Annotated in this window: 43 protein-coding genes and 2 pseudogenes (1 of these 45 running past the window's edge); 18 read left to right on the top strand and 27 right to left on the bottom strand. The window is 63.6% G+C overall.

Going from position 1 to position 41,805, the window contains the following annotated elements; translation table 11 throughout:
• The 4 genes from P2G62_RS06630 to P2G62_RS06615 all read left to right on the top strand — a co-directional run.
• Positions 1 to 193: hypothetical protein (locus P2G62_RS06630; RefSeq protein ID WP_275734085.1), on the top strand; the 193-nt coding region annotated here is incomplete at its 5' end.
• Between the two features lie 76 nt (positions 194 to 269).
• Positions 270 to 1,010 (top strand): hypothetical protein, encoded by a 741-nt coding sequence (locus tag P2G62_RS06625; RefSeq protein WP_009573815.1) that lies wholly within the window; start codon positions 270 to 272, stop codon positions 1,008 to 1,010.
• 53 nt (positions 1,011 to 1,063) lie between these two features.
• Positions 1,064 to 1,528, top strand: a complete 465-nt coding sequence (locus P2G62_RS06620; protein ID WP_009573816.1) for a TlpA disulfide reductase family protein — start codon at positions 1,064 to 1,066, stop codon at positions 1,526 to 1,528.
• A complete protein-coding gene (locus P2G62_RS06615) occupies positions 1,525 to 2,214 on the top strand; it encodes an MOSC domain-containing protein (protein ID WP_275734084.1) in 690 nt (229 codons plus the stop codon). The genes P2G62_RS06620 and P2G62_RS06615 overlap by 4 nt, the downstream gene beginning before the upstream one ends.
• Positions 2,215 to 2,220: 6 nt before the next feature.
• On the opposite strand, the gene P2G62_RS06610 is transcribed toward P2G62_RS06615, so the two are convergent.
• The 7 genes from P2G62_RS06610 to P2G62_RS06580 are packed head-to-tail and all read right to left on the bottom strand — an operon-like array spanning position 2,221 to position 6,839.
• Positions 2,221 to 3,414, bottom strand: a complete 1,194-nt coding sequence (locus P2G62_RS06610) for an NnrS family protein (protein WP_275734083.1) — start codon at positions 3,412 to 3,414, stop codon at positions 2,221 to 2,223.
• Positions 3,411 to 4,118, bottom strand: coding sequence for a 5-formyltetrahydrofolate cyclo-ligase (locus P2G62_RS06605; protein ID WP_009573819.1), 708 nt, complete (start codon positions 4,116 to 4,118; stop codon positions 3,411 to 3,413). The genes P2G62_RS06610 and P2G62_RS06605 overlap by 4 nt, the downstream gene beginning before the upstream one ends.
• Positions 4,115 to 5,155 carry a nitronate monooxygenase gene (locus tag P2G62_RS06600; RefSeq protein ID WP_275734082.1) on the bottom strand — a complete coding sequence of 347 codons (1,041 nt, stop codon included), beginning with the start codon at positions 5,153 to 5,155 and terminating at the stop codon, positions 4,115 to 4,117. The genes P2G62_RS06605 and P2G62_RS06600 overlap by 4 nt, the downstream gene beginning before the upstream one ends.
• A complete protein-coding gene (locus P2G62_RS06595) occupies positions 5,139 to 5,558 on the bottom strand; it encodes a DUF488 family protein (RefSeq protein WP_275734081.1) in 420 nt (139 codons plus the stop codon). The genes P2G62_RS06600 and P2G62_RS06595 overlap by 17 nt, the downstream gene beginning before the upstream one ends.
• Positions 5,558 to 5,902, bottom strand: a complete 345-nt coding sequence (locus P2G62_RS06590) for a carboxymuconolactone decarboxylase family protein (protein ID WP_107754756.1) — start codon at positions 5,900 to 5,902, stop codon at positions 5,558 to 5,560. Before P2G62_RS06590 ends, P2G62_RS06595 begins: the two co-directional genes overlap by 1 nt.
• Entirely contained in the window at positions 5,895 to 6,380 is a 486-nt protein-coding gene (locus tag P2G62_RS06585; protein WP_009573823.1) for a hemerythrin domain-containing protein, read from the bottom strand. The genes P2G62_RS06590 and P2G62_RS06585 overlap by 8 nt, the downstream gene beginning before the upstream one ends.
• A 15-nt stretch (positions 6,381 to 6,395) precedes the next feature.
• Positions 6,396 to 6,839: a group III truncated hemoglobin gene (locus tag P2G62_RS06580; protein WP_009573824.1), complete on the bottom strand. Its 444-nt coding sequence runs from the start codon at positions 6,837 to 6,839 to the stop codon at positions 6,396 to 6,398.
• An 87-nt stretch (positions 6,840 to 6,926) separates the two neighbouring features.
• Here P2G62_RS06580 and P2G62_RS06575 point away from each other — a divergent pair, with 87 nt between their 5' ends.
• Together P2G62_RS06575 and P2G62_RS06570 are read left to right on the top strand one after the other, a co-directional pair.
• Positions 6,927 to 7,343, top strand: a complete 417-nt coding sequence (locus tag P2G62_RS06575; RefSeq protein ID WP_275734080.1) for an Rrf2 family transcriptional regulator — start codon at positions 6,927 to 6,929, stop codon at positions 7,341 to 7,343.
• A gap of 162 nt (positions 7,344 to 7,505) precedes the next feature.
• The gene (locus tag P2G62_RS06570; RefSeq protein ID WP_275734079.1) at positions 7,506 to 7,658 is read left to right on the top strand and encodes a DUF6522 family protein; all 153 of its coding nucleotides are present in this window, start codon (positions 7,506 to 7,508) and stop codon (positions 7,656 to 7,658) included.
• Here P2G62_RS06570 and P2G62_RS06565 read toward each other — a convergent pair.
• A protein-coding gene (locus P2G62_RS06565) for an IS5 family transposase (RefSeq protein ID WP_275734078.1) occupies positions 7,589 to 8,346 on the bottom strand; the annotation gives its coding sequence in 2 pieces (ribosomal slippage) (positions 7,589 to 8,025 and positions 8,025 to 8,346; 759 coding nt in all). The two genes, P2G62_RS06570 and P2G62_RS06565, sit on opposite strands and share 70 nt — an antisense overlap.
• Positions 8,347 to 8,853: 507 nt before the next feature.
• Complete coding sequence (locus P2G62_RS06560) at positions 8,854 to 9,267, bottom strand: Rrf2 family transcriptional regulator (protein ID WP_068768065.1); 414 nt, start codon at positions 9,265 to 9,267, stop codon at positions 8,854 to 8,856.
• Positions 9,268 to 9,278: 11 nt separating this feature from the next.
• On the opposite strand from P2G62_RS06560, the gene P2G62_RS06555 reads away from it, so the two are divergent.
• From P2G62_RS06555 to P2G62_RS06540, 4 genes are all read left to right on the top strand, one after another.
• The gene (locus tag P2G62_RS06555) at positions 9,279 to 9,851 is read left to right on the top strand and encodes a hemerythrin domain-containing protein (RefSeq protein WP_275734077.1); all 573 of its coding nucleotides are present in this window, start codon (positions 9,279 to 9,281) and stop codon (positions 9,849 to 9,851) included.
• 132 nt (positions 9,852 to 9,983) lie between these two features.
• A complete protein-coding gene (locus tag P2G62_RS06550; protein WP_121534629.1) occupies positions 9,984 to 10,490 on the top strand; it encodes an SCP2 sterol-binding domain-containing protein in 507 nt (168 codons plus the stop codon).
• Positions 10,491 to 10,509: 19 nt separating this feature from the next.
• On the top strand, positions 10,510 to 11,508 hold the full coding sequence (locus tag P2G62_RS06545; RefSeq protein ID WP_068768063.1) for a peptidase U32 family protein: 999 nt from the start codon (positions 10,510 to 10,512) through the stop codon (positions 11,506 to 11,508).
• Positions 11,509 to 11,513: 5 nt separating this feature from the next.
• The gene (locus P2G62_RS06540) at positions 11,514 to 12,425 is read left to right on the top strand and encodes a U32 family peptidase (protein WP_245965301.1); all 912 of its coding nucleotides are present in this window, start codon (positions 11,514 to 11,516) and stop codon (positions 12,423 to 12,425) included.
• A 98-nt stretch (positions 12,426 to 12,523) separates the two neighbouring features.
• On the opposite strand, the gene P2G62_RS06535 is transcribed toward P2G62_RS06540, so the two are convergent.
• From P2G62_RS06535 to P2G62_RS06490, 10 genes are all read right to left on the bottom strand, one after another.
• Positions 12,524 to 13,045 carry a DUF2478 domain-containing protein gene (locus P2G62_RS06535; RefSeq protein WP_275734076.1) on the bottom strand — a complete coding sequence of 174 codons (522 nt, stop codon included), beginning with the start codon at positions 13,043 to 13,045 and terminating at the stop codon, positions 12,524 to 12,526.
• 7 nt (positions 13,046 to 13,052) lie between these two features.
• Positions 13,053 to 14,333 carry a gephyrin-like molybdotransferase Glp gene (glp, locus tag P2G62_RS06530; RefSeq protein WP_275734075.1) on the bottom strand — a complete coding sequence of 427 codons (1,281 nt, stop codon included), beginning with the start codon at positions 14,331 to 14,333 and terminating at the stop codon, positions 13,053 to 13,055.
• Positions 14,330 to 14,947: a carbonic anhydrase gene (locus P2G62_RS06525; RefSeq protein ID WP_275734074.1), complete on the bottom strand. Its 618-nt coding sequence runs from the start codon at positions 14,945 to 14,947 to the stop codon at positions 14,330 to 14,332. Before P2G62_RS06525 ends, glp begins: the two co-directional genes overlap by 4 nt.
• 4 nt (positions 14,948 to 14,951) lie before the next feature.
• Complete coding sequence (locus tag P2G62_RS06520) at positions 14,952 to 15,509, bottom strand: hemerythrin domain-containing protein (RefSeq protein ID WP_275734073.1); 558 nt, start codon at positions 15,507 to 15,509, stop codon at positions 14,952 to 14,954.
• Positions 15,506 to 16,321 (bottom strand): peptidylprolyl isomerase, encoded by an 816-nt coding sequence (locus P2G62_RS06515; RefSeq protein ID WP_275734072.1) that lies wholly within the window; start codon positions 16,319 to 16,321, stop codon positions 15,506 to 15,508. The genes P2G62_RS06520 and P2G62_RS06515 overlap by 4 nt, the downstream gene beginning before the upstream one ends.
• Before the next feature lie 5 nt (positions 16,322 to 16,326).
• Complete coding sequence (gene narI, locus P2G62_RS06510) at positions 16,327 to 17,037, bottom strand: respiratory nitrate reductase subunit gamma (protein WP_275734071.1); 711 nt, start codon at positions 17,035 to 17,037, stop codon at positions 16,327 to 16,329.
• 11 nt (positions 17,038 to 17,048) lie between these two features.
• Positions 17,049 to 17,768 (bottom strand): nitrate reductase molybdenum cofactor assembly chaperone, encoded by a 720-nt coding sequence (gene narJ, locus P2G62_RS06505; RefSeq protein ID WP_275734070.1) that lies wholly within the window; start codon positions 17,766 to 17,768, stop codon positions 17,049 to 17,051.
• Positions 17,768 to 19,291: a nitrate reductase subunit beta gene (gene narH / locus P2G62_RS06500; RefSeq protein ID WP_275734069.1), complete on the bottom strand. Its 1,524-nt coding sequence runs from the start codon at positions 19,289 to 19,291 to the stop codon at positions 17,768 to 17,770. The genes narJ and narH overlap by 1 nt, the downstream gene beginning before the upstream one ends.
• The gene (locus tag P2G62_RS06495; protein WP_275734068.1) at positions 19,288 to 23,025 is read right to left on the bottom strand and encodes a nitrate reductase subunit alpha; all 3,738 of its coding nucleotides are present in this window, start codon (positions 23,023 to 23,025) and stop codon (positions 19,288 to 19,290) included. The genes narH and P2G62_RS06495 overlap by 4 nt, the downstream gene beginning before the upstream one ends.
• Positions 23,026 to 23,088: 63 nt before the next feature.
• Positions 23,089 to 25,812 carry an MFS transporter gene (locus tag P2G62_RS06490; RefSeq protein ID WP_275734067.1) on the bottom strand — a complete coding sequence of 908 codons (2,724 nt, stop codon included), beginning with the start codon at positions 25,810 to 25,812 and terminating at the stop codon, positions 23,089 to 23,091.
• A 220-nt stretch (positions 25,813 to 26,032) separates the two neighbouring features.
• Here P2G62_RS06490 and P2G62_RS06485 point away from each other — a divergent pair, with 220 nt between their 5' ends.
• Both P2G62_RS06485 and P2G62_RS06480 read left to right on the top strand, forming a co-directional pair.
• Positions 26,033 to 26,767, top strand: a complete 735-nt coding sequence (locus P2G62_RS06485) for a helix-turn-helix domain-containing protein (RefSeq protein ID WP_275734066.1) — start codon at positions 26,033 to 26,035, stop codon at positions 26,765 to 26,767.
• Between the two features lie 10 nt (positions 26,768 to 26,777).
• Positions 26,778 to 26,921: a hypothetical protein gene (locus P2G62_RS06480; protein WP_275734065.1), complete on the top strand. Its 144-nt coding sequence runs from the start codon at positions 26,778 to 26,780 to the stop codon at positions 26,919 to 26,921.
• A gap of 47 nt (positions 26,922 to 26,968) precedes the next feature.
• Here the strand turns inward: P2G62_RS06480 and P2G62_RS06475 are convergent, their stop codons facing one another.
• The 7 genes and pseudogenes from P2G62_RS06475 to P2G62_RS06445 all read right to left on the bottom strand — a co-directional run bounded on the left by P2G62_RS06475 (position 26,969) and on the right by P2G62_RS06445 (position 33,337).
• The gene (locus P2G62_RS06475) at positions 26,969 to 28,168 is read right to left on the bottom strand and encodes an NnrS family protein (protein WP_275734064.1); all 1,200 of its coding nucleotides are present in this window, start codon (positions 28,166 to 28,168) and stop codon (positions 26,969 to 26,971) included.
• A 491-nt stretch (positions 28,169 to 28,659) separates the two neighbouring features.
• Positions 28,660 to 29,240 (bottom strand): annotated as a pseudogene (locus tag P2G62_RS06470) (IS5 family transposase); the annotation flags it as partial.
• A gap of 103 nt (positions 29,241 to 29,343) precedes the next feature.
• The gene (locus P2G62_RS06465; RefSeq protein WP_275734063.1) at positions 29,344 to 30,036 is read right to left on the bottom strand and encodes an ABC transporter ATP-binding protein; all 693 of its coding nucleotides are present in this window, start codon (positions 30,034 to 30,036) and stop codon (positions 29,344 to 29,346) included.
• A 1-nt stretch (position 30,037) separates the two neighbouring features.
• Entirely contained in the window at positions 30,038 to 31,171 is a 1,134-nt protein-coding gene (locus tag P2G62_RS06460; RefSeq protein ID WP_275734062.1) for an ABC transporter permease, read from the bottom strand.
• On the bottom strand, positions 31,168 to 32,313 hold the full coding sequence (locus tag P2G62_RS06455) for an efflux RND transporter periplasmic adaptor subunit (protein ID WP_275734061.1): 1,146 nt from the start codon (positions 32,311 to 32,313) through the stop codon (positions 31,168 to 31,170). The genes P2G62_RS06460 and P2G62_RS06455 overlap by 4 nt, the downstream gene beginning before the upstream one ends.
• Before the next feature lie 3 nt (positions 32,314 to 32,316).
• Positions 32,317 to 32,916: a TetR family transcriptional regulator gene (locus tag P2G62_RS06450; protein WP_275734060.1), complete on the bottom strand. Its 600-nt coding sequence runs from the start codon at positions 32,914 to 32,916 to the stop codon at positions 32,317 to 32,319.
• Between the two features lie 109 nt (positions 32,917 to 33,025).
• Positions 33,026 to 33,337 carry a transposase gene (locus P2G62_RS06445; protein WP_275734097.1) on the bottom strand — a complete coding sequence of 104 codons (312 nt, stop codon included), beginning with the start codon at positions 33,335 to 33,337 and terminating at the stop codon, positions 33,026 to 33,028.
• 949 nt (positions 33,338 to 34,286) lie between these two features.
• Between P2G62_RS06445 and P2G62_RS06440 the strand changes: the two genes are divergently transcribed.
• The 5 genes from P2G62_RS06440 to P2G62_RS06420 are packed head-to-tail and all read left to right on the top strand — an operon-like array spanning position 34,287 to position 40,838.
• Positions 34,287 to 35,234 carry a TAXI family TRAP transporter solute-binding subunit gene (locus P2G62_RS06440; protein ID WP_275734059.1) on the top strand — a complete coding sequence of 316 codons (948 nt, stop codon included), beginning with the start codon at positions 34,287 to 34,289 and terminating at the stop codon, positions 35,232 to 35,234.
• Positions 35,235 to 35,291: 57 nt separating this feature from the next.
• Entirely contained in the window at positions 35,292 to 37,379 is a 2,088-nt protein-coding gene (locus P2G62_RS06435) for a TRAP transporter permease (protein WP_275734058.1), read from the top strand.
• Entirely contained in the window at positions 37,376 to 37,741 is a 366-nt protein-coding gene (locus P2G62_RS06430; protein ID WP_275734057.1) for a DUF1850 domain-containing protein, read from the top strand. The genes P2G62_RS06435 and P2G62_RS06430 overlap by 4 nt, the downstream gene beginning before the upstream one ends.
• The gene (locus tag P2G62_RS06425) at positions 37,738 to 39,537 is read left to right on the top strand and encodes an ATP-binding protein (RefSeq protein ID WP_275734056.1); all 1,800 of its coding nucleotides are present in this window, start codon (positions 37,738 to 37,740) and stop codon (positions 39,535 to 39,537) included. The genes P2G62_RS06430 and P2G62_RS06425 overlap by 4 nt, the downstream gene beginning before the upstream one ends.
• On the top strand, positions 39,534 to 40,838 hold the full coding sequence (locus P2G62_RS06420; RefSeq protein WP_275734055.1) for a sigma-54 dependent transcriptional regulator: 1,305 nt from the start codon (positions 39,534 to 39,536) through the stop codon (positions 40,836 to 40,838). The genes P2G62_RS06425 and P2G62_RS06420 overlap by 4 nt, the downstream gene beginning before the upstream one ends.
• A gap of 12 nt (positions 40,839 to 40,850) precedes the next feature.
• Here the strand turns inward: P2G62_RS06420 and P2G62_RS06415 are convergent.
• A pseudogene (locus P2G62_RS06415) lies at positions 40,851 to 41,096 on the bottom strand (response regulator); the annotation flags it as partial.
• 112 nt (positions 41,097 to 41,208) lie between these two features.
• Here P2G62_RS06415 and P2G62_RS06410 point away from each other — a divergent pair.
• Positions 41,209 to 41,805, top strand: partial view of an IS110 family transposase gene (locus P2G62_RS06410; RefSeq protein WP_096807319.1) — the 5' portion only. The gene runs 426 nt beyond the window's last position; the window shows 597 of its 1,023 coding nt (coding positions 1–597); its start codon is at positions 41,209 to 41,211; its stop codon lies beyond the right edge, outside the window.

The raw sequence follows: 41,805 nt of genomic DNA, 5'->3' as shown, positions 1-41,805 counted from the left end.
CCTGCTCCTTGATCATCCCGATAATCTGCGCCTCGGTGAAACGGCTTTTTCGCATTCGTCTGCTCCTTCAGAGTTGGCGCAGACTCTACACTACGTTGAGGGATCCCGCGGGGGGCAGGTCATGGCCGATCACGAGACCGCCACGGAGGAGGAGGCCGCCCGCAATCGGACGCGCCTGTCCGCCGTGGGGTGAATGGGGCGCCCGGATAACCGCTGCAACGGCCCGGACGCCCCGAATGCAACCCCTCTGTCACGAAAGGAAGCTTCCCATGATTACACGAAACCGAAGACTTTACTATGCCACCGCAGCCTGTGCCGCGCTTGCCGCCGGCGTAGCGAGCGGGCATGAATTGCCGGGGGCAACGGGCAACGCAGAACGCGCCGCCTTCGACATCGTCGCCGCGAATATCACCACTGAAGGCCGCAACGCGGTCTTCACCATGTCGGTCGCGGGCACGCCGGGCGAAGATATGCCGGACTCCGTTGGTGCTCTCGGCGGCGCGTCGGTCTTCTCCTATGTCTGGCCGACGACGCTTGACCCTGCCGTGGTGGGCTTCGAGGCCGGCTCCGGCATCCTCGCCTTCGCCGTCACGATCCACCCCGATTTCGACGACACGCCCCTGTTCGACGAAACCGGCTCTGGCACGACGGACGGCGATGGCGGCGCTTGGCACAGCCATTGGGTCGTGCTTGGCCCCGATGAGGCCTGCGGGCCCGGCGCGCTCAAGGTCATCGACATCCCCGAAGGGGCCTCGCCGGCGCTGCCGCTGACCTGGCCGGGTCTGCCGATCCTGATCGATTCTCCCGGTTGGTCGCCGGTCTTTGCCGGGCCGAAATTGAGCGTGACTGTGCCGTTCGCCGATATTGGTGCCGTGGAGGCGGCGCGCTTTGACGGCGTGACAGCGGCCTTGCGGGTCAACGTCAATGTCCATGCGCCGCTACTTTGCGTGACGGACGTGTTCGACGTCGCCTCGGGCGATCTGAGCCTGCCAGGCAGGGTCGGAGAATGACAAATCGGGGCGCGGGCCGGTGCCCGCGCACTCCATCGCAAAGGCAGCATCGCATGGACGACATTCCCTTCCACACCGCCCACTGGCTCAACACAGACCGCCCGCTGACATTGGAAGATTTCTGCGGTCGCGCGCTGGCCGTCGAGGTCTTTCAAATGCTCTGCCCCGGCTGCGTGCTGAACGGCCTTCCACAAGCGCAGCGCCTGGCGCAGACCTTTGACGAAAAGGACCTCGCCGTGATCGGCCTGCACAGCGTGTTCGAGCACCACCAAGGCAACAGCCGCGAAAGCTTGGCCGCCTTCCTACACGAATGGCGCATCCACTTCCCTGTCGCCATCGACATGCAGGGAGAGGGTCCGTTACCCCGAACGATGGAGGCCTGGGGCCTGCAAGGCACGCCGAGCCTCGTCCTCTTCGACCGCACGGGCAAGATGCGGGCGCGCCATTTCGGGCAGGTCGCGGACATGGCGCTTGGTGCCCAAGTGATGGGGCTGATCGGAGAGGGAGAAGCGGGATGAGGGCATTCCGGATTGCCGAACTGCGCATTGGCAAGGTCCGGCCGCTCGGCCCGAATGCCGTTCCCTCCGGCATCGACAAGGTGGCTGTCGCCGGTCCGCTCATGGCCTGGGCCGAAGGGCTTGAGGGCGACGAACAGGGGGATACCCGTCATCACGGCGGCGCAGACAAGGCCCTTCATGCCTATCCCGTAGCGCACTATTCGGTCTGGGCAAACGATCTGCCCGAACGCGCGGCGCAGTTCGGTCCCGGCGCCTTTGGCGAGAACCTTGTGATCGAGGGTGCGACGGAGGACGATAGCTGCCTTTTTGACCGCTACCGGCTGGGCGGCGCGATCGTCGAGGTCAGCCAGACCCGCCAACCCTGCTGGCGGCTCAACCTACGCTTCGATTTGTGTGACATGGCGGCGCGGGTGCAGCAAACGGGCCGCACCGGTTGGTATTTCCGCGTCGTCTCGGAAGGACTCATCACGGCCGGCGACCGGGCGGAGCTGATCGCACGACCCTGCCCGAACTGGCCACTTACCCGTGTTTGGAGGCTGCTTTACCGCGACACTTCGGACCATGATGCTCTGACCGCCTTTGCCGCGCTTCCGGGCTTGCCGGAAAACTGGCGGCGTATGGTGGATAGGCGGCTGGCGCGGGGAACGGTCGAGGACTGGCGACCGCGCCTCGAAACGCCGGGCTGATCACTTTCAGACCCGCCGTCGCATCATCGCCGGGCCATAGAGCATTGCGAAACCACCGAAAGCAGCGATCCACGCAAGACCCGATAGAATGTGCAAAAGTGGTGCCTGATCGGGCCAGAGGCCTGCGGCGAGACGCGCGAGGATCGCCGCCAGCTGCCCGAGATAGAGCGTTAGGGTGCCCCGGCCCGCTTTCAGTTCGTGTCCGGTATGGCCAAGCGTGGCACGGGTCATTACGGCCAGGGTCATCAAGCCTACCGCGCCGGCCATCCAGAGATGCTGTGCCGACGCCCCACCGAAGACACCGGGCACGAGGATGGAGACGCCAAGCGCGATGGCGCCGAGCGGAAGGAAGAGATAGCCCAAGTGTAGGATCCACAGAAGCGGCTCTGCCAGTGTCCGGTCCCCGGCCCACCTTGCGAGCCGCACCAGATGCAGCGCCCCGGCAGCCAGGAGGAGCGGCGCCAAGGCCTGCGCTTCCGGCGCCGCAATCCAGGCAAAAAGCGCGGCGAGAAGCGCCAGGAGCGCGATCTTGTCGAAGCGCTGCATCGGTGGCACGGGCAACCGCCCCGGACCCTGACGTGCCAGCCAGTTGCGGGTGAAGGACGGCACGATCCGTCCGCCGATGACCGCAATCATCATCAGCGCCGCACCGAGGCCAGCCCGTAGACCATAGCCCTGCGCCGCATAGTCGCCACGCGCCGCTTCCCAGTGGAAGATTGCATTGGAGATCGTGAAGATGCCGAGCATCGTGAGTACGATCAGGTTCCGCCAGTTCTTCCCGACAATGATTTCGCGTGCAAGGAGCCCGGTCAGCGCCACCGGCATGGCGAGATCGACGAGCGCCACGTCAAGGGACGGCAGACCATCCGACAAGAGGACTCCTGCACGCCCGCCGACCCAGAGCACGAAAAGCCCGCCAAGCGGCCAGCCGACAATCGGCAGTTGCCCGGTCCAGTTGGGAACAGCTGTCAGCAGGAAACCGGCAATGACCGCCGATAGATAGCCGAACAGAAACTCATGCGCATGCCAGCTTGCAGCGTCGAACTGGCTTGGCAGTTCGAGGGAACCGGAGAGCGCCGGAATCCAAAGCGCCATGGCAAGCGCGACCCAGATGGTGGCCCCGAGGAAGAACGGACGGAACCCGAAGCTGAGGATCGCCGGGCCGCGCCATGCGCGCATCAGCTCTGCAGTAGTACTCATCCCAATTCCCCTTCAGTCTGCACCCCTTTCTCGGTCAGGATGAGATCGAGAGGAATATCATGAGGTTGCGGGTAGATGGTCTTGAGTTGCGCCGCGTTGATCCCGATACCGACAACAAAGGGCTTCGGGCTCAGCGCCGCCAATGTCCGGTCGAAATAGCCCCCGCCATAGCCGAGGCGATAGCCATCCGCCGTCCAGCCAACGAGGGGGGCAAGCGCGATGTCGGGCGTGACGACGGGGGCGTCCGGCGGCGGAACGGGAATGTTCCAATCGCCGCGCACCATGCGGGTTTCGGGCGTCCAGCGGCGAAAGGTGAGCGGGGCGGCTTTGGTTTCGACCAACGGCAGGGCAACGGTCACGCCACCCTCGTGCAGGTCGGCCATTAGCGGGCGCAGGTCGGGTTCGCCCTTGATCGGCCAGTAGGCGGAAAGGACCTTGCCCTGCGCCCCGCCGAAGCGGTCTTGCAACACCTGCCGCAGATACCCGGCCAGTGCCTCGCCGATCTCCTTGCGTTCAGCAACCGACAGTGCCAGACGGGCGGCGCGCAGGCGGGTGCGTTCGGCCTTGCGCCAACGCGCGACATCACGTGCCTGCTCGGGATCGACAGCCAGCGGATCGAAATACTCCGGTGCGACCTCGGCGGCATAGCAGGGCGGTGAGGAAAAGCCGCTTTGGCAGCGGAAGCTCTTGAAGTCGTCGCTCATGACATCGCCGTGAAACCGTTACGCACTGGGCCCTTCAGGATATGCCGGGCCTGCGCGACCATGGCGTTCAGACGTGCGGCCGCAGGGACGACATCGGGGATGTTTCCCGCGCCCTGACCGGCATAGAGCGCCATCGCTTCCAGATCGCCGGTTGTGGTGCGCAAGGGTGAATCCGTGCTGAAGCGCAGGCGGGGCTGATCGTCGTCATGGGCGATGGTCTCGCGCAGCAGGCTGTCCGGGTCGTGACCCAGGTAATTGCCCTTGAGACCCTCCGTCACGCTGTTGCCGATCACCCGCACCGCAGCGCCCTTGGGCCAGTTCAGAACGAACACATCGGTCAGCACCGTATCCTCGCCCGTGGCCTCGACGATGCGAGACTTGTGATAGGAATGCGCAAAGGATTCTTCGGTCGCCAGAAAGGCGGTGCCGCATTGCACGCCGCTGGCCCCGATCGCCAATGCGGCGGCAAGCCCTTCGCCCGTCGCGATCCCGCCCGAGACGACGACCGGCAGGTCGGTCCCGGCCAGTATCCGTTCCGCCAGCCCGAAGGCGGGACTTCGTCCGTGCACATGGCCGCCCGCCTCGATCCCCTGTGCGATGATCACATCCGCCCCGGCAGCTTCGGCCATCCGCGCGGCGGCCTCCGTTCCGACCTGATGCAATACGAGACATCCCGCGTTTTTCACCCGCGCCACCACATCCGGCATCACATCCCAGAAAAAGCAGAAGGCCGTCACACCAAGATCGAGGCAACAGGCGATCTGTGCCTCAAGCAACTGCGGCTCTGTCGCCGCCGGGATCAGGTTGACGGCGAAGGGCCGGTCCGTCGCCGCCCGCATCGCGGTGACCTCCCGTGTGATCAGGTCGATGGGTTCGCGCACCATCCCCAACATCCCGTAGCCGCCCGCATTGGCCACCGCCGCCGCCAGTTCCCATCGGGACACGCCGCCCATGCCCGCCAGCAGGACGGGTGCCTCGCATCCAAGCAGATCGCAAAGCGGCGTTCGCAGAGGCTCGTCATTAGGCCGGTCCGTCATTTTTCCCCTCCCTTTCCAACCATCGGCGCAGGCAGTCCCGCAGCACGACGGCGTTATTGTATTCCTCGTCCTTAGAGGCATAGAGCAGCGTGACGACATCGCCCTGCGCGTATCCGGCAAGCTCACACACCAAATCTTCGCGCGTGGCGAGTTCCGCCCGGTAGCGCGTACTGAAGTCCTGCCACTGATCAGGATTGGCATGAAACCAGTGTCGCAACGTATCGCTAGGCGCGATGTCCTTGCACCAGTCGAACAGCCGGGCGCGGTCCTTCGCCACGCCGCGTGGCCAAAGCCGATCGACCAGAATCCGCTTGCCGTCCGACACCCGCGCCGCGCGATAGATCCGCTTGACGCGGATACGCTCGCCGGGGGTGTCGGGGATGGGGGGCCTTGCAGGGGGCATCAGCTGTCCGGTTGGCCCGTGTCGCCGATCATCTCCACCGCCTTCAGCGCGTGGGCCCAGGCCGCCCCGGCGCGCATTTCGGATGCAACCCAGATGGCTTCCATGATCTGTTCGCCCGAGGCCCCCTCACGCTTGGCCGCCTTGACGTGGCCTTCGATGCACCACGGGCATTGAGTCACATGCGCCACGGCCACCGCGATGAGCTGCTTGGTGCGTGTATCGAGCGCCCCTTCGGCGAACACCGCTTTCGAGAACGCGCGGAATGCGTCTTCGGCATCGGGTGCCAGGGCATGACGCCGGTCGACAAGGTCCCTGGTAGGTTTTGGGAGGTGTAGCTCAGACATGGCCCGTCTCCCGCGTTTCGAATTGCGGAAACAGCACATCGTTTTCCAGCCGGATATGCTCTTCGAGGTCGTCAAGGAATTCACCGACCCCGGTATAAAGCCGCGTCCAGCTTCGGCAGGCGCCGTCCGGCAATGTCAGGTTGTTGGTCAGGTGCCGGATTTGGCCGACTTCGGCTTCGTGGTTGTCATGATCCGCGCGCATTGCCGCAATCGGCGCATCCAGCCCCGCCGCCGCGTTGCGAATGGCGGGGAACAGGATCAGTTCCTCTTTCTTCATGTGAACTTCCAGGTCACCGATCATCCGGTGCAATAGGTCGGCCAAACCCGCGGGAACCTCCGTTTGCCCGGCATGGACCGCTTCGACCTTTTCCGACAAGGTCGCCAGTTCAGGAAGCTGGGCACGGTGTTTTGCGTGATACTCGGTCTCGATGAAACTGGTCAGGTCGCTCGGGTCTTGCGGGGGCATTGGTTTTGTCATGTTCGTATCCTCGGGTCAGAGCAGTGATGGAATTGTCCGGGGCTTCGCATCCTCGACCGCCATATGCAGCGAGCGCGCGATCCGCTCGGCGCGTTCGATGACATGCGCCGCGCCTTCGGGCGGGCAGGTTTCGGCCGCGGTTTCGCGGAACAGCGTCAGCCAGCGGTCGAAATGATCCCAATCCACGGGCAGGCCGACATGCGCCGGGACCGGGGCTCCGTGATACCGGCCCGTCATCAAGGCGACCGAAGACCAGAAGGCCACCATGCGCTCCAAGTGCGGGCCCCAATCCGAAATCCGCTCCGCGAAGATCGGGCCAAGCGCCGAATCCGCGCGCACCTTGCCATAGAAACAATGCACCAGTTCGGTCAGCTTTTCCTCGTCCAGCCCGGTTCGCACCATGATCTCGGCGGTCATTTGCGGGCGGGCGGAATTGATCTGTGAGACGGTAGTCGACATGGGCCCCTCTGGAAATTGATCTTGAGTCTCATGCTATCTCTGCTAAATAGGTATTGCAAATACCAATTTGAAGATCTGCGGGACGCCATGAACCTTACCTCCTTCACCGACTACGGACTTCGAATGCTGATGCGGATGGCGAGCGCGCCCGACCGGGCGTTCTCAACGCCAGATTTGGCAGAGGAGTTCAAACTGTCGCGCAACCACCTGGCGAAGATCATGCAAAGGCTCGCACAGGGAGGCATCGTCGAGACCCGGCGCGGGGTGAATGGGGGCGCCGTCTTGCGATCCAGTCCGGCCGACATCCGGCTTGGCGACGTCGTGCGGCTGCTCGAACAGGGACAGTCGCTCGTCGAGTGTTTCGGGCCGGATGGCGGAGACTGTTCGATCGAGGGATGTTGCCGCCTGAAATCCCGGCTTCGACAGGCGGAGCGTCAGTTCATCGCCGATCTGAACAGATCCACGATCGCCGATATCGCCCTTCCCGAACCGGCAGCCGCATGACGAAGAAAGGCAGATCAAGATGACAGCATCGTTGTCGTCGACGCGCAGGTGCTGGCCAGGGCTTTCGGTCTGCCCGTCGAAGAAACGCGGGCGCGGATGTAGGGCGGCAAGATCACCTCTCTTTCCGAGGCGGGCGAGGGCGAGGATGCGGGTCGTTGGCGCTTGACGTTTTGTCACCAAGGCCGCGCCCTGCGTTTGATTGTGGATGCCCGTGGCGAAGTCTTAGGCTCCAGACTCGTTAATTTTCAAAGCCAGAAGATGATGGTTGCGGCGAGGGCTACGGCGGACAGAAAGACCTTCGGGCATCTGTCGTAGCGGGTCGCAACGCGGCGCCAGTCCTGGAGTTTGCCGAACATGATCTCGATACGGTTGCGCCGCTTGTAGCGGCGCTTGTCGTATTTGACGGGCTTGCCTCGGGACTTCCGGTCCGGGATGCAGGGTTTGATGCCCTTGTCCTGCAAGGCTTCACGATACCAGTCGGCGTCATAGCCCCGATCGGCCAACAGCCATTCGGCCTCTGGCAGGCTGCTCAGCAGGGCCGCCGCACCGGTGTAGTCGCTAACCTGGCCGGCGGTCATGAAGAACTTGATCGGGCGGCCGTTCGCGTCTGTGACGGCATGCAACTTGGTGTTCATGCCACCCTTCGTCCGCCCAATCAGCCTGCCACGCCCCCCTTTTTCAACCGCAGGCTCGAAGCCGTGCGGTGCGCCTTGAGATAAGTGGCGTCGATCATCACTGTCTTCCGGTCGGCGGCCTCGCAAGCAAGCCCCTCCATCATCCGGGCGAAAACACCCATGTCGCTCCAGCGCTTCCATCGGTTGTAGAGGGTCTTCGGTGGACCATACTCTGGCGGCGCATCGGACCAACGCAAGCCATTACGATTGATGAAGATTATCCCGCTCAAGACCCGCCGATCATCAACCCTCGGTTTGCCATGGCTCTTTGGAAAGAACGGCCGCAGCCGCGCCATCTGCTCGTCGCTCAGCCAGAAAAGATTGCTCATCATGCCCCCATCAGTTCGGGAGCGTGAATCACGCCGGCAAGGTGGCCGCAAGCCGATTAATGGGTCCAGACCCTAGATCTGGAGACTTCAGAAGATGAAAGCGTGCACCCGATTGCGGATGACGTTCAAGCATGGGGTGGTAGCAGTGCACAGCCTATTCAAACGATCCAGTAGCGCGGGCGATGATGCGTCTACGTGCGTGCTTGGGAGCTCGGCTCTCAGCCCAGGGCGGGTGTTGGCCGATGGATCATCTGCGGCAATCCTCGCCAGTCTCACACCAAACATGTCGGATAGCCGCCCGCCGCATCCGCTTCAATCAGATCGAAAAGGACCAACGCGTTCAATGAATAGCTCAAATCATCTTCCAAAATACGCAAGGAACTGGGAGTGCTCGGGCCGGTGGACGGGCACTGTCCACGACGGTACGGGGGCCGACCGGTTGCGAAACCCGGAAATGACGATGGCTATCCCGCGCCTCCAGGCCACCAACAGGGCCCAGACGGTCGGTCATGCTTGTTGAGGGCGATAGACGCAGTCTGCCAACGAACTGCGGTTGAGATCTGCAAGGAAGGCGGCTTCGGCGCCGGCGAGGCGCGCCTTCAGGCGGCAGTGTGGTGTCAGGGTGCAGGCCGCGCCCCCGGGCTGGAAACACTCGACCAGCGCTTGATCCGCCTCGAGATAGGCAACAACATCGCCTAACCGGATGTCCTCGGGGCGCCGTGCGAGCGTCGCTCCGCCGCCGCCGCCCCTCCGCGTTTCCAGGTAGCCAGCGCCAGAAAGCGACGAGATCACCTTTGCAAGATGATTGCGCGACACACGGAATTCATCCGCCAGTTCCGCCGTGGTGAAGGCGCGGTCGGGGCTGCCCGCCATCCGCATGAGAACGCGCAGTCCGAAATCGGTAAAGGACGTGAGGCGCAAGAAATCGCTCCTTGATTTGGTATTTACAGTGCGTATTTAAGGGCTATAATCAGCATATCAAATGCCAATTGCATTGGACACCCCTCGATCCCGAAAGCTCTGCCATGACCGCCCCTACCGCCGAAGCCCCCACCGAGACAGGCGCCCTGATCGATCACATCCTGTCGCGCTATCACGAGCGTCACCGCTCCGAATTGCCCGGTCTGCTGGACCTCGCCGAAAAAGTCGGCAGGGTCCATGCGACGGATCAACAATCCCCGAAAGATCTGGCGCAGTCCCTGGCCGCTCTTGGTCGCGAGTTGGAGGGCCATATGGCGAAGGAAGAGATGATCCTCTTTCCGGCGATGCGGGCGGGCGGGGGGGCAGGCATCGGGCCGCCGGTTGCTGTGATGCGCGCCGAGCATGACGACCACGCCGAAGCGATCGAGCGGATCCGCAAAATGACCGGCAACTTGACACCCCCGGACCACGCTTGCGGGTCGTGGCGGGCGCTCTATGCCGGTCTGGATCGGTTCCTTGAGGATCTCGCAGCGCATGTTGCGTTGGAAAACCACGTGCTTTTCCCGCGGTTCGAGCGGGGCTAGGACGGTGTTGCGCATCCAGAAACCGTGCTGGCGGAGGCGGGCGTGGACGCCGGTGTCCGCAGCGATCTGCGGCGAGTGCCGCGTGGCCATCCGCGCCGGCTCTGACCCGTGGGCGAAACGAAAGCCTCGGTCATGAGCGCAAGCCCCGATACTTTGCCCCGCACGCCGCGCCCAGTGGTGTCAGCCACGGCCCGGCTGTCCTGCCTGATCGTGCAGCCCGTCCTGACCAGGGTGGTGCGGCGTATCGCCAAGCGGCATCCGTCGCTTTTCGCGCGGCTTGGACCGCATCAGGGGACCGATTTCGTGATCGACCCGGTGGAATTGCCCTTTGCCCTGCACCTGCGACCTGATCCGCAGGCGCTGGTGTTTCGGGCCGTCCCGCGCGGTGCGGCGCCTGACGCGGGCGCCACAATTCGAGGTAAGTTCATGTTGCTTCTGGAGTTGGTCGACTCTGAAGAGGATGGCGATGCCGCGTTCTTCTCCCGTGATCTTGAGGTCACGGGCGACACCGAAGCCGTCGTGCGGCTCCGCAATGCCCTCGACGATGTCGATGGGTCCATCGCCGAGGAAACCGCCGAGATGTTCGGCCCTCCCGGCCGCGCCATTCTGGCAAGACTACGCCGCGCCTATCCAACGTGAAGAAAGGACCTCTCGCCCGATGAGTCTCGCCGAACTGATCTGCCCAGCCGGCACGCCCGCCGCCCTGCGCACCGCCGTCGATGCCGGCGCCGATGCAGTTTATTGCGGCTTTCAGGATGCCACCAACGCGCGCAACTTCCCCGGATTGAATTTCACGCCGGAGGAACTGGCGGCGTCGGTCGCCTATGCCCATGACAAGGGCACCAAGGTGTTGCTGGCATTGAATACCTATCCGCCTGCGGGCAAGGTCGATCTGTGGCGGCAGGCCGCCGATACAGGCGCGCGGCTGGGGGTCGATGCCTTCATCGTCGCGGATATGGGCGTGGCCGATTACATCGCGCGCACCCATCCGGGCGTCCGTCTGCACCTGTCGGTTCAGGCTGCCGCCTCCAGTCCCGAGGCGATCCGGTATTATTGCGAGAATTTCGCGGTGAAGCGCGTCGTGCTGCCGCGGATCCTGACGATCCCCGAGATCCGCGAGATCCGCAAGGAAATCCCCTGCGAGATCGAGACCTTCATCTTCGGCAATCACGGGTTGATGGTCGAGGGCCGGTGCAGTCTGACCAACTACCTCACGGGGCAATCGACCAACATGGACGGTGTGTGCTCACCCGCCTCGGATGTCGAATACCGGCGCCACGAGGACGGATCGATGTCCTCGCAGCTTGCTGGGTTCACCATCGACTGTTTCGGGCCCGACGAAAAGGCAGGGTACCCGACGATCTGCAAGGGGCGCTACACCGCGCCGCACCGCTCTGAGGGATACTATGCCTTCGAGGAGCCGATCAGCCTGAACCTGTCCCGGCTGCTTCCCGATCTGATCGACGCCGGCGTTCACGCCTTCAAGATCGAAGGGCGCCAGCGCTCCAAGAGCTATGTGCGGGGCGTGGTGTCGGCCTTCCGGCAGGCCGTTGACGACATCCGCGCCGGCCGGCAGGCGAATATCGCCGATCTGGTTGCCCTGACCGAAGGGCAGAAGCAGACCCAAGGCGCGTTCGAGACGAAGAAATGGCGGTGAGGGACATGACGAAATTGACCCTTGGCCCGATCGCCTATCACTGGTCCGCCGAGGCGCGGCGCGCGTTCTACGCGCGCATTGCCGACGAGGCGCCGATCGACGAGGTCTATCTGGGGGAGGTGATCTGCTCCAAGCGCGCACCGTTTCACGAAGCCGATCTGCCCGCGATCATCGAACGGCTGCAACGGGGCGGCAAGACGGTGATCCTGTCGTCGCTGGCCGAGGTGATGCTGAAGCGCGAACGCAAGGCCACGGCCGACCTCGCCGCGATGGACGCCCCCGAGATCGAGATCAACAACGCGGCGGGTCTGTTTGCCCGGGGCCAGCGCCCGCATCGCATCGGTCCGTTCATGAATGCCTACAACGAGGCGACGATCGCCTGGATGGCGGCGCAGGGGGCCACGCATGTCTGTCTGCCCGCGGAGCTGCCCGCACCCTCGATCGCCGTTGCCGCGAAGGCCGCGCGTGCGCTTGGCCTTGGGGTCGAGGTGCAGGTCTTCGGCAGGGCTTCGCTCGCGGTCTCGGCACGGTGCTATCACGCGCGTGCCCATGGCCGGACCAAGGACAATTGCCAGTTCGTTTGCGAGGACGATCCCGACGGCATGCCGCTGCGCACCACCGATGACCGCCCGATTCTGCGCGTCAACGGCATTCAGACCCAGTCGGAAAGCTACATCGACCTGCTGCCCGAAGCCGCTCAGATGATTGCACAGGGGGTCACCCATCTGCGGCTGATGCCTCAGGCGGTGGACATGGTTGCGGTGGCGGCGCTGTTTCGGGATGTTCTGGACGGCACCCGCGCGCCGGGAGCCGCGGAAACCATGCTGCGCGAGCTGTGCGACGGAGTTTCGTTTTCCAACGGCTTCTTCTATGGCCAGGCAGGGTATCGGCGCATTGCCGCCGCGGCCCCGGCTTGATCACCGCAAGACCCGTCATCAGACACCTCAGCCCGCATCCCGGGGCTGCGGCCTGCAGGGGGGCAGTGGCACCCTTGCCTGGCTAAGGGGCGCAGCCCTCAGGCGGCCGTCGTGCGCGCCTCGAGATGCGTCCTCAGCCAGGCTTCCAGCGCCGGAAACTCGGGTGGCAAGGCGTAAGCGAACTCACCCGCAAACTCCAGGAAAGCCTCTTTGTTCAGCGTATTGAGGCCGACCAGGATCGGGATGTCCGCAGCAAGTGCGGTCGCGATAATCGGACGGAAACCGCGCCCTTCGGCTTCGTGCTTGCCGAACTTGTTCACGATCAGGCAATCGGCCCCCTTGGCGAGCTCGGCTTCCACAAGGCCCACCGCTGTTTCAAGCGCCGCCGGGTCGAGGCGGCATCCCCGGGAGGCCGCGCCCAGAGACTGCGAGATGCGGATCGTCACGCCCTCGGGCAGCACCTTGACGTCCATGTCGCAGGGACCGGCGCTTTCGCGCTCGGCATTGATTTGAACCGTCCCGACCGGGCGGTAGCCCTGTTGGATCAGGGAAGACGCCAGACGATGCAGCATCAGATTCGTATCGCCGCGCCCAGGTGCCATCGTATATCCGATCTTCATTGCGTCCTCATGCTCGGTTGAAAGGCTGGAATTCCAGCAATGCGCCTTCGGGCAGCCGGTCTGTTTCAGCCGGAATGAATATCAAACCATCCGTGCCGGGCAGGTCCGCGACATGCGCGGAATTGACGGTGTTTCCGAAGTCCACGATCTCACGCCCTTCCGAATCGAACCCCATGAGGCGTGCAGGTCGCACTTCACATCGCCCGGGTTTGCGGAAGATGGGCTTGCCTGCGACGACATGACGACGCCTCTGCTCCGCGATCTGCCGCCCGGAAAGGATATCCAGCAGGGGCAATCCGAAGATATGCCAGATCACCAATGCCGACAGTGGATTGCCCGGAAGGCCAAGCCAACTTGCCGTCCCGATTTGCCCGAAACTGACGGGTTTGCCCGGCTTGATGGCGACACCGCTGAAGTGAACCGTGGCTTCCAGCTCGCCGAGCACCGGCTTGACGTGATCTTCCTCGCCCACCGAGATCCCGCCCGTCGTGACGATCAGATCCGCGGCCTTGGCCATGTCGGCAAGGGCCCGGCGCAGGTGGGTGCGGTCGTCCGCGCCCTGTATGACATCTATGAGATGGATGTCCGGCCGTGACAGCTCGGACGAAAGCATCGGCGAGTTGATGTCCCAAATCTCGGCCGCGCCCCGGTCTGCCCCGGCCGGCCGGACTTCGTTGCCCGTGACGAGAAGGGCGACCCGCACGGGGCGGATCAGATGCACGCGGGCGGCACCCGCAGCGGCACATGCCGCGATTTCACGAGGACCAAGCCTTGATCCCGCCCCCAGAACGGTCTGGCCGGGACGCATGTCACCGCCGGCACGGCGAATGTTCAGGCCGGGTTGGGGACGTCGGTCGAGGATCACCAGATTGCCGTCGCGCGCGACGTGCTCCTGCGGCACCACAGCATCCGCTCCGAGCGGCACTGGCGCGCCGGTGAAGATCTGTGCGGCGGTCCCACCGGCCACTCGCCCGGTCGACTCCGCACCGGCTGGAATACGCTGTGTGACGGGCAATCTCCAGGGACCCTCACCCCATAGGGCGGCACTGTCGAGCGCATAACCGTCCATTGCGGAGCTGTCGAACGGCGGGGTCATCGTGGCCGCCAAGACAGGTTCTGCAAGGACGCGCCCGGTCGCCAGGGATAGCGCTTCTGTCTCCGTGCCGGTGATGGGGCGCGCATGCTCCCCAAGCCGCCGCAAGGCTTCGTCCATGGAAATCAGAGGCGACGCGCCGTCGGAGGTTTCACATCCACAACGCCCATTTTCGAATGCCTGGATCGCCTTCATGGCCTTGTCCTTTCGACGAAGTGGCCCGGCCCAGTGGAACAATCGAGGTCCCGCAACCTGCCATCCTTCAAGCCGTAGATCAGTCCGTGCACGCGCACATCCGCGCCGCGGGACCATGCATTTTGCAAAATCGGTGTCTCGGACACCCGTTTTACGCCTTCGACGACGTTCAGCTCGGCCAACTTGTCGCGGCGCGTTTCATCGCTGCTGCAGGCCGCGAGGTCGACGGCGAAAGCGCGCGCAAGGCGCCGGATCGGCTCGAGCCAGTGACCGGACAACCCGTGCGGCAGGTCTTCGGTCGCGGCCTTGACCCCGCCGCAGCCGTAGTGTCCGCAGACGATAATTTCCTGCACCTTCAACGTCTCGACGGCGAATTCCAGAGCCGACAGGAGGTTGAGATCCGCAGAATGCACCACATTCGCAATGTTGCGGTGCACGAAGACCTCCCCGGGATCGAGGCCCGCAACGACATTGGCCGGGACGCGGCTGTCCGAGCAACCAATCCAGAAGAATTCCGGAGCCTGCAACGCGGCAAGGCGCGCAAAATAGCCGGGATCGGCCTCATTGCGCGCCGCAGCCCATGCGATGTTTCGTGCAAGCAACGTTTCCAGCACGGGATTACACTTGCATATCCTCGATCCGCCGCCGGATCATGGCGCTCCTCAGCCGGACAATATCATCATCGGTCAGCCTTGCTTGCGCGATCGGCAAGACGATCGCGTTCTCCACGATGAGATGGCGGCGCAGGCGATCGGCGAAGTCGCGCAGCGCGGCGGCCCCGTCGTCTTTGGCAGCTCGCTTGTCATCGTGCATCTCCGTGAGCACGGTCCGCAGGCGCGGGCACAGTTCGCTCAGCGTTTGATGCTCGGCCTTCAGCCGCTCGAGCGTTGGCCCGATGTCGTCTTCCGGGGTGCACCGGACCAGCAGCATGCCCTGCAACTCGTCATCCTCGTCATGGATCAAGAGCCCGATCTCGTGATCGAGGAAGCGCAGCAGCCGCGAGATTTCGACGGGGTCCGGCAGCGAGCTGTGGGAAATCTGCTCCATCAGCTCGCAGATCGCACGCATATGCATGTGATCTTCGTGGATGAACTCGAGAGGATCCTGGAGCAGGTCCAGATCGGTCGGGTCCTGTTCGCTATCGCCGCGTCGGGTATTGGACAGATGGTTCTTCATGATGTCTCTCCTGGGGCGCGGCGTCCAAGCTCGGCTCCGGATATCTGGGCAGAGGCGACGAGCCGATCCGCGAATGCCCGGGCGTTGCGCGCCCAAGCCGCTTTTTCCATGGCGTCAGCAATCTTCGATCGCACGGTTTCAAAGGGGAGCACCGCCCCCTCGGCGATGGCGTCCATGCGGATCACGTGCCAACCGTGCCGTGTGAGGACTGGCTTCGAACTGATTTCACCTTCCTTCATCTTGCGCAGAGCCGCTTCGAACTCGGGCACGGTGTCCCCCGGACCGAGTTGTCCAAGCGTGCCACCCGACGATTTCGATCCGCAGTCGCTGTGCGCCGATGCCAGCCGCGCGAAACGTCCGGGGTCTTCTGCCACACGGGCGAGAAGACCTGCCGCCCGCGCCCGGGCCGCCACGCGTTCGTTCTCGTTTCGGGGATCGCAGGCGCAGAGGATATGGGAAACCTCCCAGAGCGGCGGGGAACGAAACCGCCCGGGGTCGCGCGCCCATTCCCTGCGGATGTCGTCCTCGGTTGGCGCAGATACCTCGACCTCGGCGTCGAGAAGGCAACGGATGAGGGCCTCTTCCCCGGTTTCAAAGCGTCCCGGCCCGACCTCGGCGGGTTCCGCCCGTATCCCGCGCTGCCGGGCCTCCTGTAGGAGAAGCGTGCGCATGGCGACCGCATTCGCCGCGTGGCGCCAGGCAATGCCGGGTTTCCCGGACGGCGCCGGATGGTTCTGCGCTTCGTTGGCCACCACCGAATGGGGGACGAGCTCGCCATTGACGACAAGATCGGGATAGAGCTGTGCGTTCATTGCGCTTACTCCGCCGGATGGCGCGGCGCCTGGCGGCGTGAGCGCACGATCTGATAGCCGGTGCGGGTCAGCAGATACCGCACCGGCGCCGCAAACCCCGAGAGAATGTGCACCAGCCGGGTGAAGGGGAAGACGAGGAAGATCGTCAGCCCCAGAACGATGTGCAGCTTGTAGATCAGCGGCTCATCCGCGATATGCGCGGCATTGCCGCTCTGGAAGGTGAAGACACCCTGAGCCCAGTTCATGAAGTTGATCACGCTGCCATGTTCGGCGGTGGCGATGGAATAGGGGACGCTGATCAGGCCAAGGGCGAGCTGCACCACCAGCATCAGCAAGATCGTGATGTCCCAGAAGCTGGAGGTGTCGCGGATCCGCGGCTCCGTCAGCCGACGGTGCGCCAGCATCAGCGCGCCGATGATCGCGACGATACCTGCAATGCCGCCAGCGATTGCAGCCAGCAACTGCTTGGCTTCGGCGTGAATGCCGATCGCCTCGTAGACCTGGTGCGGGACCAGGAGGCCGAAGAAGTGTCCGAAGAAAATGAACAGGACGCCGATATGAAACAGGATAGACCCGACCATCAGTTGCTTGCGCCGCAGCAGCTGACTGGACGAGGATTTCCAGGTGAACGGGTCCCGGTCATATCGGGCGATCGAGCCGACGATCATGATCGAGAGGGCGATATAGGGATATATGCCAAAGAAGAAATTGTTCATTTCAGCCTCCGTTACTCGGCCGTCGCGCGCGGCGCGGGATTGATCGGAACATCCATCTGCGCGAGCATGTCGCGGACTTGCGGGCATCCTCCATTCGGGTCGGGACCGAAACGCACCTCGCTTTCTTCCCAGACCTTGTCGAGCGCTTCGAGGTCGTCGGCGTCGATGTCGGGCTGATCCAGAAGCTCGGCGACCGCGGCCTGATCCGGCGCACCGCCGGAAAGCTGGAAAAGAGCGGCGAACACGGCGGCATAAGGGCTTTCGCGCCGGACAAGCCGGGCGGTCAGGGCCTCGAATATATGCGCCGCGTCCGCCAAGGTTTCCTGTGCTTCGACAAAGGGACGCGTCGACAGGAATTCCAGCAACACCGGCAGGTGATCAGGCAGTTCCGTGGTGGCCGGTTCAAACCCGCCGTCACGATAGGTGTCCAGCAGCGAGACCATCGCGCCACCCCGGTCACGGCTTTCGCCGTGGACATGTTCGAACAGGTTCAGGGACAAGGCGCGCGAGCGGTCAAACAGCATCACATATTGCTCTTGCAGCTCATAGAGGTCGCGTGTCGCCAACTGGCTCGCGAGCGGGCGCAGCGCGCGCCGCGCCGCGGCGGTCAGACGTGACTCAGAGGCGAGAACGCCGCTGATTTCGGGCATTGCCTGTTGCAGTTCCTGCGTCGGATAGCTCAGGATCAGGGACATGGCCTTGAGCGTGCGGTCTTGAGGCGACAGGGACATCAGCGCACCTCCTGCGGCATCTTGAGCGGCTTCTTGGAGCCACCGAACAGCGACGCCTTGGAGGTGCCGGTGGAGCATCCGTTGCTATCGGTGAAGCCGCAGCCACCCCGCAGATCATAGGCTTCCTCGACCTGTTCACGATGCGTCGTGGGAATGACGAAACGGTCCTCGTAATCGGCCAGCGCCATGATGCGATACATGTCCTCGATGACCTGGCCCGAGAGCCCGACGCGTGCGGCGACGGCCTCGTCGATCACACCATCGACACTCTTGGCTCGCATGTAGGCGCGCATGGCCAGCATGCGCTCCAGGGCGCGGGCGATCGGCTTTTCGTCGCCTGCAGTCAACATGTTGGCGAGATAGCGCAGCGGGATGCGCAGGTTCTTCACGTCCGGCATGGCGCCATCCATCCCGATGGCCCCCGCCTCGGCGGCGTTCTGGATCGGAGAGAGCGGGGGGATGTACCACACCATCGGAAGCGTCCGGTATTCGGGGTGCAACGGGAAGGCGACTTTCCACTCCATCGCCATCTTCCAGATCGGGCTTTCCTGGGCGGCCTTGATCCAGTCTTGCGGAATGCCCTGCTTTTGCGCCTCGGCGATGACGGCAGGGTCTTTGGGGTCAAGGAACACGCCGAGTTGAGCGTCATAGAGATCCATCTTGTCGGCCGCGTTCGCCGCCTCGGCGATTTTGTCGGCATCATAGAGCATCACGCCGAGATATCGGATGCGCCCCACGCAGGTTTCCGAACATACCGTCGGGTTGCCGCTTTCGATCCGGGGATAGCACAGCGTGCATTTCTCGGATTTTCCGGTCGACCAGTTGTAGTAGACCTTCTTGTAGGGGCAGCCAGACACGCACATCCGCCAGCCTCGGCATTTTTCCTGATCGATCAGGACGATGCCGTCTTCCTCGCGTTTGTAGATCGCGCCCGAGGGGCAGGATGCCGCGCAGGCCGGGTTCAGGCAATGCTCGCACAGCCGGGGGAGATACATCATGAAGGTGTTCTCGTATTCCCCGTAGATCTGTTTCTGGATGCCCTCGAAATTGTAGTCCTGCGAGCGCTTCTCGAACTCGCCGCCGAGGATCTCTTCCCAGTTTGGCCCCTTCTCGATCTTCTGGATCCTCTCCCCTGTGATCTTCGAGCGCGGACGGGCCGTCGGGAAGGCCTTGCCCTCGGGCGCCGATTTCAGGTGGTCGTAGTCGAAGTCGAACGGTTCGTAATAGTCGTCGATCTCGGGCAGGTCGGGGTTGGCGAAGATATTCGCCAGAATCCGCCACTTCGCCCCCTGCTTGGGCTGGAGCTTGCCGGATTTCGTCCGGGTCCAACCGCCATTCCAGCGTTCCTGGTTTTCCCAATCGGTCGGATAGCCGGTGCCGGGCTTGGTCTCGACGTTGTTGAACCAAGCGTATTCGACACCATCGCGACTGGTCCAGACGTTCTTGCAGGTGACCGAGCAGGTATGACACCCGATGCATTTGTCGAGGTTCAGCACCATGCCGATTTGCGCACGAATCTTCATTCCGCTGCCTCCTTCGGGGTGGCTTCATCGTCGAGCCAGTCGACCTTGTTCATCTTGCGCACGATGACGAATTCATCGCGGTTGGAGCCCACGGTGCCGTAATAGTTGAACCCGTAGGATTGCTGGGCATAGCCGCCGATCATGTGGGTCGGCTTCAGCACCGCCCGGGTGACCGAGTTGTGGATGCCGCCGCGCAAGCCGGTCTTCTCCGAGCCGGGCGTGTTCACGATCTTTTCCTGAGCGTGATACATGAAGGTCGTTCCATCCTTCATGCGCTGGGACACCACCGCGCGCGCGGTCAGCGCGCCGTTGGCGTTGTAAAGCTCCACCCAGTCGTTATCGACGATGCCAGCCTTCACGGCGTCGTTTTCGGAGATCCAGATCACCGGACCACCGCGGTTGAGCGTCAGCATCAGCAGGTTGTCGGAATAGGTCGAGTGGATGCCCCATTTCTGGTGTGGCGTGATGAAATTCAACACGACATGCGGTTTGTCCTTGTCGGTATGGATCGCGTCGGTGACGGTCTTGAGGTCCACCGGCGGCCGGTAGGACATGAAGCCCTCGCCGAAAGCGCGCATCCACAAGTGGTCCTGATAGAGCTGTTGACGGCCGGTCAGGGTTCGCCAGGGGATCAGCTCGTGGACGTTGGTGTAGCCGGCGTTATAGCTGACATGCTCGCTTTCGATGCCCGACCAGGTCGGCGACGAGATGATCTTGCGCGGCTGGGCGGCGATGTCGCGGAAGCGGATCTTGTTGTGATGCTCGCCCTCGGCCAGGTGCACGTGATCGCGGCCGGTTGCCTTGCCAAGCGCCTCCCATGCCTTGACGGCCACCTCGCCATTGGTTTCCGGCGCCAGCATCAACACGACCTCGGCGGCATCAATCGCGGTGTCGATCACGGGTCTGCCCTTGGCCGACCCCTCGCGCCGTTCTCCATTGAGCGCCTTCAGCGCCGCGACCTCGTCCTCGGTATTCCACGAGATGCCCTTGCCCCCGTTCCCGAGCTTGTCGAGCAGCGGACCAAGCGCGGTGAACCGATCGTGGATCGCGGTATAGTCGCGCTCGACGGCGATGTAGTTGGGCGCCGTCTTCCCCGGGATCAGCTCGCATTCGCCCGTTTTCCAGTCCCTGACCTGATCCTGCGCAATCTCGGCAGGCGTGTCGTGCAGGATCGGGAGCGCCACGACATCGGTCTCTTGGCCCAGATATCCCGGAACGACCTCCTGGAACTTCCTCGCAATGGATTTGAAGATTTCCCAGTCGGATTTCGACTCATAGGCCGGATCCACGGCAGCCTGGAGCGGGTGGATGAACGGATGCATGTCCGAGGTGTTGAGGTCGTCCTTTTCGTACCAGGACGCGGTCGGCAGCACGATGTCGGAATAGACACAGGTGGTCGACATGCGGAAGTCGATCGTCACCAGAAGATCCAGCTTTCCGCGCGGCGCCTCCTTGTGCCATTTCGCCTCTTTCGGAAGTTGACGCCCTTCCTCGCCCATGTCCTTGCCGATGACACCGTTGTCCGTCCCGAGCAGATGCTTGAGGAAATACTCGTGCCCCTTGCCGGACGAGCCCAACAGGTTCGACCGCCACACGAACAGGTTGCGTGGCCAGTTCTCGGGCGCATCGGGGTCCTCGCAGGACATTTCCAGCGCGCCGGATTTCAACTGCTCCGCCACATAGGGCGCGACGTCCTGTCCGGCCTCCCTGGCCGCTCTCGCGACCTCGAGCGGGTTGGTCCTGAGCTGGGGCGCCGAGGGCAACCAACCCATGCGCTCCGCACGGATGTTGTAGTCGATCATGCCGATGTCCCAGTCGCCCTCGGGGGCCGTGGGCGACAGGATCTCACCCGCCGTCAGGGTCTCGTAGCGCCACTGATCGGTATGTGCATACCATGCCGAGGTCGCATTCATGTGGCGCGGCGGGCGGTTCCAGTCGAGGGCAAAGGCCACCGGCAGCCAACCGGTCTGCGGGCGCAGTTTTTCCTGGCCCACATAATGCGCCCAGCCACCGCCAGACTGACCCACGCAGCCGCACATCACCAGCATGTTGATGATGCCGCGATAGTTCATGTCCATATGGTACCAGTGGTTCATCCCGGCACCGACGATGACCATGGAGCGGCCACGGGTCTTTTCGGCATTGTCGGCGAATTCACGGGCGACATGGATGATCTTCGCGCGATCGACGCCGGTGATCTTCTCTGCCCAGGCCGGGCTGCCGGGCACATCCTCGTCATAGGACCCCGTGACCCAGTCGCCACCCAACCCCCGGTCGAGACCATAGTTTGCACAGAACAGATCGAAGACAGTGGCAACCGCCACCTCACCGTCGACGGTCTTGATCCGCTTGACCGGCACATTCTTGGTCAGGACGTTGGGGCGCTTGTCGCCGGTTGCGAACGCCACGGTGGCATCGGCGCCGAAATACGGGAAATCGACGCCGAGCACGTCGTCCTGGTCGCTGTCGACGATCAGCGACATCTTGAGCCGCGTCTCGGCCCCGGCGGCCTTTTCCTCGAGGTTCCATTCGCCTTGCTCGCCCCAGCGATAGCCGATCGAACCGTTGGGGGCGACCAGGGCGCCGGAGAGATCGTCGATCGCAACGGTCTTCCAAGCGGGGTTGTTGTCCTCACCCAGCTTGCCGTCCAGGTCGTCCGCGCGCAGGAAACGTCCCGGAGTGAAGGAGCCGTCCTTTTCGTCCAGCCTCACCAGCATCGGGAGATCGGAGTATTGTCGGCAATATTCCTCGAAATATTCGGCCTGCCGGTCGAGGTGGAACTCGCGCAGGATGACATGTCCGAAGGCCATCGCCAGCGCCGCATCGGTTCCTTGTTTGGCATTCAGCCAGACGTCGCCGAATTTCGCCGCCTCGGAATAGTCCGGGCAGATTACCGCCGACTTCGCCCCCTTGTAGCGCACCTCGGTGTAGAAATGCGCGTCGGGCGTCCGGGTTTGCGGGACGTTGGAGCCCCAAAGCAGGAGGTAGTTGGAATTATACCAATCCGCTGATTCAGGCACATCGGTCTGCTCGCCCCAGGTCATCGGCGAGGCGGGAGGCAGGTCGCAATACCAGTCGTAAAACGACAGGCAGGTTCCGCCCAGAAGCGACAGGTAGCGGGTGCCGGCCGCGTAGGAGATCATCGACATCGCGGGGATCGGCGAGAAGCCGAAGATCCGGTCGGGCCCATAGGTCTTGGTCGTATAGGCATTGGCGGCGGCGACGATCTCGGTCGCCTCGTCCCAGCTCGCGCGTACGAACCCGCCCTTGCCGCGGGTTTCAACATAGCTCTGGCGCAGAACCGGATCGTTCTGAATCGCGGTCCAGGCCTCGATCGGGGTCTTGGTCTCGCGCATCTTGCGCCAGACCCTCATCAGCTTGCCGCGGATCAACGGGTTCTTCACCCGGTTCGCCGAATAGAGATACCAGCTATAGGAGGCCCCGCGGGCGCAGCCGCGCGGCTCATGGTTCGGCAGATCGGGACGGGTGCGCGGATAGTCGGTCTGCTGGGTTTCCCAGGTCACGATCCCGGACTTCACATAGATCTTCCAGCTGCACGACCCGGTGCAGTTGACCCCGTGGGTCGAGCGCACGATCTTGTCGTGCCGCCAGCGGTTTCTGTAGGTGTCTTCCCAGTCGCGGTTTTCCCGCGTCATCTGCCCATGTCCGTTGGAGAAGGGCTCCGTCGTCCCCTTGGATTGCAGGAAATTCAATCTGTCGAGAAGATGGCTCATTTGGCTGTCCTTTCGTATGCGGAAACCCGGGTGACGCTATCGCCGCCCGGGTCTGGGCATCGGCTATTGTGCGGCTTTGGGGAGGATGGCGGCAGGACGGTTGCCGTGCTCGAGGTCATGCAGCAGGCCACCGCGCCGGGTGTAGTAGACCCATGTGATCGCCAGGCAGATGACGTAGAAGATTAGGAAGGCCCAAAGCGCGCCGACGGGGGATCCGGTCATCGCGATCGAGGATCCATAGGCCTTGGGGATGAAGAAGGCCCCATAGGCGGCGATGGCACTGGTGAAGGCGATGATCGCCGCACTCTCGCGTTCCGATTGCCGGCGCAGGGCGCTGCCTTCCAGTTCCGGCATGAGGCGCGGCACTTCACGCCCCATGATCGCGGGGATCATCTGGAACGTGGAGGCATTGCCGACCCCAGTGAGGAAGAACAGCGCCATGAAGGCCGCGAAGAACCCGCCGAAGCTGCCCGCCCCGAGCGAGGCGATGACCGCGAAGGTTGCGACGATCATGCCCGCGAAGGTCCAGAAGGTCACGCGCCCGCCCCCGAAACGGTCACTGATCCAGCCGGTGCCGGCCCGGCTCAGTGCGCCGACCAGCGGGCCAAGGAACACGTATTGCAGCGCATTGATGTCGGGGAAGGCGAGTTTGGTCAGCAGCGGGAACCCGGCCGAATAGCCGATGAAGCTGCCGAAGGTGCCGGTGTAGAGGACGCACATCAGCCAGTTGTGCTTGCGGCTGAAGATGATCGCCTGTTCGCGGAAACTGGCCTTGGCGTCGGCGATATCGTTCATGCCGAGCCAGGCGGCGACGGTGGAGATCACGATGAAGGGCACCCAGACGAAGCCCGCGTTCTGCATCCAGAGCTCGCCGCCCGTCGTCAGCGTCTGCGGTGCGCCGCCCATCGCCCCGAACACGCCGGCGGTGATGACGATCGGCACCAGGAACTGCATGACCGAGACCCCGAGATTGCCGAGCCCCGCATTCAGCGCCAGCGCATTGCCCTTTTCCGCCTTCGGGAAGAAGAAGGCGATATTGGCCATCGACGAGGCAAAGTTGCCGCCTCCGAAGCCGCACAGCAGCGCCAGAGTGAGGAAGATCAGGTAGGGCGTATCAGGGTTCTGAACCGCGTAGCCGATCCCCAGGGCCGGCACCAGCAGAGAGGCGGTCGAAAGCGTCGTCCACAACCGGCCGCCGAAGATCGGCACCATGAAGCTGTAGAAGATCCGGAGCGTCGCGCCCGAGAGGCCGGGAAGCGCGGCCAGCCAGAACAGCTGACTGGTCGAGAAATCGAACCCGATCGCGGGGAGCCGAGCCACGACCATCGACCAGACCATCCAGACCGAGAAGGCCAGAAGCAACGCCGGGATCGAGATCCAGAGATTGCGGCGTGCAATCCGGCGGCCCCTTTCAGCCCAGAACTCCGCATTTTCGGGCTGCCAGTCTTCCAGCATCCGCGGCATGTCTGTTTTCCCCGGGACATGAACCTCCTGCAGTTCGGGAAGGGTCGGGAGGGCGCCCAGCTCTTTTCCGAGGGCAGCCCGCTCCATTGCCCGGATCGACAGGTGCATCCAGGCCAGCATGATCACGACAAGGCCAGCCAGGAGGGCGAAGCACGAGGTATAGATGCCCGTCAGATCGAGGGCCGCGCCGAAAACGATCGGCAGGACGAAACCGCCCAGACCGCCGATCATGCCGACAAGGCCGCCAACGGCACCCACATGCCCCGGGTAATACACGGGGATATGCTTGAAGACCGCCGCCTTGCCCAGGCTCATGAAGAAGCCGAGGCCGAACAGCATGATGACGAAGGGCCAGAAATCCAGTTCGGTCGAGAAGGCGATCGGCCCTTCCTTGCCCTGGATGACATAGTCCGTCGGCGGGTAGGACAGCATGAACAGGAAGATCAGGGAAAAGCCGAAGGTCCAGTACATGACCGTTCTGGCACCAAACCTGTCGCTAAGATGCCCGCCGTAGGCACGAAACAGAGAGGCCGAGAGGCTGAACGAGGCCGCGGCCATACCCGCGGTCTTCACATCGACGCCGTAGACCTCGATCAGATAGTGCGGCATCCACAGGGCAAGCGCGACGAAGCCACCGAACACAAAGAAATAATAGAGCGAGAAGCGCCACACCTGCAGGTTCTTCAAGGGCGCGAACTGCTCGGCCAGAGAGGGGGCTGCAATGCCCTTGGTACGACGCTCGACGAGTTCGGGATCGTCCTTCGCCAGAAGAAAGAACAGCACACCGATCAGGGCAAGGCCCGCGGCCCAAGTGTAGGCAACGCCGTGCCAGCCATAGGCGACCATGACAAAGGGGGCGACGAACTTGGTCACCGCCGCGCCGACATTCCCGGCTCCGAAGATGCCGAGCGCTGTGCCCTGATGGCCGGCATCGTACCAGCGGCTGACATAGGCGACACCGATGATGAACGAGCCGCCAGCCAGGCCGATGCCCAAGGCCGCGATCAGGTACATGACGTAGCTGTGCGCGAGCGTCAGCAGCACGGTTGCAAGCGCGGTCAGCAACATTTGTGCGGAGAAGACTAGGCGGCCGCCGTATTTCTCGGTCCAAACGCCCAGAAACAGACGTGTGACGGAGCCGGTCAGGATTGGCGTGGCCACCAGCAGGCCGAATTGAGCCTCGGTCAGTCCCAACTCGCCTTTGATCGCGACACCGATGATGGAAAAGATCGTCCACACTGCAAAACAGGCAGTGAAGGCTACCGTGCTAAGCCCGAGGGCTCGAGTCTGGTCCGAGCGCGAGGCTGTGGCTGTGGTCTGCATGACAGAGCCTCCGGTGTTGTCATTGCTTCCGCCCCAAAAGGGATCGCCGTCAGACATGCAACCCAGAGTAACTGATCTTCTTGATTTAGATCATGTAATCGGTAATTTCCTGTAAAAATAAATGGGTTGCGGAAATATTACGACTTGTCGATTGAAACTTGTAGAATGTTTGAGTTGAAGAGTCCGGAACTCATATTGACATTTATCAATTGATAGAGTGATGAATATCAAGCGGAGGGTGGCCGTGCGATTGGGCATACCAGAATCAGATTCTCCCGATGTCCGGAGGCTGGACCTCTTTTCGGGCATGGATGACGCGCACTTCAGCACGCTGATGCGCGGCGCCTACGTTCAGAACTTTCCTCCGCAGATCGAACTGATAACCGAGGGAGAACCAAGCGATTTTCTGCATGTCGTCCTTTCTGGGTCCGTCGATCTCTTCTCGGTCTGGAACGGCAGGGAAACCAGCATGGCGACCGCTCGGCCGGTGTCGACGTTCATCCTCGCGGCGTCGATCAAGAGCGCGCCCTACCTGATGTCGGCCCGAACCTTGGAAAAAAGCCGGATTGCTCTCATCCCCAGTCAGGACGTGCGCAACATATTTGACGTCGACAACTTCTTCGCGCGCGCCATCGTGGCAGAGCTGGCGCAGTGCTACCGTTCCGTCGTGAAGACCAAGAAGGAGCTGAAATTACGGACCTCTCAGGAGCGACTTGCGAACTATCTTCTTCGGCTGCAGGCGCGTGTGGGGGCTGGTTCCCAGTTCGACCTGGAGTTCGAGAAACGTCGTTTGGCGTCCTACCTCGGAATGACCCCCGAGAACCTGAGCCGCGCCTTCAGGGGGTTGCAGGCCTATGGCGTCACTGTCCAGGGCAATCGGGTCAACATCAGCGATCAACAGGATCTCGAGAGATTTGCAAAGCCTAACCCATTGATCGACGATCCGGACTCGTAGAGAGATCCAGATGACAGCGGCCCGCCCGGCCGCCACGATCCGCCAGATCACGACGGCAATCGACAACGCCGAACAGGACAATCCAGAACCGGTCAGCCCGAGGCGCGCCCCGGGATCGGCCGAAGTGGCGGACCTATCGGCAAGGACTGGCTGACGCAGGACGTCACAACAGCGCGCGCAAGCTCAGATCATTCCACAGCGTCACGTCGTCATCCTTGGACGAACGAGCAGCGGTCCGTAGAGGATCGCGAAACCTCCGAAGGCCGCGATCCAGCAGAGGCCCGAAATCGCGTAGAGCGCCCCGGCAGCTCCGGGCGCAAGACCGGCTATCAGCCGCGCCAGGACGGCACCGATCAGGCCGAGATAAATCGTCCGCGTTCCTGTTCCCGCGGTCAGGGTCTGGCCTGTATGCCCCAATGTCGCCCGGGTCATCACCGCCAGCGTCATCAGCCCGATTGCGCCGGCCATCCAGACATGCTGGGCCGCGGCTTGCGTCAGAAGGCCCGGCCAGAAGGTGGAAAAACCAAGAGCCAAGGCTCCGAGTGCGAGGAAAGCATAGCCGGCGTGCAAGACCCAGACCAGCGGTTCGGACAAGGTGTGCCTCCCGGCCCACCGGACCAAGCGTATCGCTTGCGTGACGCCGGCCGCAATTAGGATCGCACCGGAGATGAGGTTTTCGGGGGAAACCACCCAGAACAGCAGGGCGACCAGAAGAATGAGCAGGGCAGCCCGGTCAAACCGCTGCATCGGCGGGGTTGGGAGCCGGGTCTCGCGTCGCTTGACCAGCCAGTTTCGGGTAAACGAGGGAATGATACGCCCCCCGATGACGGCGATCATCATGATCCCGGCTCCGAGCCCAGCCCTGAGCCCGAGATCGCCAGCAGCGAAGGCGCCTGTTGCTGCTTGCCAATGGAACGTCGCATTCGCGAGCGTAAAGGTGATGAGCATTCCTAGGACGATCAGGTTGCGCCAGTTCTTGCCCGTGACGATCTCGCGCGTCAGGACGCCGACCAATACAACGGGCATGGCAAGATCTGCCAGAGCCACGCTCCAAACCGGAAGGTAGATCGCGACAGCAATCGCAATGCGACCAATCACCCAAAGGAGAAACAGAATGCCGAGCGGCCAGCCGACGACAGGAAGACGCCCTGTCCAATTGGGGACTGCCGTAAGCAGAAATCCTGCGATCACAGCCCCAAGATACCCGAACAGGAATTCGTGCGCATGCCAGGTCACGGGATCGAAGCGTGTCGGTAGCTCCGCCGCACCCGAGAGCATCAGGAGCCACAGCGTCATCGCACTCGCAGCCCATAGCCCGGCCCCGAGAAAGAAGGGGCGAAACCCAAAGGTCAGGAGGGCTGGACCGTTCCAGGTCCGCATCTGTTCCGAGCTTGTCGTCATGTCAGGTCTCGTTCCGTCTGTGCTGCGGCCTCGGTCAAGATCAGGTCGAGGCGGATATCGTGGAGTGGTGGATGGATCGCGGTAAGTCGCGCCGCCAGAAGCTCACCCCCGACACCGAAAGGTCTCGGCCTGGGAGCCGCAAGCGTCCGGTCGAAGGAGCCTTCCGCCAGAGCCGAGGTGATCGCCGTCCGCCCTCCAGCCGGCAAGGAGGGGCAAGCACGAGGTCGGGCGTGACGACGGGGGCGTCCGGGGGGGGGATATTCCAGCAGCCGCGTATCATGCGGGTTTTGGGCGCCCAGCGGCGAACGGTGAGCGGGGCCGCCCTGGTTTGGGAAGATGCGGCGGAGGGCATGGGATTCTCACGAGCTTGAACTTGCGTCTCATGCTATCTTCTATGAATTGGCATTTCAAATACTGATTTTATGAATGCGAGACGGGCCGTTGTCGTGCCAATCAACGTTCGGGCTGACGGTCTCCTTTCCCGTCAACCTTCAGACAATAGCCTCAATCTTTGCGCGGCCGAGGGCCGGGAAGCAGTTCATAACTAAGCGGCAGGCGCCACCAGTTCGAGCACAGCCGCGAAGGATGCGGATCTGGATTTCGGCGGCCTGGCGGTCAGGGCCTCGCGATATGATCCGCTCGCCAAAGAGCTTCAGGCGATTCATGTGAGCCCCGCCCCGATTTCGGACGTGATAGTCAGTCCATCGCTTCCAGAGCGCTCATCCAAGGCGTCGCGTCGCGTGCAAGATCTCGTTCCAGGCTGAGGCTGCGGGGCAACCTTCTTTCCAGCTGTGCCCGTTCCGGCGGATTGGCATGACGGCATGATCGTCTCGGTCCATGATCGCACAGTGGCATCGTCGCGTGTCATGGGCGCCGTCCGCGATGACGGTAGCTATCGCCTCGTCTCGGGAATTTGCTCTAGCAAGGCGGGCAGGAAAGGGCTGTCTCCGTGACGGCTCGAGGTGGAGTCGACTGCGCGTATGTTGCCGGTTTTAGTGTCCAAGGCGATGTGGACCTTCCTCCGTTGCCTACGTCGCGACGGCCCGTGTTTGCGAGTCAGCCATTCGCCATCCGCGCAGAACATGAAGCTGGGAAACGGGGGCGCATCCTGACCTGCTGCCTGGACCACGCTTTTTCACCGCACCCCAAGCCTCCCGGGGTGGCGGCCGCGTGCCTTACTCCGTGCTCAGGCGCCCATCGCGCAGATGGATCAGCCGATCAAAGCGGTCGAAGATCTTCTCGTCATGTGTCACGGTGAGGATGCAGGCTTCCTGTTCGACGGCGAGCTTGCGCAAGAGGTCCATCACGAGCTGAGCGCGCACGGAATCGAGCGCAGCCGTCGGCTCGTCGGCAAGGATGATCCGGGGTCGGTTCGCCAGAGCGCGCGCGATGGCGACGCGCTGTGCCTCTCCGCCCGACAGATGTGCAGGCTTTACCCCGGCGCGGTGTCCGACCTCGAGATAGTCCAGCAGTTCTCGCGCCCGCGTTTGCGCCGCCGCGGGTTTCCACCCTGCGAGATCGAGCACGACAGAGACGTTCTCCTCGGCGGTGAGGAAGGGCAAAAGGTTATGCGCCTGAAAGATGAAACCGATCTTGTCGAGCCGCAATTGGCGCAGGTTGCCACGCAGCCAGCGGCCATCAAACACCGTCTCGCCATCGAGCACGAGCCGGCCTGCGGACGGATCGACGATGCAGCCGATGATGTTGAGCAGCGAGGTCTTGCCCGACCCCGAAGGGCCGAGCATCGCCACAACCTCACCTGCATGGATCTGCAAATCGACCGCGCGCAAAGCATCGACACGCGTTTCGCCCTCGCCGTAATGCTTGGCCACACCCGACACATCGACGAGAAGATCACCAATCGCCATTTCAACCTCCCAGCGCCGTCGCGGGATCGACCTTGAGCGCGGCGCGGATCCCCAATCCGGATGCCAGGATGCAGACAAGGATGATGATCCCGAAGAGCACCAAAGCGTTGGTTGGTTCCAGCACCACCCGACGCGGGAAGTTGTCTTTCACCAGCAGGATCAACGACAGCCCGATCGCCCAGCCCGAGGCACCCAGGATCAACGCCTGCTGGACGATCAGACCGAGGATCGTGCGATCCGGCGCGCCGATCAGCTTGAGCGTCGCGATCTGTTTCAGCTTCTCCATCGTCATCGTGTAGATGATCAGCGCGATCACCACTGCCGAGACGGTGAGCAGGATTCCCAGGAACAGCCCGATCTGTCGGCGCGCGCGATCGACGACCGAAGCGAGCAGGAGCTCTTCTTGCTGCGCTTGGGTCAGAGCGCCCAGATGTTTCCATTGCCGGATCGTCGCAGCCACCCGCGCGACATCTGCATCTGGCTCGATCCGTGCGATGACTGCCGCGACATTGCTGGCGTCAGGCGAGGCCGCTCCACGGGCCGCGCGGACCCGCTCGGCTGCGGGATCGAGTTCGCTCTGCAGGGCCATCGCGTCGGAAAGCGTCATGAAAACTGCGGGATCACCACCGGAATTCATCGCGTCTTCCGTTAGCCCGACGACGGTAAACCGGTTGCGTCCAAGACGGATCGTGTCGCCCACCTCAAGCCCTGACTTTCGATCGACCACCAATTCGTAATGACTGCGCCCAAGCCCACGCCCCTCGGTGACGGTGGACGGACCTCCGGGACGACCCCGTTCGTAACCGATGACATATAGCCGGAGCGTCTGCGTCCCGTGCTGCGCTTCGATGGTCTGGTAAGTGATCGCGCCCGCCTCGGCGATCCCCGGAAGACGCGCGACCGCATCGCGTGTCGCGGCAGGCAGCGAAGACGCCTCGGCAAAGGGCCCCTGCGTATTGGCCTCGACGACCCAGAGATCCGCGCGCGGCGCTTTCACCGCGGCCAGCGCATCCGAGACGAGACCGTTATAGATCCCGATCATCGCCAGCACGACAGTCATCAGCAACCCCAGCCCGAAGCAGGTCAGGATAAAGCGAAAGAGACTGTGCCGAATGTCCTTGAGCGCGAGGTTCATGCGCCCGCCCCGATGCGAACCTTGCGGCCATCGACCGCATCCTTGGGAACTGGCGAGACGATTTTCGCCCCTTCCGGCAACCCGCCCGTCACTTCGGCACGCCCCAGATCGTCGCGCGCACCGAACTCCAGGGTCGCCTGTGCCAGCGCCCCATCCCGCGCGATCCAGACCGTTCCCGACGCGCCATCAAAGCCGATGATATCGACCTCGGGCACCATCAAGGCCCGATCGCGATGACCGGTCGTGACCAGAGCCTCGGCCTGTTCGCCCAGATACATTTCGGCGGGGCAATCCGTGCAGGCGAGCCAGACCTTGCGCTCCTCGTTGACGCGGTCGCTTTCCAACCCGATCCGCACGATGTTGCCATGAAACTCTTGTTGCGGGCGCGAACGAAGACGGATGGCGCCCACCTGCCCCAGCGCAAGCTGGCCCGCGCGCTCCTCGTCGATATAGGCCTGAATCCAGATCGTCTGCGGATCAATCAGGCTGAAGATCGTGTCACCCGCCTTGACCACCGTGCCAGCCTCGGCCTTGCGCGCAATGATCAGGGCATCATAGGGCGCGGCCAGAACGTGCTTTTCGAGAAGCGTGCGGGCCGATTGCAGATTGGCGTCCGCCTCCGCCGCCTGAGCCCGCAGCACCATCAGTTCGGTTTCGGCCACAGCGAGATCGGCGCGCGCCACATCGAGATCGCGCTGGGTTTCCTCCGCGCTTTGCTTCGAGGCCCGGTCCGTTCGTGCAAGTTCCTGCTGGCGCGTATTGGCCGCCTCGCGTTGTGACAATACCGCCTGAGCGCGTGGCAGGGCCGCTTCCGCCTTGGCGAGCGCCGCGCGTGCCGCTTCCACCCCGGCCTCGGCTTGGGCCACGCGCGCCTGTTGTTCCTCGGGATGCAGACGCGCCAGTTCCTGCCCGGCCAGAACGCGATCGCCCGCATCTGCGGACAGGCTCTGCACGGCGCCACCCAGCTCGAAGCCAACCTCGCTCAGCACACGTGCCTCGACGGTTCCCAGACCATAGAGTCGCAAAGTGACATCGGTCTCCGGCGAGAGCACCTGCACCGGCAGCGGGCGATGGCGCATCACCCAGATCCCACCTGCCAGAGCAATTGCGGCAACCCCGACGACAAACCAGCTCTTGCGCATCTCTCAGCGATCCTTCCTGCACTCGAGGAGGCGCAGCTGCACATCGAGCAGCGCGAGCCCCGTCTCTTCCATTGATGTGGTGCGCGGCCCGAGCGCCCAGCGGATCGCGGCGCCCTGAACGAGCGAACTCAGCAGGTAGGCGATATCGCGCGGCCGGAGATCGGCCGCTATCCGGCCCTGTGACTGTGCGGCGGCGAGGTCTGCCTCGAGCGTTTCGTGAAACACGCCAAGGCGCTCTCGGAAGGCGCCGCGCAGAACCTCGTTCTCGGTGGTCAATTCCCGCGAGAACAGAAGCATCGGGATCGCGGGCGTGCGCGCGATCACCCCAAGTTGGGCCGCCACCAGCGCGCGCACCCGCTCCAACGGATCCGAAACATCTTCAAGTGCTGCCTCCCAAGCCGTCGCCAGCGTGTCGGTGACATGCTCGGCGACCGCGCCCCAAAGCTCTGCCTTGGACGGAAAGTGCCGAAACAGCGCCGCCTGGGTCACTCCGATCTGTTGCGCGACCGCTGCCGTGGTCACGCGATCCGGGCCGATCCGGTCCGCCATCTCGAGAACGGTCGCGACGATCTCGGCCTTGCGCAACTCTGCTGATTTTCGCATCACTCGATATCATTTAGTTAGTGATCACTTACTTACTAGTGACTATTTCACAGAACGTCAATCGAGTCTTCGACCTGGCTCTGAGCCTGTGGCCGCCAAGCGTCGCGCCCTACGTTCCCGCAACTCGCCAAGCCGCCTTGATCAGCCGAGATGCGTGGCAGATCAGCGGACGGGATCCCGCCATGGCGCCCGGGTATAGCAATCGGCACAGTTGGAAGTTGCCGACCTTCGAGATCCGTCCCAGCCTTTCCTTGCCGCCGCTCGAATGGGACCGGGGCGTCAGGTCGAACAAGGCTGCGTAATCGCGACCGCGTCGGAAGGCGCTCACGTCTGGTGTCGTCACGGCGAAGGCTCTGGACGAGATTGCGCCGACCCCGGGCACCGTTGCCAGACGGCGTGCAAGCGCGTCACCGGCTTGCACCTCGCCGATCCGTGCGGCCACGTCCTCGATCTGATCCTGCGTGCCTCGGAACTGTGCCGCCAGCCTGTCCACAACACTGGTCGCGCGGCGTCTGGCAGGTCTTGAGCAGAAGCAAGCAGGCGCTCGATGTTGTGGATGGGTGTTCTATGGACGGCTCCTTTCGGGGCGCTGTATCCAGACCCATCCGGGCACAATGCGATGCTGTGGGTCGGGCCATCCACACCATCAGTGGCGGGCTATCCCACATTATTGTTGCGCGGGTAGCGTGCGTGGTCGTGGCACAGCCGTGACGCGATTGTCCCATAATGAATGCTTCATTCCATTCCAGCGAATGGAGCCCACCGTCAAACCGTGGGAACAAACCTCGTGCCCTTTAGGGGCTAACCAATCTCTGGAGCTAAATGCGAGGTGTGTGTGGTTCGAAAATCGGGGTTTCCAAACGACGGCAACGAGTTACATTACGCTGCGAGCTTGGGGATCTGGCGTTCGACCAATCGCAGGTATCGTTGGTTGCACGCCCCCGCAACCAACGATAATTGCGAAACCTCCGCAGGCCCCGCCGCGGAGGTTTTTGCATTCCTATCCCCATTTCGCAGAGATCGTCTGTTGCGCCCTCCCGCAACCAAAAATACCGAAGTAATTACAATGCGTTAGCCTCGCATCACGCGGGGCTGTCCGCGTTTGGTATGGGCCGCTGGAAGCAAACGGGGCGCAATGCGGACCCTTGCAAATCCGCAACAGCACGCATTCGCACGCATTCGCACAGCAGCCCACAAACCAACGCCGCCTGAAGGCGCACTAACCCGCGGCAGAAACCGGCCATAGCCAGAGCGGGGGATTGCCACGAAGTTTTGGCCGGTTGCATCAAAAGGGTTTGCTTGCCCAGGTTTTCCGGTCACGCTTGCGGCGGCCCCGCGGGAGGCGGGGAACGGACATTTGGGAGGATGCAATGTTTCGGAGCTTCAAGCTCGGCGCGCTGGTCGCCGGGGCTATCGCTGTTTCCACGCCGGTCGCACAGGCCAGCGAATTCATCAACATTCTGACCGGCGGCACCTCGGGCGTGTATTACCCGCTCGGCGTGGCCCTGTCGGACATCTATGCCAAGGGCATCGACGGCGCGCGCACCCAGGTGCAATCGACCAAGGCTTCGGTCGAGAACCTGAACCTGCTGCAGCAGGGTAAGGGTGAACTGGCCTTCGCTCTGGGGGATTCGGTCAAATATGCCTGGGAAGGCAATGCCGAGGTCGGCTTCAAGGCGCCGCTGACCAAGCTGCGCGCGATTGCGGCGATCTATCCGAACGTCATCCAGATTGCGGCCCTGACCGACAGCGGCGTGAAGACGGTCGCCGATCTGAAGGGCAAGAGCCTGTCGGTCGGCGCAGCGAAATCGGGGACCGAGCTGAACGCGCGGGCGATCTTTGACGCGTCGGGCATGAGCTATGACGATCTGGGCAAGCTGGAATATCTGCCGTTCTCGGAATCGGTCGAACTGCTGAAGAACCGGCAGCTGGACGCGACGCTGCAATCCTCGGGGCTGGGCAATGCCGCGCTGAAGGATCTGTCGACCTCGCAGGCGATCACCTTCGTGTCGGTCCCGGCCGAGGTGGCGGCCTCGCTGGGTGCGCCCTATGTCGCGGGCACGATCCCGGCGGGCACCTATGAAGGCCAGGCCGAAGACGTGCCGACCGTGGCCGTCGTCAACTTCCTTGTCACGCATGAGGATGTCTCGGACGAAGTCGCCTATCAGATGACCAAACTGCTGTTTGAAAACCTCGATACGCTCAAGGCTGCGCATAGCGCTGCGGCGGGCATTTCGATCGAGGAGGCCGTGAAGGGCTCTCCCATCCCGCTGCACCCGGGCGCCGAGCGCTATTACAAAGAGCAAGGTCTGCTCTGATCGGGGACAGTCTGTGGGCGGCCCGGTGCGCCGGGCCCCCATCGCAGGGAGGATATCATGGAACAGAACACACATCACCTGCCCGACGACCAGCTCGGGCTGCACGATCCGCTGGCCGAAAGCTTTCCTGAAACGCTGGAAGGCCGGGTGCTGTTCTGGCTCGCCTTTGCGTTTTCGGTGTTTCAGGTCGCCATCGCGGCGCATGTCATCGACCTGCCCAGCCAGGTGGTGCGGGCGGTTCACGTCGGCTTCCTGCTGGCGATCGGCCTGCCGCTGCTGGCGATTGCCAAGCATCGCGGCCCGCTGAGCAAGGTCTTTGCCTATCTTCTGGCGGCGATCGGCGTTGCTGTCGCGGCCTATCAATGGGTCGAATATACGCCGCTTCTGATGCGTGCCGGCGATCCGCTGATGATTGACATCGTGCTGGGTGTCGCGGCGCTGGTCACCATTTTCTGCGCCGCCTGGATGCTGATGGGCCCCGCTTTGCCGATCATTGCGGGCGTTTTCCTGTCCTACGCGCTGTGGGGCGAATACCTGCCCGCGCCGCTGGACCATCGCGGCTATGATTTCAGCCAGGTGATCGAGCATCTGACCTATGGCACCGAAGGCATCTACGGCATCCCGGTCTATGTCTCGGCGACCTATATTTTCCTCTTCATCCTGTTCGGCGCCTTCCTTGAGAAAGCCGGGATGATCAAGCTGTTCACCGATGTCTCGCTTGGCCTTGTCGGGCACAAGATGGGCGGCGCGGCCAAGGTGTCGGTGCTGTCCTCGGGGCTGATGGGCACGATTTCGGGCTCGGGGGTGGCCAATGTGGTGACCACCGGGCAGTTCACGATCCCGCTGATGAAAAGCTTCGGTTACCGCCCGGCCTTTGCCGGCGGGGTCGAGGCCACCGCCTCGATGGGCGGGCAGATCATGCCGCCGGTGATGGGCGCCGTGGCCTTCGTCATGGCCGAAACGCTGGGCGTGGAATATGTCGAGGTGGTCAAGGCCGCGCTGATCCCGGCGATCCTGTATTTCCTTGGCGTCTTCTGGATGGTCCACCTGGAGGCTGGCAAGCGCAACCTGCGCGGGCTGAGCCGCGAGGAGCTGCCCTCGGCCAAACAGGCGCTGAAAGAGGGATGGTTCCTGATCCTGCCGCTGGGCGTTCTGGTCTACCTGCTGTTTTCCGGCTACACGCCGCTGTTCGCTGGCACGGTCGGTCTGGCGCTGACGGGCCTGCTGATCCTGGGCGGTTCGGTCGCATTGGGCCTGCCGGCGGGTATTTTGCGCGTGATCTTCTGGGTGTTCCTGGGGCTGATCGCGGCAGCGTTCTTCAAGATGGGGCTGAACATCGTTCTGGCCGCGCTGGCGGTTCTGATCGCGATCAGCGTGTTTTCCAAGGGCGGGCGCGAGACGCTGGCCCTGTGCCGTGACAGCCTGGCCGAGGGCGCCAAGACCGCGCTGCCGGTGGGCATTGCCTGTGCGCTGGTGGGCGTCATCATCGGTGTGATGACGCTGACGGGCGCGGCCAACACCTTTGGCCAGTATATCGTGGGCGTCGGCCAGAACAGCCTGTTCCTGTCGCTGGTACTGACGATGATCACCTGCATCGTGCTGGGGATGGGGATTCCGACGATCCCGAACTACATCATCACCTCGTCGATCGCGGGCCCGGCGCTGCTGGCGCTTGGGGTGCCGCTGATCGTCAGCCACATGTTCGTGTTCTACTTCGGCATTCTGGCGGATCTGACGCCGCCCGTGGCGCTGGCCTGCTTCGCCGCGGCGCCGATTGCCAAGGAAAGCGGCCTGCGCATCAGCTTCGAGGCGGTCAAGGTCGCGGCGGCCGGCTTCGTCGTGCCCTTCATCGCGGTCTATACCCCCGCGCTGATGCTGCAAGACGGCGGCCCGCTGGCCGAGGCGATCGGCTATGCCCCGGCGGTGGCCTATGTCGTGCTCAAGGCGGTGCTGGCGATCGGCCTGTGGGGTGCGGCGGTGATCGGCTGGCTCGGGCGTCCGCTGGCGCTGTGGGAGCGGGCGATTGCGATGGCAGGCGCGTTCTTCCTGGTGGCCGCACTGGCACTGACCGACGAGCTGGGCTTTGCCTGCGTCGCGGCCTTCTTCGCCGTGCTGTGGCTGCGCCGTCGCCCGGCGGTGGCATGAGCAGCTGCCTGATCGCGGGGGCGCTGACTGTGGCGCTCTCGACCTCGGGCCAGTTCACCCTCGAATGGACCCATTCCGTCGAGAAAGAGGGCTGGCGCGAGGTCTGGCAGGTTGAAGGCGACCGGATGCATCTGGTTGAAGCCGCCGTCAAAGGCTCGGGCGCCGGGATGGAGCCCGGGCCCGATGGCGGCTTTGTCGATGGTTGGTGGGTCTGGGTGCCCGACAGCCCGCCGGTGAGCGAACTGCTGCTGGCCGCCTCGGGGGAAACACCCTCGGGGTGGCTTTTGTGCGGGGTGGACTGTGTGACGCTGGGGGCCCGGCCGGACAAGCCGATCCGCCTGCACCCCTGCGAGGCGAAATGACCCACGATCCCGGACAGACCCGATCCGCAAGACAGGGGCCGCGCGCCTGGCGCGCGCCCGCTTTGCTGACGGTTCTGCCGGTGATTGCGGTTGCGCTGATCGCAGGCGCGCTGGCCTGGCGCAGCACCGTGGCCGAGATCGACGCGCGGCTTGAGCAAAGCCTGATCCTGTCGCTGCGCGCGCTGGAAACTGAAATCGACCGCTTTCGCTATCTGCCGAAGGTGACCGGCGAGGATGCCCGGGTGCAGGCCGCGATCCGCAATCCCCAAGACCCCACCACCATCGACGCCGCCAATCGTTATCTGCAACGTGTGACCCGGCTGGCCGGGGCAAGCCATCTGTATCTGATGGATGCGGCGGGGCAAACGCTGGCGGCCTCGAATTGGGATGTCGACGAAAGCTTCGTGGGCAACAACTACAGCTTTCGCCCCTATTTCCGCGAGGCCATCACGACCGGCGTCGGCGCGTTCTATGCGATTGGCGTCACCACCGGCACGCCGGGCTATTTTCTGGCCGCACGCATTGATCTGGCCGATGGCAAACAGGGTGTGGTTGTCGTCAAGGTGGTGCTGGACGCGCTGGAACAGGCGTGGACGGCCGCCGATCAGGCGATTGCGGTGGCCGATGTGGACGGGATCGTCTTTCTGTCGGGCGAACCGGCCTGGCGCTATCGCCCGCTGGACCCGCTCTCGCCCGAGGCGTTGGAGCGGCTTGGTGCGCAGCGCACCTATTTCGGGGCCGAGGTGAACGCGGCCGAACCGCTGTTGCAGGGTGCTGCGGGCTGGATATTCGACGGCACCGGCGCGCGGATGCGCACCCGGGGCGCGCCCTTCAGCGACGAATGGCGGATGCTCGCCGCGGCGCCGGTCCTGCCTGCGGTTCTGGCCGCGCTTGGCTGGGGCGGCGGCGCGGCGCTGGCCTGGGGGCTCGGGATCGGACTGGCCAAGATCCAGCGCCAGCGGCGCCAGCTTGTCGCGCTGCGGCTGCGCCAGTCGGACCTGCTTGAACGCAAGGTTACCGAACGCACCCGAATGCTCGCCCGCGAGATCGAGGCCCGCCGCCAGACCGAGGCCGAATTGCGCGATGCCCAGGAAACGCTGATCCACTCCGAGAAGATGGCCGCGCTTGGCCGGATGTCCGCCGCGATCGTGCACGAGGTCAGCCAGCCGCTGGCCGCGATGGAGGCCACGCTGGCCGCTGCCGAAATCTCGCTCGAACGCGCGCCCGAGCGGACAGGGGCCCGGATCGAGACGGCGCGCAACCTGATCCGGCGGATGCAGCGCACGATCAAGCATCTGAAATCCTTCTCGCGCAAGGAAAGCGGTCAGCTGGAGGAGGTCGACGCGCTTGGCGCGGCGCAAAACGCGCTGGAACTGGTGCAGCCGCGCGCCCGGGCCGTGGGGGTTGACCCTGTGCTGGAGGCCCCGGACCGGATGCTGCGGGTCAAGGCCGGGCGTGTGCGGCTGGAAATGGTGCTGGTGAACCTGCTGCTGAATGCGCTGGATGCGGTCGAGGGGCGCGCGGGCGCGGCGGTTGCGCTGACGCTGACCGTGCAGGGCGATGACCTGCGCCTGACGGTCAGCGACACCGGCCCCGGCATCGCCGCCGAAGACCTGCCCCGCGTGACAGAGCCGTTCTTTTCCACCAAGGCCAACAGCGAAGGGCTGGGCCTGGGGCTTGCCATTTCGCAAGCCATCCTGTCAGAATTTCATGGACGGCTGGACATCGAGACCACCCCCGGTCACGGCACGCGGATGACCGCCGTCCTGCCATTGCTGGAAAAGGCGCAGGCATGACCGCATTGATCCATATCGTCGAGGATGACGCCGATCATCGGGCCGCGCTGTGCGATCTGATCGAGGCGAGCGGTTTCGAGGCGCGCGGCTTCGCCTCGGGCGAGGCGGCGCTGGCCGCGCGCCCGGGGCCCGATCTGATGATTACCGATCTGCGGATGCCGGGGATGGACGGGTTCGCGCTGCTTGATGCCGTCAAGGCCCGCGCGCCGGGTCTGCCGGTGATCCTGATCACCGGCCATGGCGACGTGCCCCATGCTGTGCGCGCGATGCGGATGGGCGCCGAGGATTTTCTGGAAAAGCCCTATGACGCGGCGCATCTGCTGGCGGTCGTCGACCGCGCCCTGCGCGCCGCCGCGACCCGCGCCGAACTGGGCCGCCTGCAATCGGAATTGCTGCGCAAGGACGGCAGCGAGATATTGGGCAGATCCGCCGCGATCGAGGCACTGCGGGCCCGGATCGCCGCGCTGGCGCCGCTGGATCTGGATGTCATCATCACCGGCGAGACCGGCACCGGCAAGGAACTGGCGGCGCGCGCGCTGCATCTGGCCAGTCCGCGGGCCGACGGGCCCTTTGTGGCGATCAATTGCGCGGCCCTGCCCGACAGCCTGTTCGAGATCGAGATGTTCGGCCATGTCGCAGGCGCCTTCCCCGGTGCGCAGGACAAGCCCGGCAAGCTCGAGGTGGCCTCGGGCGGGACGCTGGTGCTGGACGAGGTCGAGGCGATGCCGCCCGCCGCGCAGGTCAAGCTGCTGCGGGCCTTGCAGGAACGGCAGGTCGAGCGGCTGGGCGAAAACACGCCGCGCCCGCTGGATCTGCGGATCATCGCGCTGTCCAAGACCGATCTGCGCCGCCTGTCGCTGGACGACAGCTTTCGCCCCGATCTGTTCTACCGTCTGGCAGGGGCCGAGATCGCGCTGGAACCGCTGCGCGCGCTTGGCGATGACATCGCGCTTCTGTTCACGCATTTCACCGGGCTGACCGCCCGGCGCTATGGTCGCCCGCCGCCCGAGATTTCCTATCAGTTCCGTCAGCAATTGCAGCGCCGCCCTTGGCCCGGCAACGTGCGCGAGTTGAAGGCGCTGGCCGAACGGGTCGCACTTGGATTGGAACTGCCCGATGCGCCAGCCGTCGCCCAGGACGCGCCCCAGACCCTGACCGAAAAGGTGGCCGCTTTCGAGGCCCGCGAGATCCGCGCGATGCTGGAACGCTGCCGTGGCAATACCGAACGCGCGGCTCAGGCGCTGGGGATTGCGCGGCGCACGCTCAATGACAAGATCACGCGCTACGGCATCCGGGTGTAGGCGCCGCCGCGGCTATTCCGAGGGCGGAATGGCCGCGCGCGCCTCTTTGGGGCAATATTGCGCGATTTTCTCGGCCAGGGCGGTCTTCCTCAGGGGTTTGGTCAGATAGTGATCGGCGCCCGCCGCGAAGATCGAGTCGCTGTCGCCGGTCATCGCATGCGCGGTCAGTGCGCAAATCGGCACATGCCCCCCCGTCACGACCTCTTCCGAGCGGATCGCACGGGTGGCTTCACGCCCGTCCATTTCAGATGCCGTAATGGGGCGGCCGCCCGGCGCGGAATCGAAACCCGAACTTTTCTCGCTGGGAAACTCGGACGCTTCGTCGCTTGATTCAAGCTGCCTGTCATTTGGAACAAGAGGGGAGTAACCCATGGGTGTTTTCGTTGGCATTGATGTATCTCTCGAGAATTCTGCGGTTTGCGCCGTGGACGAACACGGCAAGCTTGTGAAGGAAACGAAAGTTGCCAGTGACCCCGGCGCATTGAGCGACTGCATCAGGGGCATGCCGGGCGTGGTGGAGGCGATCGGTATCGAAGCCGGACCCTTGTCCCAGTGGCTTCATAAATCTTTGACCGACCTTGGACTGCCAGTGGTGCTCATGGAGACGCGGCAGGTGAAAGCCGCCTTGAGAGCGGCGCCGGTAAAGACCGACCGCCGCGATGCTGCTGGCCTGGCCCGCTTGCTGCAAATGGGCTGGTTTCGGCCGGTGCATTGCAAGTCGCTTTCCGCGCAGGAGCTGAGGGTGCTTCTCGGTGCGCGCCGATGCGTGCAAAGCGCCGCAGTCAACATCGAGCTGTCTATTCGGGGCATGCTGCGCAATTTCGGACTTCGACTTGGTCGGATCGGCAAGGTCAGCTTTGAAGACCGGGTTCGCGAATTGACCGAGGGCAACAGGCTCATCCAGCTTTCAATCGAACCGATGCTCAGGGCCCGATCTGCGTTGCGCAGCGAGCTTGTGCGCCTTGAA

Source organism: Paenirhodobacter sp. CAU 1674 (genome assembly GCF_029222945.1).
GTDB lineage: Bacteria > Pseudomonadota > Alphaproteobacteria > Rhodobacterales > Rhodobacteraceae > Rhodobacter.
The sequence above is the reverse complement of the archived record's forward strand: the minus strand, read 5'-3'. Positions and strand labels throughout refer to the sequence as shown.

What these genes read in the sequence shown, in the direction of transcription:
- P2G62_RS06485 (WP_275734066.1), top strand. Translation starts at nt 26,033, where the DNA reads ATGAATATCAAGCGGAGGGTGGCCGTGCGATTGGGCATACCAGAATCA.
- P2G62_RS06545 (WP_068768063.1), top strand. Translation starts at nt 10,510, where the DNA reads ATGAGTCTCGCCGAACTGATCTGCCCAGCCGGCACGCCCGCCGCCCTG.
- narJ (WP_275734070.1), bottom strand. Translation starts at nt 17,768, where the DNA reads ATGTCCCTGTCGCCTCAAGACCGCACGCTCAAGGCCATGTCCCTGATC.
- narH (WP_275734069.1), bottom strand. Translation starts at nt 19,291, where the DNA reads ATGAAGATTCGTGCGCAAATCGGCATGGTGCTGAACCTCGACAAATGC.
- P2G62_RS06535 (WP_275734076.1), bottom strand. Translation starts at nt 13,045, where the DNA reads ATGAAGATCGGATATACGATGGCACCTGGGCGCGGCGATACGAATCTG.
- P2G62_RS06600 (WP_275734082.1), bottom strand. Translation starts at nt 5,155, where the DNA reads ATGACGGACCGGCCTAATGACGAGCCTCTGCGAACGCCGCTTTGCGAT.
- P2G62_RS06450 (WP_275734060.1), bottom strand. Translation starts at nt 32,916, where the DNA reads ATGCGAAAATCAGCAGAGTTGCGCAAGGCCGAGATCGTCGCGACCGTT.
- narI (WP_275734071.1), bottom strand. Translation starts at nt 17,037, where the DNA reads ATGAACAATTTCTTCTTTGGCATATATCCCTATATCGCCCTCTCGATC.
- P2G62_RS06615 (WP_275734084.1), top strand. Translation starts at nt 1,525, where the DNA reads ATGAGGGCATTCCGGATTGCCGAACTGCGCATTGGCAAGGTCCGGCCG.
- P2G62_RS06480 (WP_275734065.1), top strand. Translation starts at nt 26,778, where the DNA reads ATGACAGCGGCCCGCCCGGCCGCCACGATCCGCCAGATCACGACGGCA.
- P2G62_RS06460 (WP_275734062.1), bottom strand. Translation starts at nt 31,171, where the DNA reads ATGAACCTCGCGCTCAAGGACATTCGGCACAGTCTCTTTCGCTTTATC.
- P2G62_RS06625 (WP_009573815.1), top strand. Translation starts at nt 270, where the DNA reads ATGATTACACGAAACCGAAGACTTTACTATGCCACCGCAGCCTGTGCC.
- P2G62_RS06420 (WP_275734055.1), top strand. Translation starts at nt 39,534, where the DNA reads ATGACCGCATTGATCCATATCGTCGAGGATGACGCCGATCATCGGGCC.
- P2G62_RS06550 (WP_121534629.1), top strand. Translation starts at nt 9,984, where the DNA reads ATGAGCGCAAGCCCCGATACTTTGCCCCGCACGCCGCGCCCAGTGGTG.
- P2G62_RS06515 (WP_275734072.1), bottom strand. Translation starts at nt 16,321, where the DNA reads ATGAACGCACAGCTCTATCCCGATCTTGTCGTCAATGGCGAGCTCGTC.
- P2G62_RS06520 (WP_275734073.1), bottom strand. Translation starts at nt 15,509, where the DNA reads ATGAAGAACCATCTGTCCAATACCCGACGCGGCGATAGCGAACAGGAC.
- P2G62_RS06580 (WP_009573824.1), bottom strand. Translation starts at nt 6,839, where the DNA reads ATGTCGACTACCGTCTCACAGATCAATTCCGCCCGCCCGCAAATGACC.
- P2G62_RS06610 (WP_275734083.1), bottom strand. Translation starts at nt 3,414, where the DNA reads ATGAGTACTACTGCAGAGCTGATGCGCGCATGGCGCGGCCCGGCGATC.
- P2G62_RS06585 (WP_009573823.1), bottom strand. Translation starts at nt 6,380, where the DNA reads ATGACAAAACCAATGCCCCCGCAAGACCCGAGCGACCTGACCAGTTTC.
- P2G62_RS06595 (WP_275734081.1), bottom strand. Translation starts at nt 5,558, where the DNA reads ATGCCCCCTGCAAGGCCCCCCATCCCCGACACCCCCGGCGAGCGTATC.
- P2G62_RS06435 (WP_275734058.1), top strand. Translation starts at nt 35,292, where the DNA reads ATGGAACAGAACACACATCACCTGCCCGACGACCAGCTCGGGCTGCAC.
- P2G62_RS06475 (WP_275734064.1), bottom strand. Translation starts at nt 28,168, where the DNA reads ATGACGACAAGCTCGGAACAGATGCGGACCTGGAACGGTCCAGCCCTC.
- P2G62_RS06495 (WP_275734068.1), bottom strand. Translation starts at nt 23,025, where the DNA reads ATGAGCCATCTTCTCGACAGATTGAATTTCCTGCAATCCAAGGGGACG.
- P2G62_RS06575 (WP_275734080.1), top strand. Translation starts at nt 6,927, where the DNA reads ATGAACCTTACCTCCTTCACCGACTACGGACTTCGAATGCTGATGCGG.
- P2G62_RS06440 (WP_275734059.1), top strand. Translation starts at nt 34,287, where the DNA reads ATGTTTCGGAGCTTCAAGCTCGGCGCGCTGGTCGCCGGGGCTATCGCT.
- P2G62_RS06590 (WP_107754756.1), bottom strand. Translation starts at nt 5,902, where the DNA reads ATGTCTGAGCTACACCTCCCAAAACCTACCAGGGACCTTGTCGACCGG.
- glp (WP_275734075.1), bottom strand. Translation starts at nt 14,333, where the DNA reads ATGAAGGCGATCCAGGCATTCGAAAATGGGCGTTGTGGATGTGAAACC.
- P2G62_RS06465 (WP_275734063.1), bottom strand. Translation starts at nt 30,036, where the DNA reads ATGGCGATTGGTGATCTTCTCGTCGATGTGTCGGGTGTGGCCAAGCAT.
- P2G62_RS06425 (WP_275734056.1), top strand. Translation starts at nt 37,738, where the DNA reads ATGACCCACGATCCCGGACAGACCCGATCCGCAAGACAGGGGCCGCGC.
- P2G62_RS06620 (WP_009573816.1), top strand. Translation starts at nt 1,064, where the DNA reads ATGGACGACATTCCCTTCCACACCGCCCACTGGCTCAACACAGACCGC.
- P2G62_RS06605 (WP_009573819.1), bottom strand. Translation starts at nt 4,118, where the DNA reads ATGAGCGACGACTTCAAGAGCTTCCGCTGCCAAAGCGGCTTTTCCTCA.
- P2G62_RS06540 (WP_245965301.1), top strand. Translation starts at nt 11,514, where the DNA reads ATGACGAAATTGACCCTTGGCCCGATCGCCTATCACTGGTCCGCCGAG.
- P2G62_RS06430 (WP_275734057.1), top strand. Translation starts at nt 37,376, where the DNA reads ATGAGCAGCTGCCTGATCGCGGGGGCGCTGACTGTGGCGCTCTCGACC.
- P2G62_RS06455 (WP_275734061.1), bottom strand. Translation starts at nt 32,313, where the DNA reads ATGCGCAAGAGCTGGTTTGTCGTCGGGGTTGCCGCAATTGCTCTGGCA.
- P2G62_RS06490 (WP_275734067.1), bottom strand. Translation starts at nt 25,812, where the DNA reads ATGCAGACCACAGCCACAGCCTCGCGCTCGGACCAGACTCGAGCCCTC.